The 57,671-nt window shown below is 51.8% G+C and carries 53 protein-coding genes and 1 pseudogene (2 of these 54 running past the window's edge); 14 read left to right on the forward strand and 40 right to left on the reverse strand.

Annotated elements, in window-relative coordinates:
• The 8 genes from KI809_RS08710 to KI809_RS08745 form a co-directional block, all read right to left on the reverse strand.
• Positions 1–1,227, reverse strand: partial view of a proline--tRNA ligase gene (locus KI809_RS08710; RefSeq protein WP_214171162.1) — the 5' portion only. Its footprint begins 483 nt before the window's first position; 1,227 of the gene's 1,710 nt are visible here — the first part of the coding sequence; the start codon lies at positions 1,225–1,227; its stop codon lies off the left edge, out of view.
• A 16-nt stretch (positions 1,228–1,243) separates the two neighbouring features.
• Positions 1,244–2,305 (reverse strand): flavodoxin-dependent (E)-4-hydroxy-3-methylbut-2-enyl-diphosphate synthase, encoded by a 1,062-nt coding sequence (gene ispG / locus KI809_RS08715; protein ID WP_214171163.1) that lies wholly within the window; start codon positions 2,303–2,305, stop codon positions 1,244–1,246.
• 51 nt (positions 2,306–2,356) lie between these two features.
• A complete protein-coding gene (locus KI809_RS08720; protein WP_214171164.1) occupies positions 2,357–3,784 on the reverse strand; it encodes a PAS domain-containing sensor histidine kinase in 1,428 nt (475 codons plus the stop codon).
• 39 nt (positions 3,785–3,823) lie between these two features.
• Positions 3,824–4,081: a sulfurtransferase TusA family protein gene (locus KI809_RS08725; protein WP_337833295.1), complete on the reverse strand. Its 258-nt coding sequence runs from the start codon at positions 4,079–4,081 to the stop codon at positions 3,824–3,826.
• Between the two features lie 28 nt (positions 4,082–4,109).
• A complete protein-coding gene (locus KI809_RS08730) occupies positions 4,110–5,156 on the reverse strand; it encodes a YeeE/YedE family protein (RefSeq protein ID WP_246559320.1) in 1,047 nt (348 codons plus the stop codon).
• A gap of 147 nt (positions 5,157–5,303) precedes the next feature.
• The gene (locus tag KI809_RS08735) at positions 5,304–7,292 is read right to left on the reverse strand and encodes a (Fe-S)-binding protein (RefSeq protein ID WP_214171167.1); all 1,989 of its coding nucleotides are present in this window, start codon (positions 7,290–7,292) and stop codon (positions 5,304–5,306) included.
• A 34-nt stretch (positions 7,293–7,326) separates the two neighbouring features.
• Entirely contained in the window at positions 7,327–8,661 is a 1,335-nt protein-coding gene (locus KI809_RS08740) for an electron transfer flavoprotein subunit alpha (protein ID WP_214171168.1), read from the reverse strand.
• Positions 8,662–8,706: 45 nt separating this feature from the next.
• Positions 8,707–9,519: an electron transfer flavoprotein subunit beta/FixA family protein gene (locus tag KI809_RS08745; RefSeq protein ID WP_214171169.1), complete on the reverse strand. Its 813-nt coding sequence runs from the start codon at positions 9,517–9,519 to the stop codon at positions 8,707–8,709.
• A gap of 330 nt (positions 9,520–9,849) precedes the next feature.
• On the opposite strand from KI809_RS08745, the gene KI809_RS08750 reads away from it, so the two are divergent.
• The 8 genes and pseudogenes from KI809_RS08750 (at position 9,850) to KI809_RS08780 (ending at position 16,074) form a co-directional block, all read left to right on the forward strand.
• Positions 9,850–10,140, forward strand: coding sequence for a hypothetical protein (locus KI809_RS08750; protein WP_214171170.1), 291 nt, complete (start codon positions 9,850–9,852; stop codon positions 10,138–10,140).
• A 229-nt stretch (positions 10,141–10,369) separates the two neighbouring features.
• A pseudogene (locus tag KI809_RS21020) lies at positions 10,370–10,747 on the forward strand (PAS domain S-box protein); the annotation flags it as partial.
• Between the two features lie 12 nt (positions 10,748–10,759).
• On the forward strand, positions 10,760–12,685 hold the full coding sequence (locus KI809_RS08755; protein WP_435052250.1) for a hybrid sensor histidine kinase/response regulator: 1,926 nt from the start codon (positions 10,760–10,762) through the stop codon (positions 12,683–12,685).
• A gap of 96 nt (positions 12,686–12,781) precedes the next feature.
• Positions 12,782–13,516 (forward strand): sigma-70 family RNA polymerase sigma factor, encoded by a 735-nt coding sequence (locus KI809_RS08760; RefSeq protein WP_281416871.1) that lies wholly within the window; start codon positions 12,782–12,784, stop codon positions 13,514–13,516.
• A gap of 18 nt (positions 13,517–13,534) precedes the next feature.
• Positions 13,535–13,690, forward strand: a complete 156-nt coding sequence (locus KI809_RS08765) for a hypothetical protein (RefSeq protein WP_214171173.1) — start codon at positions 13,535–13,537, stop codon at positions 13,688–13,690.
• 79 nt (positions 13,691–13,769) lie between these two features.
• Positions 13,770–14,036, forward strand: a complete 267-nt coding sequence (locus tag KI809_RS08770) for a hypothetical protein (RefSeq protein ID WP_214171174.1) — start codon at positions 13,770–13,772, stop codon at positions 14,034–14,036.
• Between the two features lie 136 nt (positions 14,037–14,172).
• Positions 14,173–15,450 (forward strand): hypothetical protein, encoded by a 1,278-nt coding sequence (locus KI809_RS08775; protein WP_214171175.1) that lies wholly within the window; start codon positions 14,173–14,175, stop codon positions 15,448–15,450.
• A gap of 90 nt (positions 15,451–15,540) precedes the next feature.
• Complete coding sequence (locus KI809_RS08780; RefSeq protein ID WP_214171176.1) at positions 15,541–16,074, forward strand: DUF4337 domain-containing protein; 534 nt, start codon at positions 15,541–15,543, stop codon at positions 16,072–16,074.
• A 44-nt stretch (positions 16,075–16,118) separates the two neighbouring features.
• Here the strand turns inward: KI809_RS08780 and KI809_RS08785 are convergent, their stop codons facing one another.
• The 3 genes from KI809_RS08785 to mutM form a co-directional block, all read right to left on the reverse strand.
• Positions 16,119–16,538, reverse strand: a complete 420-nt coding sequence (locus KI809_RS08785) for a bacteriohemerythrin (protein WP_214171177.1) — start codon at positions 16,536–16,538, stop codon at positions 16,119–16,121.
• A 90-nt stretch (positions 16,539–16,628) separates the two neighbouring features.
• On the reverse strand, positions 16,629–17,909 hold the full coding sequence (locus KI809_RS08790; RefSeq protein ID WP_214171178.1) for an HD domain-containing phosphohydrolase: 1,281 nt from the start codon (positions 17,907–17,909) through the stop codon (positions 16,629–16,631).
• A gap of 133 nt (positions 17,910–18,042) precedes the next feature.
• The gene (gene mutM, locus KI809_RS08795; RefSeq protein ID WP_214171179.1) at positions 18,043–18,846 is read right to left on the reverse strand and encodes a bifunctional DNA-formamidopyrimidine glycosylase/DNA-(apurinic or apyrimidinic site) lyase; all 804 of its coding nucleotides are present in this window, start codon (positions 18,844–18,846) and stop codon (positions 18,043–18,045) included.
• A gap of 303 nt (positions 18,847–19,149) precedes the next feature.
• On the opposite strand from mutM, the gene KI809_RS08800 reads away from it, so the two are divergent.
• Positions 19,150–19,596: a cache domain-containing protein gene (locus KI809_RS08800; protein WP_214171180.1), complete on the forward strand. Its 447-nt coding sequence runs from the start codon at positions 19,150–19,152 to the stop codon at positions 19,594–19,596.
• Between the two features lie 86 nt (positions 19,597–19,682).
• Here the strand turns inward: KI809_RS08800 and KI809_RS08805 are convergent, their stop codons facing one another.
• The 8 genes from KI809_RS08805 to gdhA form a co-directional block, all read right to left on the reverse strand.
• On the reverse strand, positions 19,683–19,853 hold the full coding sequence (locus tag KI809_RS08805; protein ID WP_214171181.1) for a hypothetical protein: 171 nt from the start codon (positions 19,851–19,853) through the stop codon (positions 19,683–19,685).
• Between the two features lie 32 nt (positions 19,854–19,885).
• Positions 19,886–20,602: a DUF72 domain-containing protein gene (locus tag KI809_RS08810; RefSeq protein ID WP_214171182.1), complete on the reverse strand. Its 717-nt coding sequence runs from the start codon at positions 20,600–20,602 to the stop codon at positions 19,886–19,888.
• Positions 20,603–20,614: 12 nt separating this feature from the next.
• The gene (ligD, locus tag KI809_RS20865) at positions 20,615–22,207 is read right to left on the reverse strand and encodes a non-homologous end-joining DNA ligase (RefSeq protein ID WP_214171183.1); all 1,593 of its coding nucleotides are present in this window, start codon (positions 22,205–22,207) and stop codon (positions 20,615–20,617) included.
• Positions 22,208–22,220: 13 nt separating this feature from the next.
• Positions 22,221–23,126, reverse strand: a complete 906-nt coding sequence (ligD, locus tag KI809_RS08820; protein WP_214171184.1) for a non-homologous end-joining DNA ligase — start codon at positions 23,124–23,126, stop codon at positions 22,221–22,223.
• Positions 23,123–23,905: a non-homologous end joining protein Ku gene (gene ku, locus KI809_RS08825; RefSeq protein ID WP_214171185.1), complete on the reverse strand. Its 783-nt coding sequence runs from the start codon at positions 23,903–23,905 to the stop codon at positions 23,123–23,125. The genes ligD (KI809_RS08820) and ku (KI809_RS08825) overlap by 4 nt, the downstream gene beginning before the upstream one ends.
• A gap of 12 nt (positions 23,906–23,917) precedes the next feature.
• On the reverse strand, positions 23,918–24,685 hold the full coding sequence (gene ku, locus KI809_RS08830) for a non-homologous end joining protein Ku (RefSeq protein WP_214171186.1): 768 nt from the start codon (positions 24,683–24,685) through the stop codon (positions 23,918–23,920).
• 183 nt (positions 24,686–24,868) lie between these two features.
• Positions 24,869–27,412: a bifunctional aconitate hydratase 2/2-methylisocitrate dehydratase gene (gene acnB, locus KI809_RS08835; protein ID WP_214171187.1), complete on the reverse strand. Its 2,544-nt coding sequence runs from the start codon at positions 27,410–27,412 to the stop codon at positions 24,869–24,871.
• A 225-nt stretch (positions 27,413–27,637) separates the two neighbouring features.
• The gene (gene gdhA / locus KI809_RS08840; protein ID WP_214171188.1) at positions 27,638–28,987 is read right to left on the reverse strand and encodes an NADP-specific glutamate dehydrogenase; all 1,350 of its coding nucleotides are present in this window, start codon (positions 28,985–28,987) and stop codon (positions 27,638–27,640) included.
• Positions 28,988–29,392: 405 nt separating this feature from the next.
• Between gdhA and rlmD the strand changes: the two genes are divergently transcribed.
• Positions 29,393–30,793 carry a 23S rRNA (uracil(1939)-C(5))-methyltransferase RlmD gene (gene rlmD, locus KI809_RS08845; protein WP_246559321.1) on the forward strand — a complete coding sequence of 467 codons (1,401 nt, stop codon included), beginning with the start codon at positions 29,393–29,395 and terminating at the stop codon, positions 30,791–30,793.
• Between the two features lie 62 nt (positions 30,794–30,855).
• On the opposite strand, the gene KI809_RS08850 is transcribed toward rlmD, so the two are convergent.
• The 3 genes from KI809_RS08850 to KI809_RS08860 form a co-directional block, all read right to left on the reverse strand.
• A complete protein-coding gene (locus KI809_RS08850) occupies positions 30,856–31,722 on the reverse strand; it encodes an NAD(P)-dependent oxidoreductase (protein ID WP_214171189.1) in 867 nt (288 codons plus the stop codon).
• Between the two features lie 91 nt (positions 31,723–31,813).
• On the reverse strand, positions 31,814–32,470 hold the full coding sequence (locus KI809_RS08855; RefSeq protein ID WP_214171190.1) for an endonuclease III domain-containing protein: 657 nt from the start codon (positions 32,468–32,470) through the stop codon (positions 31,814–31,816).
• Positions 32,467–32,697, reverse strand: coding sequence for a hypothetical protein (locus KI809_RS08860; RefSeq protein ID WP_214171191.1), 231 nt, complete (start codon positions 32,695–32,697; stop codon positions 32,467–32,469). The genes KI809_RS08855 and KI809_RS08860 overlap by 4 nt, the downstream gene beginning before the upstream one ends.
• 133 nt (positions 32,698–32,830) lie before the next feature.
• Between KI809_RS08860 and KI809_RS08865 the strand changes: the two genes are divergently transcribed.
• Positions 32,831–33,709 carry a PHP domain-containing protein gene (locus KI809_RS08865; RefSeq protein ID WP_214171192.1) on the forward strand — a complete coding sequence of 293 codons (879 nt, stop codon included), beginning with the start codon at positions 32,831–32,833 and terminating at the stop codon, positions 33,707–33,709.
• Between the two features lie 96 nt (positions 33,710–33,805).
• Positions 33,806–34,063 (forward strand): GSU3473 family protein, encoded by a 258-nt coding sequence (locus tag KI809_RS08870; RefSeq protein ID WP_214171193.1) that lies wholly within the window; start codon positions 33,806–33,808, stop codon positions 34,061–34,063.
• Here KI809_RS08870 and KI809_RS08875 read toward each other — a convergent pair.
• The 18 genes from KI809_RS08875 to extM all read right to left on the reverse strand — a co-directional run bounded on the left by KI809_RS08875 (position 34,056) and on the right by extM (position 55,024).
• Positions 34,056–36,359 carry a GspE/PulE family protein gene (locus KI809_RS08875; RefSeq protein ID WP_214171194.1) on the reverse strand — a complete coding sequence of 768 codons (2,304 nt, stop codon included), beginning with the start codon at positions 36,357–36,359 and terminating at the stop codon, positions 34,056–34,058. The two genes, KI809_RS08870 and KI809_RS08875, sit on opposite strands and share 8 nt — an antisense overlap.
• Before the next feature lie 153 nt (positions 36,360–36,512).
• Complete coding sequence (locus KI809_RS08880) at positions 36,513–37,061, reverse strand: 2-oxoacid:acceptor oxidoreductase family protein (protein ID WP_214171195.1); 549 nt, start codon at positions 37,059–37,061, stop codon at positions 36,513–36,515.
• Positions 37,062–37,094: 33 nt separating this feature from the next.
• Positions 37,095–37,916 (reverse strand): 2-oxoacid:ferredoxin oxidoreductase subunit beta, encoded by an 822-nt coding sequence (locus tag KI809_RS08885; RefSeq protein ID WP_214171196.1) that lies wholly within the window; start codon positions 37,914–37,916, stop codon positions 37,095–37,097.
• Between the two features lie 2 nt (positions 37,917–37,918).
• Positions 37,919–39,052, reverse strand: a complete 1,134-nt coding sequence (locus KI809_RS08890; protein ID WP_214171197.1) for a 2-oxoacid:acceptor oxidoreductase subunit alpha — start codon at positions 39,050–39,052, stop codon at positions 37,919–37,921.
• Positions 39,053–39,075: 23 nt separating this feature from the next.
• Entirely contained in the window at positions 39,076–39,270 is a 195-nt protein-coding gene (locus KI809_RS08895) for a 4Fe-4S binding protein (RefSeq protein WP_214171198.1), read from the reverse strand.
• A 214-nt stretch (positions 39,271–39,484) separates the two neighbouring features.
• Positions 39,485–40,441 (reverse strand): malate dehydrogenase, encoded by a 957-nt coding sequence (mdh, locus tag KI809_RS08900; RefSeq protein ID WP_214171199.1) that lies wholly within the window; start codon positions 40,439–40,441, stop codon positions 39,485–39,487.
• Positions 40,442–40,501: 60 nt separating this feature from the next.
• The gene (locus KI809_RS08905) at positions 40,502–42,730 is read right to left on the reverse strand and encodes an NADP-dependent isocitrate dehydrogenase (RefSeq protein WP_214171200.1); all 2,229 of its coding nucleotides are present in this window, start codon (positions 42,728–42,730) and stop codon (positions 40,502–40,504) included.
• A gap of 321 nt (positions 42,731–43,051) precedes the next feature.
• Positions 43,052–43,639, reverse strand: coding sequence for a LysM peptidoglycan-binding domain-containing protein (locus KI809_RS08910; RefSeq protein WP_246559322.1), 588 nt, complete (start codon positions 43,637–43,639; stop codon positions 43,052–43,054).
• A gap of 147 nt (positions 43,640–43,786) precedes the next feature.
• Positions 43,787–45,577 carry an aspartate--tRNA ligase gene (gene aspS / locus KI809_RS08915; protein ID WP_214171202.1) on the reverse strand — a complete coding sequence of 597 codons (1,791 nt, stop codon included), beginning with the start codon at positions 45,575–45,577 and terminating at the stop codon, positions 43,787–43,789.
• Positions 45,578–45,836: 259 nt separating this feature from the next.
• Complete coding sequence (locus KI809_RS08920; RefSeq protein WP_214171203.1) at positions 45,837–47,213, reverse strand: cytochrome C; 1,377 nt, start codon at positions 47,211–47,213, stop codon at positions 45,837–45,839.
• Between the two features lie 131 nt (positions 47,214–47,344).
• Positions 47,345–47,659: a hypothetical protein gene (locus KI809_RS08925; RefSeq protein WP_214171204.1), complete on the reverse strand. Its 315-nt coding sequence runs from the start codon at positions 47,657–47,659 to the stop codon at positions 47,345–47,347.
• Between the two features lie 157 nt (positions 47,660–47,816).
• Complete coding sequence (locus KI809_RS08930; RefSeq protein ID WP_214171205.1) at positions 47,817–49,535, reverse strand: DUF3373 domain-containing protein; 1,719 nt, start codon at positions 49,533–49,535, stop codon at positions 47,817–47,819.
• A gap of 201 nt (positions 49,536–49,736) precedes the next feature.
• Entirely contained in the window at positions 49,737–50,582 is an 846-nt protein-coding gene (extS, locus tag KI809_RS08935) for a selenite/tellurite reduction operon c-type cytochrome lipoprotein ExtS (protein ID WP_214171206.1), read from the reverse strand.
• A complete protein-coding gene (gene extQ / locus KI809_RS08940) occupies positions 50,558–50,992 on the reverse strand; it encodes a selenite/tellurite reduction operon b-type cytochrome membrane protein ExtQ (protein ID WP_214171207.1) in 435 nt (144 codons plus the stop codon). Before extQ ends, extS begins: the two co-directional genes overlap by 25 nt.
• The gene (locus tag KI809_RS08945) at positions 50,989–51,609 is read right to left on the reverse strand and encodes a cytochrome b N-terminal domain-containing protein (RefSeq protein ID WP_214171208.1); all 621 of its coding nucleotides are present in this window, start codon (positions 51,607–51,609) and stop codon (positions 50,989–50,991) included. The genes extQ and KI809_RS08945 overlap by 4 nt, the downstream gene beginning before the upstream one ends.
• Positions 51,610–51,616: 7 nt before the next feature.
• A complete protein-coding gene (locus KI809_RS08950) occupies positions 51,617–52,009 on the reverse strand; it encodes a QcrA and Rieske domain-containing protein (protein ID WP_214171209.1) in 393 nt (130 codons plus the stop codon).
• Positions 51,964–53,181: a selenite/tellurite reduction operon b-type cytochrome iron-sulfur cluster-binding subunit ExtO gene (gene extO / locus KI809_RS08955; protein ID WP_214171210.1), complete on the reverse strand. Its 1,218-nt coding sequence runs from the start codon at positions 53,179–53,181 to the stop codon at positions 51,964–51,966. The genes KI809_RS08950 and extO overlap by 46 nt, the downstream gene beginning before the upstream one ends.
• Positions 53,171–55,024 carry a selenite/tellurite reduction operon c-type cytochrome ExtM gene (extM, locus tag KI809_RS08960; protein ID WP_214171489.1) on the reverse strand — a complete coding sequence of 618 codons (1,854 nt, stop codon included), beginning with the start codon at positions 55,022–55,024 and terminating at the stop codon, positions 53,171–53,173. Before extM ends, extO begins: the two co-directional genes overlap by 11 nt.
• A gap of 171 nt (positions 55,025–55,195) precedes the next feature.
• Between extM and KI809_RS08965 the strand changes: the two genes are divergently transcribed.
• Both KI809_RS08965 and KI809_RS08970 read left to right on the forward strand, forming a co-directional pair.
• Complete coding sequence (locus KI809_RS08965; RefSeq protein WP_214171211.1) at positions 55,196–56,599, forward strand: rhodanese-like domain-containing protein; 1,404 nt, start codon at positions 55,196–55,198, stop codon at positions 56,597–56,599.
• Between the two features lie 108 nt (positions 56,600–56,707).
• Positions 56,708–57,671, forward strand: partial view of a sodium-dependent transporter gene (locus KI809_RS08970; RefSeq protein WP_214171212.1) — the 5' portion only. 398 nt of this gene lie beyond the right edge of the window; only the first 964 of its 1,362 coding nucleotides appear in the window; its start codon is at positions 56,708–56,710; its stop codon lies off the right edge, out of view.

Consider the following 57,671-nt stretch of genomic DNA (forward strand, 5'->3'; position numbering starts at 1 on the left):
GAAGACATGGCCAACCTCGATCCCTCGCCAGACCTCCATCTTGCCGCCGCTGCAGCGCGGGCAGGCATCCCCGGCCACGACCGTGCGGATATCGGCAAACGCCTTGACCGTGAAATCCCGGTGATTAGCGTTCCTGAAATGCTGGTCCTTGGCGTTACCGCCGACAACAAAGTTGCACATCCCCTGGATCGCCTGATCGGCAATCACCCGCACCGTGACCCCGCAAGGACCGGCAAAGCCGACCGGGCCACCGCACGCCTTGACATAGACTTCGTCGTCAGCCATTTCCAGCTCGGCAGCACCGAGGAAGTTTTTCAGCTTCAGTTCGTTCAGGTCGTGATCGCCACGCACCAGGGCCATGACCGGCTCGCCGTCGGCAACCACGATCAGCGCCTTGACGGTCTGCTCCGGCTTGATCCCGAGGAACGCCGCAACCTCTTCAATCGTCTTCCGGTCCGGCGTCTCAACCGCCTCTTTGGGGAGCAGCTCCCCTTTTGCCTCAGGGAATGGCCGCGACTCGGCCTTTTCCACATTAGCCGCGTAGTCGCAACCACTGCAGGACAGGATCGCATCCTCACCGGAATCAGCCAGCACCATGAACTCATGGGACGAGGAACCGCCGATGCTGCCGGTATCGGCCTCTACCGCGCGGAAATTCAACCCGCAGCGCTCGAAGATACGGCGGTAGGCCTGGTACATCTTGTCATAAGAAAGATCGGCCGCAGAACTGTCCACATCGAATGAATAGGCGTCTTTCATGATAAACTCGCGGCCGCGCATCAGGCCGAAGCGGGGGCGGATTTCATCACGAAACTTGGTCTGGATCTGGTAGAGGTTGATCGGCAACTGACGGTAGCTCCTGATCTCCCTCCTGACGATATCGGTAATCACCTCTTCATGGGTCGGTCCGAGGCAGAATTCGCCGTCTTTCCGGTCCTTGAAGCGCAGCAGCTCCTTGCCGTAGAATTCCCAGCGCCCCGACTCCTGCCACAGTTCGGCCGGGGTTACCATCGGCATCAGCAACTCGATGGCGCCGGCCCGGTTCATTTCCTCGCGAACGATCTGCTCGACCTTGCGGATGGAACGGAGCCCCAGCGGCAGGTAGTTATACACACCTGCAGCCACCTTGCGGATCATCCCGGCTCGCAGCATCAGCTGGTGCGAGATCACCTCGGCATCGGCCGGAGTTTCTTTAACCGTTGGTATAAAATATTGTGAATAACGCATTGAATTTAAGATCCTTTCACTTTTCACTAGCCACCGACTTCATCACTTCATCCACCAGGGCATCGGCCAGCTCCCCTTCGGGAACCTTCCGGACAATCTCGCCGTGACGGAACAGTAACCCCTCGCCTCTCCCACCGGCAATGCCGAAGTCTGCTTCGCGGGCCTCTCCGGGGCCGTTCACCACACACCCCATGACCGCTACCGTTACCGGAGCGTCAAAACCCTGCAATCGACGCTCCACCTCCTGGGCAACGGTGATCAGGTCGATCTGGCACCGACCGCAGGTCGGGCAGGAAACAAAGTTGATCCCCTTCTGCCTGATCCCCAAAGCTTTCAGGATCTCGAACCCTACTCGGACTTCATCAACAGGGTCGCCGGTGAGCGAAACCCGCATGGTGTCGCCGATACCGTCGGCCAACAGGATGCCGAGGCCGACCGACGACTTGATGGTGCCGGAAAAGATGGTGCCGGCCTCGGTAATGCCGATATGCAGCGGATAATCGACCGCTTTAGAGAGCAGGCGGTACGCCTCAACCGTCTTCACGACATCAGAGGCCTTGAGGGAAATCTTGATCTGGTCATAACCGATCTCTTCGAGGATCCGGACATGGCCGAGCGCGGAATCGACCATCGCCTGAGCGGTTGGATGGCCATACTTTACCAACAGCTCCTTTTCCAGGGAACCGGCATTAACACCGATCCGGATCGGTACCAGCCGCTCCCGAGCCGAACGGACAACCTCTTCGACCTTCCACCGCTCGCCGATGTTGCCGGGATTGAGACGAAGACCGTCAATCCCCCCTTCAAGCACCTTTAGAGCAAGCTTGTAGTCGAAATGGATATCGGCTATCACCGGAATCGGGCTGGCAGCCTTGATTCGGCCGAGCGCCTCGGCTGCATCCATGTCAGGGACAGCGCAACGCACAATCTCGCATCCAGCGTCAGAAAGCGCAGCTATCTGCTGCAGCGTTGCGGCTTCATTTCGGGTATCGGTACTGCACATCGACTGGACAGAGCAAGGTGCTCCACCGCCAATGGCAACACCACCAACGGAGATCTTTCGTGTAGGCCGTTTCATGGAGCTGGATACTAGGGGAACAAGGTCGAAAAGTCAAGGAAGACGGTTTGGTCAGACGCGGCGATTCACGCTCGAAGCTAACGCTTCTGTTGCCTCCGGCAGGGTGAAATAAAATGTCGCTCCCTTGCCGACGGCAGCCTCGGCCCAGATGAGACCGCCATGCCTGGCAATAATCCTTTTAACTGTTGCCAGCCCGACGCCGGTCCCTTCAAACTCATCGCCATGGAGCCGCTCGAATACCTGGAAAAGCTTTTTGCAATACACCATGTCAAAGCCAACGCCATTATCTCGAACAAAGAATGTCTGCTTTCCCTTATTATTGACCATGCCGACTTCAATCAATGCATCAGGATTGCCCGCGGAATATTTCCAGGCGTTACCGATCAAATTCTGCAGGACCATTTCCAGCAACGTGGCATCACCGGACGCCGTAAGACCTGGGGCTACAACGGTGCGCACACTGCGGTCCGGCTCAGTATCGCGAAACATGACAATGATCCGTTCGGCAGACCGGCTCAAATCAAAGTCCACCTGCCTGATTTCCTGTTTGGCAACCCTGGACAAGTGGAGCAGGTCATCAATCAATTCACTCATGCGATTGCTGGCATTGCAGATTCTTTTCAGGCAGTCCTTCCCCAAGTCATTCAATACGTCAGCGCATTCATCGGAGAGGATGGATGAAAAACCGTTTATATGGCGCAGCGGGGCCCGCAGATCGTGAGACACCGTATAACAGAAAGATTCGAGCTCATTATTTACCAATTCGAGCTGGGTGGTACGTTCCCTGATCCGGCTTTCCAGCTCAACATTCAGATGGCTGAGCTGCTCTTCCGCTGTCTTTAACTCAGTAATTTCATTGTAGACAACAACCACATCTGCGATATTGCCATCCTGATGCTTGATAGGTGTTGCGACAACATTGAAGATGCGGTCACCAAGCTTCCAGCTGTTGATGCGGCAAATGTCTCTACCACTCTGGATCATCTCACAGGCACACCCCTCTGCTGGTCGCGAGTTTTTGCAAACCACATCATTACAGTAAAGCCCGATTATTGAGCCAATTTCCTTATCCGGAAAAAACAGCTCTTGCAGCTTATTGTTGCACGACAGGATTCGCTTCCGACTATCAATAACCAGTATTCCTACTTCTGCGGCAGCAAATATTGCGGCAGTGTTCTCATTGACAATGTGCAGCTGTTTGTTGGTTTCCCGGTGGTTGTCCAGAACATGCTTGATTGAGCCGGAAATAATGCCGATTGGGTCAACATCAACGAGGGTTTCATCATCCAGCTCTTCAGGCCGGAGTGGCTTGGTACCCATAATTTCCAGCAGCTCGTTGGTCTTTTTGCGGATATAACTGTTCTTGTTAACCAATTTATTGCGCAGGTATTCGTTTTCTTCGCGTAAACGCTGCAGCTCAGCGCTAAAAGCTGCCGAGGCCGCATCCGATACGGATAGAGGAGAGAGAGTGCTTTTCATACTGTACCCAAAAGCTGGTCCATAAACGGTATCTTACCTTCACTCCTGATTTGAGATCAGGAGTGTATATCCGGTTTCGTTTTTAACTACTGAACAATGGAGCCCCATGTTAAGAGCCGATTCGGGGATGGTATTGATGGAATCACGGTTATCGGTCCGAAAAAGAAGCTGCATTTTGCCCAAATTGATCTCAGTGAAATGTTTATTTATCTCTCTGAGAGCAACCAATAAAGTGGCCGGGCAAATCTGGCCGCGGATATCGAATTCAACTGTTCTGGGCGGAGTTGCCATCATCATGTACCTCGACCGGTCTTGATTACTGTCCTCATCTCAGCACCAATCTCGTCAGGAATAGCGTTCCAAGCCACGCTCCGGGGATTATCCCGGCTACAAAAAGAATGCTCTGCATCGCCATAATCGGCAAGCCGCCGAACAGGTGCCATACGTTGCAGGCCGGCGCCATCCGCGATGCCAGCCCCATGATGATCCCACCGATAAATGCCGATATATATTGTCTTAACGGCAAATCGACAAAGATCTTAAACTCTTTTAACAACAAGGCGGAAGAAGCACTGCCGATCACAATACCGGCAACAACCGGAAACTGTAACAGCACAATGGCATCCAGCTTGGGGCCGGGACCACCAACAAACTGTATCCCGGAAAGAGCATGAAAATAATTAACCGGCAACAACTTGAAATAGCTGAGTGATTGAAAATGTTCCGGGAACAGCAGTGACTCGCAATATCCGGCAATCTTGGCATACGCCGTGGTAATCCCCAGCGGTACACCGACAGTAACATAGGAAATTGTACCAATAACCGCAAGCATGAGCGCCGCCTGCCATTGCTGCATCGCACCATCCGCATAGGTGGCACGTACCCATCCATTACTCCGGTAAACCCGATAAAAATACCATATTGAAATAATCGACACCATCAGCACCGGGAAAAACGGGTCAATGCCAAATAGCTGAGGAACAGTGATTTCCCCGGTGAAAAAACCTGTTCTCCTGACAATGGAGCCCCACCAGGGGTGAAGCTCGGCATACATAGCACTACCGGCGATAAGCCCGAAAAAGGCAACCATTGAAGGAACACTGCCAGCGCCCATTTTATAGAGCGTGCCAACGACGCAACCTCCAGCAAGCACCATACCGATACCGAAGAGTAGTCCGCCAATCAGGTTGGCAAGCGACGGAGAGCCAATCAATGGAAACGGGTAAAGAGGGAGCAGACCAGCCTGGCGGGCTGCTTCAAAGAGCAGCATGCTGGTTACTACCAGCAGCATGAGCATGCGCAGCTTGAAGAATGACTTTAACAGGAAGATATCCCTGAACATTCCGGAAACGCAAAAGTCGGCACGATGCATGATGAAACCCGACCCAGCTCCCAGCAGCAGACCAATCAACAAAATAATGGGGATAATATGATCAGACATCTTATGCATAATTATACAAAAAAATCCGCACCTTGCTTGGTGCGGATTCATTTTGCAGATTAGCTACCCCTCTCATCCTCATCCTCTAACAGTTTCAGCGATGATTTCGGCGAGGTCTTTGACCTTGGTCTGGCTTGACTGTTTATCTTTGAGGCCGTCCTCGAACATGGTCAGGCAGTAGGGACAGGCAACGCAGACGGTGTCGGGGTTCTTGGCCAACGCCTCTTCGACCCGGTTGATGTTGATTCGGCTGCCGGTGTGTTCTTCGAGCCACATCCTGCCGCCGCCACCGCCGCAGCAGAAACCCTGGTTGCGGTTGCGCTCGAATTCTAGTGGCTGCTTGCCGGTGGCTTGTGCCAGGGCGTTTCTCGGTTGGTCGTAGATGTTGTTGTGCCGTCCGAGGTAGCAGGAGTCGTGGAAGATGATCCTGCCGAGGGCTTCGCCTTGGTTGGTCGTCTTGAGCTTGCCTTCGCTCATGAGTTGGTCGAGCAGTTGGCCGTGGTGGATGACTTCGAGTTCGATGCCATACTGGCGGTAGTCGTTTTTTAAGGTGGAGAAGCAGTGCGGGCACTGGGTGATGATCTTCTTGACCCCACGCTCCTGAAAGAGCCGGACGTTCTCTTGGGCCATCTTGTCGAAGGCGTATTCGTTGCCGAGTCTTCGTAAAGAGTCGCCGCAGCACTGTTCATCCTTGCCGAGGATGCCCCAGGAGATGCCGGCAGCATCTAATAATGTGGCGATGGCGACGGTGACCTGTTTCTGTCTGGAGTCAAAGGAGCCGGCACAGCCGACGTAGAAGAGATATTCGGTTTTGCCTTGTTCGAAGGGGGTGACGTTCATGGTGCTGGCCCATTTGCCCCGCTCGGTGGGGGCGATTCCCCAGGGGTTGCTCCTGCCTTCCATGTTCTCGAAGAGATTCAACAGTTCTTCGGGGAAGCTGGCCTGCATTTCGACCAGGTAGCGTCTCATTTTGATGATCTTGGGCATCTGTTCGATGAAGACCGGACATTGCTCTAAACAGGCGCCGCAGGTAGTGCAGGACCAGATGGTCTCTTCGGTATTGCTCCCCTCCCCTTCGCCGTCGATGAGGGGCTTAGTGGGGGTCTTGCCGTTTCTGATCTCTTGGGCAACGGCCATGAGGTTGGCTTTTAAGCTGTGGACGACCTGGCGCGGGTTTAACGATTTGCCGGTGGCATTGGCCGGGCAGGCAGCCTGGCATCTGCCGCATTCGGTGCAGGAGAAGGAGTCGAACAGGTCTTTCCAGGTGAAGTCGTCTATTTTGCCGACGCCGTAGCTGTTGCCAGGGGCAAACTGTTCACGGGTCGGGATCGATACCGGTTCGAGGTTTCTCAGGAAGCAGTTGGGGATGGCGGTGATGATGTGCATGTGCTTGCTGACCGGCAGGAAGCAGATGAAGGCGATGAGCACTCCGGCATGGAGCCACCAGGACCAGGTGGCAAAGGGAAAGAGCTGGTCGGCCAGCGGTGAGTTCTTAAGCAGGGTGGCCACAAAGGATGAAACCGGCATGTAGCTGTGGCTCTGGCCCATGACGGCCAGGAGTGCGCCGTGGAGGCCGAAGTAGGCAAGCATCAACAGGGCGATGCAGGAGAGAATGAAGAAGCCTTCGAAGCTTCGGGCCTTGACGTATCTGCTGTCGAGGTAGTCTGGTTTGAAGATGAGCCTCCTGCCAAAGGAGAGGGTTATGGCAACCAGGGTGGCGGCCGAGACCAGGTCGAAGAGTAACATGAGGCTCTGGTGGAGCGGTTTGGGCAGAGCCTCTAAGCTGAAGCCGGGGATGAGCCCTTCGAGGATGAAGGCGCCGTTGGCAATGAGCAGGACCATGAAGGACCAGAAGATGACGAAGTGGTTGATGCCGAATGGTTTGGCTACTACCCGTTTCTGGCCAAAGGCGTAGAGGAGCATTTCGTGGATGCGGACTCCGGGTTGGTCGAAGCGGTTCTCGGGCTGGCCGAGCCTTACCAGGGAGAGCCGACGCCAGAGGCTGTAGCAGAAGAAGAGCAGGGCCGGAACAAGTAGTGCTGCAAATAATATCGGATTGGGGGTCATGGGTGATCCTCAAGTTATCAATTGAGTTATGCTGCTATACTACTTTTTTGCTCCGCTGTGCTTTGAGGGCGCGGATGCCGGCGGTGATGGCCGGTACTACCTGGAACAGGTCGCCGACGATGCCGTAGGTGGCGACTTCGAAGATGGGGGCGTTTTTGTCTCTATTGATGGCGATGATGATGTCGGAGTCCTGCATGCCGACCAGGTGCTGAATGGCGCCACTGATGCCGCAGGCGATGTAGATCTTGGGCCTGACGGTTTTGCCGGTCTGGCCGACCTGACGGTCCTGGGGCATCCAGCCGGCATCGACGGCGCTCCTTGAGGCCCCTACTACGCCGCCCAGTTCGTCGGCCAGTTCTTTCAAGATGCCGAAGTTGTCGCTTCCCATCATGCCGCGACCGCCGGAGACGATGAATTCGGCGCCGGCGATGTCGACATGGTCTTTTTTCTTGTCGCTGATGATCTCCAGTACTTTGACGAGGATCTCTTCTTCGCGGATGGGGCAGTCGCTACGGATGATGGCGCCGCTCCGGCCTGCCTGCTTTTCAGGCATGGGCATGACGTTGGGACGGACGGTGGCCATCTGGGGCCGGTATTTGTCGCACATGATGGTGGCCATGATGTTGCCGCCAAAGGCGGGACGGGTCTGCATGAGGTTGCGTTTGTCGTCTACGGCCAGGCCGGTGCAGTCGGCGGTGAGTCCGGTCTTGACGACGGTGGCTACGGCGCCGGCCAAGTCGCGGCCAAGGCCGGTGGCGCCCATGAGAATGATTTCGGGCTGGTGCTGGTCGATCAGGTGCCGGACGCCTCGCAGGTATGATTCGGTGCGGTAATGTTTGAGAACGGGGGCGTCCATTAAGTAGGCCTGGTCGGCGCCATGGCTAAAGGCTTCATGACAGAGGTGTTCGACCTGTTCGCCAAGGACTACGGCGCTTAAGGGGACGCCGATGGCGTCGGCTAGTTCCCGCCCTTTGCCGAGCAGTTCCCAGGAGACGCGGGCGGCTTCGCCTTCGGTCTGCTCGATAAAGACCCAGACGCCGCGATAGGCGGAGAGCATGGCGGCGAGGGCCTGTGCTTCTTCGTCGGGTTCTTCTTCGGCGGCTACCCCACCCTGTTGCCGGGCAAGTTCTTCAAGTATGGCCAGTTCTTCGGGGGTGAAGTGGATCTCTAAGGCTTCGGCTGGGCAGACTTTGATGCATTTGAGGCAGCCGATGCATTTGTCGCTTAAGATGACCGGTTCGCCGGCGTCGGTCATTTCGACGCAGTTGACCGGACAGGCGCTCTGGCAACGGGCGCCGCAGGCGATGCATTTGCCGGGGATGAGCTGCGCTTTGCCCCGCGGTTTCTTCGGTTTCTTTGGTTCAGCCATTGCGGCTCCTTGTTCTGTGCATGGTTAGTCGGTGCGGATGATTCGCTATACCGCCAATAAATCTTTGGCGATCAGTTTGTCGAGCAGGAGCTGGGCGGTGCCTTCGGGATCACCAAGGCCGTCTCCGATGATCTCTCCCTGGTCCCGCTCGGGGGAGAAGATCTTGGAGACCCAGGTGGGGGACCCTTTGAGGCCGATTTCATTGACGTCTAGCTGTAAGATCTCGTTGGTCCAGACTTCGACCTGGGCAGCGGCTGCGGCCAGCCGCATGGGTACGGTGGGATAGCGGGGCCGGTTCAGTTCGCGCACGACGGTGAGCATGGCCGGAAACGGGGCTTCGACGATTTCGTGCCGCCCTTCGAGTTTGCGGCTGACCCGCAACCGCCGCGAAGCAAGATCAAGGTCGAGGATCTTGTCAACCAGGGTGAGCTGAATGCAGCCGAGCCGGGTGGCAATGCCGGGACCGACCTGGGCGGTGTCGCCGTCGATGGTCTGTTTGCCGCATAATACCAGGGCGACTTCGTCTTCTTCATTGAGTTTACGGATGGCAGCGGTCAGTACATGGCTGGTGGCCAGGGTGTCGGCGCCGCCAAAGCAGCGATCGGAAAGCAGTACTACCCGGTCGGCACCCAGTGCCAATGCCTTGCGCAGGGTTGCTTCGGCGTTGGGCGGACCCATGGAGATCGCCGTTACTTTGAAGCCGTAACGATCCCGAAAGCGCAATGCCTCTTCCAAGGCATGGGTGTCGTACGGATTCATGATGAACGGAATCCCCTCACGTACCAGGGTGTTCGTCACCGGATCGATCTTTACCTGCGTCGTGTCCGGTACCTGCTTGATACATGCTATCAGCTGCATTTCGGTGCCCCTCAACTTGGAACCAACTGTTATTAGCAGATTCCCAATAATGTTTATCTGGCTTTTGAGCGCCGGCAATCCTATCAAAGCTTTCTAACATTGACAAGACGGTTTTTGCGTAAAATTTAATCAAACAATGTTTACTCTGACTAAAAATTAATCACAAACAACAATAATCTGATTTAGCTTAAATAACCAGCTAGTTAGCAAAATGATCGCTGCCTAAAAAATCCTCAAAAGCAGAAATATGCATAACGCCTTGCTTTAATGAGAGCAATTGGGTAGAGTTTAGAAAAGTCACTGAAGTTTTTGAAATACTGGAGAAATATCATGAAAACAGTCATAGAGTTGATAATCCTGATCCCGCTTTTTATAGTATTTTACCAATTTTATTGCTACTCGATTACCGCCACCGGTAAGGAAAAACAGAACAAATGCCTCGCTCTGGGCATTGTCAGCTCAACGGTAGGGATAACCAGTCTTGCCTACCACACCACCATTTCCGTATTTGGTGGCTTAATACTGATCATGTTCGGCTTACGGCTCATTGCCCACGGACTGGACCGGATCGACAAGAAGATCTTCATTGACCGTTATGATGACGACAACACTCCAGGGTAACAGCAGCAAGAACATTGTGACTTCTACAGATTCACTTCCCCTCAATTAACGCTGCAATGAACTTCTCCCGGACTCAATATACATCTGCGCCTGAAGACGCAGTTCAGCTAATTTCCTTGCAGCTATGGTTATCGGCAGATTTTTTGGTAACATCCAGTTAACCATATCTAATCTGCGCAGCCGGAAAAATACTCTGTCCTTTATATTAGATGCAATGCCAGGAGTCATCATGGGTGATCTGCAGCAAAAATATCTATTGATGTTCGAGAATATGGCGCAGGGAGCCTTTTATCAACTGGCAGATGGGACACTCACTGATGTCAACCCCGCCGCTCTTGCGATGTTCGGGCTTACCCGCGACCAGTTCATCGGGCGCACCTCCAAAGACCCAAACTGGCGAGTAATCAACGAGAATGGCACCGACCTTGTCCCGGATCAGCATCCGTCAATGGTTGCCTTGCGCACCGGAGAGCGGGTACGGGACTTTACGGCAGGTGTCTATAATCCGGTAACGAATAGTTATGTCTGGATGATCATCAATGCCATTCCTATGTTCCGGGAAGGGGAAAGCACTCCCTACCAGGTATTTGTTACGCTCCATGACATTTCCGAACGGAAACTGTCCTTCCAGCTAGCCGAACAAGCCTTAAGAAAATACGACATTCTGACCAACACCTCCATGGACGGTTACTGGGAGATTGATGCTGCAGGGCGAATCATTGCCGCCAACGAAACGATATGCCGCATTTACGGCTACAGCTGCGAGGAGTTACTAACCAAGTCTCTACAAGATTTCGATGCCATTGAGAATGACGAACAAATGCAGGAGCATATCGCCAGGATCATGACTGAAGGATACGACCGTTTTGAGACCAAGCACTTCTGCAAAGACGGTACAGCGATTGAGGTTGAAGTAAGCACGGCATATATCCCGGAGAATGCCGCATTCCTTGCCTTCACCAGGAACATCACCGAGAAAAAGCAGGCTGAAAAAGACCTCCTGGAGAGCGAACTGAAATTCCGAACCCTGTTCGAGACGATCCAGGACGCTATTTACCTGACGCGCGCAGAGGATGGCACCATTGTCGAGTGCAATGAAAAGCTATCCGGATACACCAGAGAAGAGTTAATAGGTAACACCACCGCAGAGCTGGGATTATGGGCAGACATCCAAGAACGTTTACGCGTCGTGGACCTGGTAAAAACCCATGGCTATGTCAATGATTTTGTGGCCACATTCCGCAGAAAAGATGGTTCCCTGTTACAAGGATCGATTTCAACAAATGCTTTTCCTCTGGGCGACCAAACATACCTGCTCTCTGTTGTGCGTGACATTACCGAGCGAACGCGGATTGAAGAAGAGCGGCTCCACCTTGAACAACAACTGCTCCATGCCCAGAAACTTGAGAGTCTTGGGGTGCTGGCCGGCGGCATTGCCCATGATTTCAACAATATTCTCACCAGCATTATCGGTAACGCCGAGCTGGCCCTGATGCGGCTAACGCCAGAATCACCAGTTCAGGAAAACCTGCAACGCATTGAAAAGGCCGCTGCCAGGGCCGCAGACCTTGCCCACCAGATGCTGGCTTACTCAGGCAAAGGAAAGTTTGTGGTGGAGCCGATCGACCTGAACCGATTGGTTGAAGAAATGGGGCATATGCTCGACGTCTCTATCTCCAAAAAGGTCATTCTACGCTACAATCTCAGCCGCCCCTTGCCGACAGTCGAGGTTGACGCCACGCAATTACGCCAGATCGTTATGAACCTGGTGATCAATGCCTCAGAAGCTATTGGTGACAAGAGTGGGGTGATTGCCATTACCACCGGCTGCCTTGAATGCAACGAAAAATACATGAAAGAAACCTGGCTGACTGATCCCCTGCCGGAAGGGCTCTACGTCTACCTGGAGGTCACAGATACCGGCTGCGGCATGGACCAGCAGACTCTTGACAAGATTTTCGACCCGTTCTTTACCACCAAGTTTACCGGTCGGGGCTTGGGAATGGCTGCGGTACTGGGGATTATTCGGGGACATAAAGGAGCAATCAAAGTCTACAGCGAGCCTGGCAAAGGGAGCAGTTTCAAAGTACTGTTGCCGCCCAGCGCACGAGCGGCAGAACTCTACAACGAGAGAGATGACGCCGAGATCTGGCGTGGCAGCGGAGTGGCATTGCTGGTTGACGACGAAGAGACGGTGCGGGCCATTGGTAGCGAGATGCTTAAAGAATTGGGATTCGAGGTGATTACGGCCAATGACGGGCGAGAAGCGCTCGATGTCTTCAAATCTCGTAAGGACATACGTCTTATTGTTCTCGATCTGACCATGCCCCGCATGGACGGAGAGCAGTGTTTCCGCGAACTTCGACTGCTTGACCCCAATATCAACGTAATCATGTCAAGTGGTTTCAGTGAGCACGAAATTTATCGGCGCTTTGCCGGCAAAGGGATAACAGGTTTTATCCAGAAACCATACAAGCTGTCCGATCTCAGCAAAGTACTGAAGGCGAAAACTACCGATGCGAATGAAACTCTTTTAAAGCAATAGAGTCTTTTTCACTGAGTCCGATATCAATTGTCAAAATCGCTGTTATACTTTAAAAACTTATTTTCCTCCTGATAACAAAGGTATGCAGCAATGAACATGGAACATTCCGATAATATTGCGGACAGCAACGTGGTGCGCGATGAATTGATCGTCAGCCACCTGAGTCATGCCAAGAGAATCGTTCGCAAGATCGCCTCGCAACTTCCACCGCACCTGGACCGTGATGACCTGATGAGCGCGGCCGTTATTGGACTGATAATGGCTGCGAACCGTTTTGACCCCACCCGGGGAGTACGTTTCCTGACATTTGCTGAACAGCGAATCAGGGGGACAATTCTTGACGAACTCAGGGCACAGGATTGGCTTTCCCGATCATTGCGCGAAAAATTCAAGCTTCTTGAAAGAAAGTTTTCAGAGCTGGAGCAGCAACTCGGCAGAAACCCTTCCAGCGAGGAAGTTGCCGAGGCCATGGATTTAAACCTTGAGGATTATTTCAGCCTGCTGGACGATGTTCACTATCTTTCGGTTGTGCGCCTGGATGATTCGTGGGAAGATAATGACGGCACCTCATTCGGACTGCTCGATCTCCTTGAAAACGAATCAGTAGACTGCCCTCACGACCAGATAGTGCGGCAACAGACTGCGGATCAACTCCTTGGAGCCATAGACGAGCTGCCGGAAAAGGAACGGGAAATAGTTTCCCGGTATTATTACGAAGACAAGAGCCTCAAAGAGATCGGCAAAGCGATGCACCTCAAGGAATCGCGCATCTGTCAGCTGCATGGCCAAGCCATTCTTCGCCTTCGGGTCAAGATGAAGCTATACCGGTGACCCTTTAGAAACCCTTCTATGAAAAGACTCCCCGCATTATTGACGTTGCTGTTTGCATCAGTGGTAATCGTGTTCGGCACTTGGTCGCTGTACAACGGCAACTTGGAAGCAGCTTTCTCCTCGTTTCCCTTTCTGTTGATCATCTACGTATATGTAAAGATGTCGGCAAAATAACTCCCAAACATCTGGACATGCTCCGTCTATTTCAGTAGGATGTGCCTCTGATATTAGTTTATGCAGTTGAGGAGGCTCCATGTTTTTCCAGAATAATGACTTGGGCGCATCAGAATTCAGTACCTGGACCGAGAAGCGAAAGCGAGAAGAGATTGCAAAACTCGTTGAAGGTTACCGAAACGGTCTGCCTGTCGGCATCCTGTGCAAAATGACCGAAACTATTGCCGGCAATCGTAAAAAGGCTCGCAGGCACCTGCATCAGCTGTTGTCCCTGGATGAGCGCAAAGCCGCAGCGGAAAAAGAGACTGGCGGCATCCAACAGATAGTCAAAGAGTACCTCATTTAACCGCCACTATTCATAGAATCAGGTGAAAGCCCATCAGGACAGGTCCTGGTGGGCTTTTTTCTACGACATTTCAAGACCGATTGCCCTTTCCGCGGCAAATGGTAAATTTGTAGCAACACATACAAGCGGAGCATACATGCCGATAACAGTTTTTGATGCAATCAAGGGGAACATCCGCTCCTTTCTAGGGGGCGCTGAAGTTGATCTTGTCGCCGGAACACAAGAAGCCTTTTCAGACGACCGTCTCACAATACTCAAAACCGTTACCATTGAGGAACAGCCGTACACTTTTACGGCATCCCGCTTGTATCTTGACTTCACAAGCTCTGAAGAGAGGTTCTGCAAAGAGCTGTTAACGGCCTTTACTGCACTCTATGAAGGGTTCAGACAAGTAGGTTACGCAGCGCACTTCAGAACTGCGCTACTTGCCTCAATCATGGATATCACTGTTGCCAGGTCTCTACGTGGTGACAGCAAAAAGGGGTTCTGGCCCATTCAACAGCTGGTACAACTTCTGAAAAACCTCTCGTATCAGCGTTATGAAGATAAACCGGCGACTTCCGGTTTTATTGTTCACCGGACAACACTGCCGGAACTCAATAAACTGCTGCGCTACCGGAAGCACACCATGATAACCCTGAAGCCATCCCATGCCATATCAGCCGATTTTTTTGAAAACCCCCTCACCTACCGCTTCATTGACGGTAACAACCTTTTTTTTGTTGCCAACATCCTGATGCAGGTAACCGGTGTTATCAGGACCAGCAGCTCCGAAGAGACCAATGAAGTGGAACGGCTGACTCACCGTGAAATATTTTCCATAGTCAGAAGCGCCGGTGCTGGGGCGTTCGCTGTAAAAGTAAACGAATCGTCCGAAATCGAAATCATGACTACCCCGGACAAGCTTCTGGTACGACGCAAAGGGGTCTGGGCAATCTTTGATCCGGATATTATCCGGTCATTCCTTAAAGGCAGCATCGACGAAACATCTGCCGACGACCTCCTCTGGACTGTCTATGCACTCTCCAAACTCAGGCATGGAACAGTTATCCTGATATACAACGGAACCGCACGCAAGCTTGACGACTTGAAAAAAGGGTATGTCGGAGGTGACGATGCCATCGGCAGGTTCTTGATCAGCCGGGTCAAAGGGCGACATATCGGTGAGCTGAAGCAAGCCGGCACCCTGCTCCGGATTCTTTCATCAGACGGCATGACAATCTTCAACCGTACCGGAAAACTGATGGAGACAGGATTCATCATCGACACCTCCCATGCCCGTGAGGTCGTCACTGGTGGCGGACGCACAACTGCAGCAAGTGCGGCATCATTCTTCGGCAAGGTCATTAAGGTATCCCAGGATGGGCCTGTAGAGCTCTACCATGATGGCAGGCTGATTTATCGCTTCGGATGATAAAGAGCGAGTCACGCCCACCCCTTGAAATAATTGCCAAGTCCAATTATCTTTAGCGCAGCAATTCGTTAGTTCAGGAGGAAGATTTCAATGGCAGATCAGAAAGAACGCTGGATGAGCGCCCTGGCACTGTCAACTGCGGTCATGGCAGTACTGGCGGCTGTCACAACACTCTACGTCGGCAAATACTCATCTCGCGCCGTGCTGATGCAGGGGCAGGAGAGCAACCAGTGGGCTTATTATCAGGCCAAAAGCATCAAAGGGCACACCTATGAGATCCAGAAGGAACGCCTGGAGTTGGAACTCCTGGCCGGAGCGGGAAAACTCAACAAAGAAACGGTTGATCAGTATCGAAAGATCATTGGAGACTATACTGGGCAGATAAAACGCTACGAGGGAGAGAAGAAAGAGATCAAGGCCAAGGCAGAGAGCCTGGCGCAGAGTAAAGAACGAGCGCAGTCAATGGCTGGGAACTTCGGGTACAGCCTGATCTTCCTGCAGATCGCCATCATGCTTTCGTCAGTCGCATCACTCACGAAAAGGCATTATCTCTGGCATATCGGCTTGGCTGCCTGTTCCGGATGGTTGTTCTTCTTCCTTGACGCCTGGCTGCTTTTTTATTAGCGGCACGGGAAAATCACAAGTTAGCCACCAACCGTGTGAACCGGCTACTGGTGCTCTGATTTGTTCATTTCCCGCAGATATGCCACCAACTCCATATCCACCCGGTGGAAGTGATCATGCAGCCAAGCGCACATCATCTGGATAGCCTGGACAATCAGATTGGTGTTAGGCCCTTCTTTGGCAAAACGCGCTTCCAGCCGATTCACTTCACGATAGAAGTGATCATGCTGGGCCTTGTGCAGTTGGTAACCGGGATAACCGCTGGTTAGCTGGAGTCGTTCTTCATCCCTGAAGTGCTTGCGCACGTACCTTTTCAAAAACCAGATAAGTCGAGCAATCTCCTCATGCCCTCTCAATGCCTTGCTTGCCCTTAACAGGTCATCGACCTTGCGCAATAAATCCTTGTGCTGGCTGTCGATCTCATCGCAGCCGGTTGCCATCTCTTCATTCCAACTTGTGATCATCAGTTACCGCCTGGTTCAGAATAATTAACAACCGTTACACAGCCTATTCTCATTGACTTGGCATTGCATACCAAACCGACAAGCTCAGCATCAGGAAACCGACTCCAACTGTTGCAGGATCTGACCGTATTCACGACTTGTTGCCGTCTGAGCAGCCAGACGAATGGCATTGATTTCGGCAAAATTACTGAACAGGGTAGCAACAACGCTTGAATCCAGAGCAGCGCTTTTCGCCATGCCGTCTAGCACTGCCATGGCCCCATCCAGAGACATCCCCTCACGATAGGGCCGATTCTCGGTAATAGCGGTAAATACATCAGCAACCGCCATAATCCGAGACCCGAGAGGCAGGTCAGCACTACCCAGATGGAAAGGATACCCGTTTCCGTTCAGGCATTCATGGTGAAATGAGCACCATGCATTAATGATCCCCATATCGCTGATGCGCTCAAGAGTGCGATAAGTATAGTACGGATGAGAGCGGATGATATCCCGCTCCTGCTGGGTCAGAGCCCCCGGTTTTTCCAGGATTTCCGCCGGAACAGCCAGCTTACCCAGATCATGCAGGTAGCCAGCTAGCTGCATTTTTACACACTCATCTTCAGAAAAACCGACTAAGCGGGCCAGCGCCGCAGCACTGGCCGCGACACCACTGGAATGAGTAGCAGTGAACCGGCTTCTAAAGTCAATAATTCTCGAAAATACCTTGCCCAGGCTCAAAATGCCGTTAAGGTCCAATTCAATCGTTTCCAGGTTCACCCGACGGCGTAATAGCGAGGTCACTGCAGGAGAGTCCAGATCAAGCCAGAAATACTCCTTGTCAGCCAGTTGCATATAGGCCTCCACAACATCAGGCATAAACATCACCCCTGATTGTGCCTCTATTGCCCGGCATATCTGTTTCGTCTGGGAGAGAATGTGGCTCTGTTTATTTACCAGTACGGCCACCCTGTCAGCCAAGTGCAAGATATGACTGCCGATCGGTACCGGTCCCCCATTAAAAGCACTGCCGGCACCATTATCCCAATTGATATGATGAAAGCGGATTAGTTCGGCAGCTCCGGCAAGGGGCCGAAAGCCACGCAGCAACAGCCACCCCATTTCGGCGTGCCGGTAAGGATTGCTAACCTCAAATTTCAGGGTTTCGATCCGCTCACGGCACGACAACGCACCGATATCGTGCAGTTTGCCGGCTAACAGCAGCTCATAACGCTCCCTCCGTGGCAGATCCAGCTGCGTGCCTATAAGATAAGCGATATAGCCCACCGTCGTATGGTGATTCACCAGATCTGAATTCACCATATCGATAACATCCGACAAGCAGGTGATCAGATCAAAGAGAGGGATATGAAAATCTTTTTTTACCAGCATATGTCTTGCCTTCCAGACACCTGGCCCTTTTCAACTTCAATGAGATCAGAACCCAAACCATATCTTAATTATCAGCAGCTAATATAAATATATCACTCCTTCTCCCACTTACCACACACTGGGTCATTCTGAATCATCGCTGACATCGGGAGCAAAAGACTGTACTGCGATTGCCCAGTCGTGAGCTTTCCAGAGTTGCCCCGCAGACAGGGCACAACTCCCCGCTCCGACCATAGACGTTGAACACCAGCGGGTGATAGCTAACCAGCCCTTCAGTAACAGTGAAAGTACTCCCAGAGTCAATGGATTCCGTCAATACGTCGCGTATTGCTGCCACAAGTCGCTCACACTCCATCAGAGTCAGGGAGCACGCTAGGCGTGACGGCAGAATGCCCGCCCGGAACAGTGCTTCATTGGCGTAGATATTACCGACACCTGCGACTACTGCCGAATTCATGATCATCTGCTTAACGGCAACCGTTCGCGATCTGCTTACAGTGAACAGATAGGTCCCGTCAAAGAGGGTAGTTAAAGGTTCCGGACCTATGGTTGCCAGGAGCGGATGGCCTGCAGGATCCTCGGTGGTCCAGATAACTGTGCCGAATTTGCGCGGGTCATGGAAGCGCAGTACAGAGTTGTCAGAGAAAACAATATCGAGATGGTCATGTTTACCCGCCTTTGTTTCCACCGCAAGCAACTGCAGGAAACCGGTCATCCCCAAATGAATGATCAGGCAACCGCCATCACAGAAAAACAAGAGATACTTCCCCCGCCGTACGACAGAGGTTAAAACCCGGCCAGGCAACACCTCTTTTAAATCTGACGGTATAGGCAATCGAAGCTTAGCGGCCCGTATCACAACCTGCATGATTTGCTTGCCGACAAGCTCACGCCCCAGTCTCAGCCGGGTCACTTCAACTTCAGGTAGTTCGGGCATCATAAACCTCTTAAATAAATATCGCCAAGACTTCGTCTCTATTCAGCAAAATCTCCACACATCGATTATCGGCTTATCTCATTTCTGGCATTTGAGTACTAGACGAACCAGCTAACTCTTCAGCTTAACACTTTACACAACACGGTTATACACATAATACAAATACCAAGTATTTATTTTAAATAACCTTAATTGCAATAAGCCTTCTCAAATAAGCATTAAATTTATTATTGTTGTATTTTTGTATAATATTGTTATATTCTCAACACACTAAGATGAACATTACTCGAAAAGGAGTCTATGATGAAACGAATTTCTCTGTTTTTTGCGCTTGCTGCCATGCTGATCGTATCGGCACAACCTGTTTTTGCCGGGAATTTTGGAACAGCTGATGAGGCCAAAGCCATGCTTGAGAAGGCTGTTGACGCGCTCAAGGCCAACAAAGCCGATGCGCTGGCAAAATTCACCAAAGGCGAAGGGGGGTTCAAGGACCGTGACCTCTATCCGTTCTGCGGCGGACCGGATGGAATCTTCACAGCGCATCCGACACTTGTTGGCAAAAGTCTCAAGGACCTTAAAGATAAGGTTGGCAAACCTCTCGGTCAGGAGATCTATGCTGCAGCCAAAGATGGAGCAATCGCTGATGTTTCTTACATGTGGCCGCGTCCCGGCACCACTGAACCGGTACAGAAACTGTCGTATGTCACCAAGGTCGGAGATCAGGTCTGTGCTGTAGGTTATTACAAATAATCTAAATTCTTTGTCGTAAATGTCATTGCACGGGGCACAGGCAATACACGCCTTGCCCCTTTTCTTTTGTCCCCCAGTAATCACCACTAAAGATCGTTACGATACTTTATCAGCAGATAAAAACAGACAACACCACCGGTAGCCATTACCAGGTCGCGCAGCCAAGGGATTGGCAGATCGAGCATGGAATAAGCGATCGGATCTAGTATGGCAGTGGTCAGTAGACCAACTGCACCCCATGATAAAAGTTTTTTCACCCGAGAACCTCACTGCCGGAATTGCATCAGGCTTAGCGATTAATGATCCTGGCGCCGGCAAGTTCCAGGAAACGCTTCGCCAGTTCAGGCCCCTTGGCCTCTTGCTCATGCTTGAAGAACACAAAGGCCCTCTCCCACTGCTGTGCGAGGATCATTTCCAGCCATCGCGACAGGTCATCCTCCGTGTAATCAGTGCGGCGCAGACGCAGATATCCCCAGGGCCCGGTGCTGATGATCTCATGGGCAGGCTTCTCATCGGTATCCTCTACACAGAGACTGCACCCTTTTGCCTGAAGGAGCTCCAGGATCTCATCTTTGAACCAGCTCTTGCTGCGAAAATCAAAGGTGCACAGCGCATTGCCGGGGATCAGAGCGAGGAAATCCTCCAACGCCTGGCGGTTCACCCGAAAACTTCCGGGGAACTGGAACAGGGCCGGCCCCAGCTTGTTCTCCAGGACCGACAAGGTCCGGAAAAAGTACTTGGTCTCCTCCCCGACGTTTTTCAGCAGCTTAAAATGGGTGATAACCTGGGGCGCTTTTAGCGCAAAGATAAAATCGTCCGGGACCTGTTCGAACCAGGAGGTGAGTCCGGCCACTGTGGGCATGTGGTAGAAGGTATAGTTGATCTCCACTGCCTTGAACTGCTCGCCATAGTAGTGCAACATGTCATGGGGAGCAATCTTTTCCGGATAGAAAATCCCTTTCCATTCTTTGTAGCCATAGCCGCTCGTTCCGACATGAATTTTCATAATGCCACTCCTTCAACCGCTGTCACGTACCACCTCAGCGGCAACCTTGTCCTCTCTCATCCGCTTGAATACCGGATGGCGCATAACCCCTTCCTCGGTCCAGCCAGTCAGGGCAACCTCGCAAACCAGCTCCGGCTTTACCCAGGTGGGCGGTGCATTGGTCTTGGGCGGCACCGTGAAAGGACACGCTGATTGGACCAAAGGCGCTAGTTTTTGCCGGATTTCTTTAAGATCTTTCGCCGAGAAACCACCTCCTGCATGGCCGATATGGATCAGTTCACCCTTTTCGAAAACACCCAGGACCAGAGTGCCAAAATGTGGTCTCATGCCGCGCGGTGCCGTGAATCCGGCAATAACGCCCTCCTGGGTGAGCTGCGCCTTCACCTTCAGCCATTGCCGGCTTCTTTTTCCGATCAGGTACAGGCTTTGACACTGTTTGGCGATTATACCTTCCAGCCCCTGATCTTTGACGAGTTTGAAAAACAGAACCCCATCCTCCAGCACATGGTCACTGAATCTGATATGTGGCAGGGCCGGCAGGACTTTTTTCAGCAGTTCCTTTCTCTTGAGCAGGGGTAAACCGGTCAGGTCGTGCCCCTGGAAATAAAGAAGATCAAAAACATAGTAGAGCAGATAACCGCTGCCGGACTTCCTGTAATCCTGCAGTAGCTGGAAGTCAGGACGCCCCTGATTGTCCACAACCACGATTTCTCCGTCAAGTACTGCGTCAAACCTGAGTTTGCGTAACGCATCCGCGATGGGAGGAAACTTGCTGTGCAATGAGATCTGATTTCGGGAATAAAGTGCCACTTCCCCGTCCCGGACTTCGGCCACGGCCCGGTAACCGTCCCATTTCACCTCAAAGAGCCAGTCCGGGTGGTCAAACGGTTCTGCTACCGGGGTGGCAAGCATCGGGTGTATCGCCTGCGGCATCAGACCAGTAGGCGCCCCATGCAACTCGGCGCTTTCCAGCGCTTCCCGTAAGCGGATCCGACCGGGGACCTTATCCCCGGCTGTCGCTGTTGCCGCTGACAACACCTCTTCCAGGGTCCGGTCGGACACAACGGAGCGGTTTTCAATGAGAATGTCCCCTCCAGTCGCATAGCTATCACGCTTCTTCAGCAGCAACCACGACTTTTCGTCCTTCCGGCTTTTCACCAGGGCGAATTCACCACGCAGCTTTTCTCCGTGCAGGACAAACTTGAGATCCCCTTTGCGCAACCCCTCCAGCAGCAGTTTCTCACTGTCCTCGCCATCCTTGGCCAAAGGATGACGATAAATCCCCCGGTCCCAGATGATGACGCTCCCGGCGCCATAATTACCCTCAGGTATGACCCCTTCAAAGTCTCGGTACGCCAGCGGGTGGTCTTCAACCATTACAGCAAGCCGCTTGACGCTCGGATCGAGCGAAGGCCCCTTGGGACAGGCCCAACTCTTGAGCACCCCTGCCAACTCAAGGCGAATGTCGTAATGGAGGGCACGGGCCGCGTGCTTGTGGATCACGAAGGTGAGCTGGTCCTGGTCAGGGCGAAGGCCTGGTTCCGGTTCGGGTGTTTGCCCAAATTTCCGTTTCGCTACGTATTCCGCAAGTCCCTGATCAGTCACGTCACAAGCTCCGTCAAAGGTATGGCAATTTCTGTTTTACTGCCAGCAGTTCGTGAAAAAGATCACCCGTATTTTCAGTCCGACGCAGCGCCTCCTCAGGGCCAATCTGAAACATTTCCGGCTCCCCAGCGGCCTTCAAGATCTCCAGCTCATGCCAGGCAAGGGGAAACGAAACGACCGGCTTCTGCCGGGCTCGCAGGGAATAAACGCAGACCATGGTAAGCGATGAGTCGTTCTGCGACCAGTTGATGAAGACCTTGCCTTTACGCAATTCTTTCGCCATTTTTGCAGTTACCAACTCCGGGTAGTTTTTCTCAAGCATTACCGCCAGGGTCTTGGTGAACTGCTTAGTTTCCATAAAAGTGGTCTCCGCACGGTTCAAAGGGACAAAGACATGGAGCCCCTTCAACCCCGAGGTTTTCACCCAGCTTGCCAGACCAAGCCGGGAAAGGATCTCCCGGAGCAGCAATGCCACCTGGGCGCAGTCGCAGATATCCGCCGGCTCGCCAGGGTCAAGGTCAAAGACCAAGGCATCTGGCGTCTCCGGCGAACCGGCCCTGGCCAACGGCACATGGAGCTCAAGGGAGGCAAGGTTCGCCACCCAGAGCAGCGTTTCCAGGTCGTTGACTAGGCAAACGGTCATCGGTTCGCCGCCGTCCCGAGAGATCCCGGCGGTTTGCACCCAACTGGGACGATGTGACGGGCAGCGTTTCTCGAAGAAAAATTCTCCGCCTACCCCTTGCGGATAACGCTTGAGGGTTAATGCCCGGTCGTGCAGATGAGGGAGGATGAACCCGGCAATCCGGCGGTAATATTCAAGAACCTGAGCCTTGGTGAACCCGTAAGCTGGGTAAAGCTCCTTTTCCAGGTTTGACAGGGCGAGTCTGTTCCCATCGATTTCAACAAATTCCGAGCTCAACGCTGCTCCTTCATTTTACGCATGATCTCCTCCAGCGCGGCGACCAAGTCAACCGGACCGCTACCCTCTTCCTCCCCTGCCTGCGGAGCTTCCACTGGGGTCTGCTCCCGCATCTTCTTCCCGATGAGATCCAAGATCCTTTCCCGGCGCTGATTGGCATATTTCCCAGGCGCAAACTCGGTCAGCATCTGTTTAATGCTTTTTTTCATGCTGCCTTTTACGTCAATGTCTACCTGGTCTGTCTGCGGCAAGATTTCCTCACTAGGAAGAACTTCATCACCATAATGAAGCGTGGTCAGGGCTAGCGCACCATCAATACTCCTTACCGCCACCAGGTACTCGCGTTCGGCTAGCACAAACTTGGCGAGCCCGGCCTTGTTAGTGCGGCGCATCACCTCGGCTAGCAGCCGATATGATTTCTCCCCCCCCTTCAAAGGAACGAGATAATAGGGATGATCGAAATAGATCGAATCAACTTCCTGCAGATCAATGAACTCGACGATCTCGATCGTGCGGCTCCGTTCCGGCGTCACCGATTCTAGCTCCTCGTCAGTAATCGCCAGGTAGCGGTCGGGTCCGATTTCATACCCCCTGATGGTCTCCTCCGGCGGGACCATTGTTTCCTGCTCTGGGCAAAACATCCTCCTGGCAAGGGGAGAGTAATCCTCGCTGTGCAGCAGGCGAAACGAGATCCGACCCGGCTCCACAGCCTTCACCAGCTGCACCGGAATCGCCACCAGGCTGAAACTGATTGTACCGCTCCATATTCCCTGAGCCATCTGTCATCCCCCTCAGGCCACTTTCTTCAGGCTCGCCTCAAGCGCCTCAAGCAGCTTGTCCGATTCCGTGGGCTTCAAAACCTTGGGGCGCAGCAGCACAACTTTTTCGCCGCGGGCCTTTTGCTCAATGAGCCTTTGCAGCTTCTGCTGATGTTCATTCACGAATTTCTCCGGCTGAAAGGGAGCAGTCATCTGGTTGATCAGGTCGCTGCCGATCTGCAGTTCCCTTTCGGACATAGCAATCTCCTGCAGTTCAAGTGCATTAACCGCAACCACCTCATCGGCATAGCGTAGCGTATTCAGGCGCAGGATCTTGCCCCTGGCCTGCAGCACCCCAAGATAAGAGCGCTTTCGCATGGTCCAGGTGCAAATCCCTTCCGTGGCCATCTCCTGCAGCGCCGCGACCAGCGCGTTGTATTTCTCCGGGGCACTGTCAGGCTCCAAATAGTAGACATGTTCGAGATAGATCGGATCAATCCGACCGCTGCCGACGAATTCGTGGAGTTCGATCTGACGGCTTCCTTCGGGAGCAGTCTGTTCCAACTCAGCAGGATCGAAGATGAGGTATTTACCTTTTTCCACCTCAAACCCCTTGGTCTGGGCTGTAACCGGTACCGGTTTCTTCTCATAGGCACAGATCATTTGCTGGTGCAATCTTACCCCATCACGTTTGTGCAGCAGGTGAAACTGAATCCGCTCCTCCTTGACCGCGGCGTGAAGTTTCACCGGCACCTCAGTTTCATCGAGAGAGATGACCCCTTTCCAGATCGTTGTCGCCATCAAGTATCCTCCATAAAGCACCTGCTGTAATTACTGCTCATATAAAAATTATTGCACAAATTTTATGGCTGGCATGCTTCAACAATAAAAAAAAACCCCTGACCGGGCAAGCCCGAACAGGGGTTATATCAGCAAGGGAATTTATCTTTGATAAAAGACCTTGCTTCAGCAAATGCTTCTTAACTACTTATATTCCGGCATCTCATCAAACTGCAGATACTTGTAGATTGCCTCTTTCTTCGGCTCGACCTTCTCCTTGTAAACTGCCATGAACTCGGCAACGGTAGGGAGCTTGCCCATGGTGGCGGTAACTGCGCCCAGCTCGGCGGAACCGAGGAACACCTTGGCGCCATCGCCGATACGGTCGTCGAAGTTACGGGTCGAGGTGGAGAACATATTGACCCCATCGGGTACGCGAGCCTGGTTGCCCATGCAGAGTGAGCAGCCAGCGATCTCGATCCTGGCACCAAAGGCGCTGTAGACCGAGAAGTAGGCCTCGTCCTTGAGCTTCTGCTGATCCATGCGGGTCGGCGGGCAGATCCAGGTACGAACGCCCGGATTGAACTTCAGGCCACGCCAGATCTCGGCAGCAGCGCGGAAGTGACCGATGTTGGTCATGCAGGAACCGAGGAAGATGTCCTGGATCGGGGTGCCGGCAACTTCGGAGAGGAGCTTGACATCGTCCGGATCGTTCGGACAGGCGAGGATCGGCTCGGTGATCTCTGCGAGATCGATCTCGATCACGTCGGCATAAGCACCGGTGGCCTGGGCGTTCTTGTCGGCCTCAAGCAGTTCCGGCTTGGCGAGCCAGGCATTGACCGCGTCGATCCGGTTCTGCAGGGTCTTGGCGTCCTGGTAGCCGTCCTTGATCATCTGCTTCATCAGCGCCACGTTGGAACGGAGGTAGGTGGCCACGCTCTCTTTGGAGAGCTGGATGCAGCCAGCTGCTGCAGAACGCTCGGCAGCGGCATCAGTCAGTTCGAATGCCTGCTCCACGGTCAGGTCAGGAAGCCCTTCCATTTCGAGGATGCGGCCATTGAAGATATTGATCTTGTTCTTCTTGGGTACAGTCAGTTTGCCCTGCTTGATAGCCCAGAATGGAATGGCGTTGACCACGTCGCGCAGGGTGATGCCCGGATTGAGCTTACCCTTGAAGCGAACCAGGACCGATTCCGGCATGTCGAGCGGCATGAAGCCCATGGCGCCGGCAAAGGCAACCAGGCCGGAACCTGCCGGGAAGGAGATGCCGATCGGGAAGCGGGTGTGGGAGTCGCCGCCGGTACCTACAGTGTCAGGGAGCAGCAGGCGGTTCAACCATGAGTGGATAACGCCGTCGCCCGGCTTCAGAGGTACGCCGCCACGGTCGGTGATGAACTTGGGGAGATTCTTGTGCATCTTCACGTCAGCCGGCTTCGGATAGGCGGCTGTGTGGCAGAACGACTGCATGAACATCGGCGACAGGAACTTGAGGCAGGCCAGTTCCTTGAGCTCGTCGGCAGTCATCGGGCCGGTGGTGTCCTGGGAACCGACGGTGGTCATCTTCGGCTCGCAGGCAGTACCCGGAAGGACACCGGTTACGCCGCAGGCCTTGCCGACCATCTTCTGGGCCAGGGAGTAACCCTGATCAGCCTTGGCAACCGGATTGACCGGCAGAGTAAAGACATCTGTCGCACCAAGACCAAGCGCCTTGCGAGCCCTGTCAGTTACAGCGCGGCCTATGATCAGCGGGATGCGGCCACCGGCGCGGTACTCGTCGGCCAGGGTATTGGGGGAAATTTTGAAGGTGGAGATGACCTCACCCTTGTCGTTGGAGATCTCGCCCTTGCTGGCGTTGATGGTGATGATGTCGCCATCATTCATCTTGGTAACATCTGCCTTGAGCGGCAGTGCGCCGGAGTCCTGGGCGGTATTGAAGAAGATCGGGGCAATTACGCCGCCGATGATAACGCCAGCGGTCTTCTTGTTAGGTACACAGGGGATATCCTGGCCCATGTGCCAAAGAACCGAGTTGCAAGCAGACTTACGGGAAGAGCCGGTTCCGACAACGTCACCAACAAAAGCCACCTGGTGACCGGCAGCACGCCAGTCGGCAATATCCTTGAGACGGTTGGGGAAGCGGGTCTTGCCCATTGCCAGGGCGTGCAGTGGGATATCAGGACGGCTCCAGGCATCACCAGCAGGTGAGAAGTCATCGGTGTTGATCTCTCCTTCTACCTTGAAAACCTTGACTTTGATGGTTTCGGGCACGCCGGGGCGCTTGGTGAACCACTCGGCATTGGCCCAGGACTGAAGAACCTTCATGGCAGAGGCATTGGACTTAGAGAGCTCCACAACCTTATCGAAACCGTCATAAACCAGAGTCATGCCGGACAGGGCGCAAGCAGCCTCTTCGGCCAGCTCGGCGTCCTTGAGGGCATCAACCAGCGGACCAACGTTGTAGCCACCGATCATGGTACCGAGAATACGAACGGCATCGACCTTGGAAACCAGCGGGGACTTCTTGGTGCCTTTGAGGATCTCGGCAAGGAACGCTGCTTTCACTTCAGCAGCCGGATCAACACCGGGAGAAACGCGTTCTTTCAGAAGGTTAAGAAGAAATTCCTCTTTGCCTGCCGGGGGTGCTTCCAGCAGCTTGCAGAGATCTGCGGTCTGCTCAGGGTTGAGCGGCAGTGCCGGGATTCCCTGGGCCTTGCGCTCGGCTTCGTGGGCGAGATATGCTTCGATCATGCGGTCATCCTCCTCTGGATTGATAGATCCTGAACTTCTTGTTTTTTAGGTGGTTTCCCAACGAATTGCAGATGGTTAAGCGGATACTGTATACAATTTTCGGCTGCTTTTGTCAATTCCTATCTCTACGTGCGTTTATAAACGCTGAACCAGTGAAGCCATAAAAAAACGGGGCACCGATATCGGCACCCCGCTAGAACAAAGCAACTTTTGAATAATAATGGATTAGATAAGGCCGTGGGCCACCATGGCGTCGGCAACCTTGATAAAGCCACAGATGTTGGCGCCGAGAACGTAATTGCCAGGTGCGCCATACTCTTCTGCTGTGGTGTAGCAGTTATTGTGAATGCCGACCATGATACTCTCAAGCTTCTTCTCGGTGAAATCGAAGGTCCACGAGTCGCGGCTGGCGTTCTGCTGCATCTCCAGAGCAGATGTGGCAACACCGCCGGCATTGGCGGCTTTGCCTGGACCGTAGGCAATCTTGGCATCAAGGAATACCTTGACCCCTTCCGGAGTAGTCGGCATGTTTGCCCCTTCGCCAACGGCAATACAGCCGTTTTTGACCAGCAGCTTGGCATCCTTGCCGTTGATCTCGTTCTGAGTAGCAGACGGCATGGCGACTTGGCAGGGGATCTCCCAGATATTGCCGTTGGCAATATACTTGGCATCCTTGTGGTACTGGGTGTAGTCCTGGATACGACGGCGCTCCACCTCTTTGAGCTGCTTGATCAGGTTGAGATCAAGCCCCTTCTCATGGTAAATTACGCCGTTGGAATCGGAGCATGCCACGCACTTTCCGCCCAACTGGTGGATTTTTTCAATGGTGTAGATGGCGACGTTGCCGGAACCGGAAACGAGGCAGGTTTTCCCGTCAAAGGTGTCCTTGCGAACTTTGAGCGCCTCATTGATGAAAAATGTGGCACCGTAGCCGGTTGCCTCAGGGCGAACCAGTGAACCACCCCAGTTGAGCCCCTTACCGGTGAGTACGCCTGCCTCATAACGATTGGTGATGCGCTTGTACTGGCCGAACATGTAACCGATCTCACGGCCGCCGACCCCGATATCCCCTGCCGGAACGTCGGTGTGCTCACCAAGGTGACGATAAAGCTCAGTCATGAAGCTCTGGCAGAAACGCATAACTTCATCATCAGACTTCCCTTTAGGATCAAAGTCGGACCCACCCTTACCGCCGCCGATCGGCATGCCGGTCAGTGAGTTTTTGAAGATCTGCTCGAAGCCGAGAAATTTGATAATACCGAGATATACTGACGGATGGAAACGGAGACCGCCTTTGTAGGGGCCAAGTGCGCTGTTGAACTCAACGCGGAAACCACGGTTGATGTGAACGCGTCCTTTATCGTCCTGCCAGGGTACCCGGAAAATAATCTGCCGCTCCGGCTCACAAATACGCTCAATTATCTTGCGCTCCATGTACTCGGGGTGCTTGACCATAACCGGTCCGAGGGATTCAAGAACTTCGCGAACAGCCTGGTGGAACTCAACCTCACCGGCGTTCCGCTTGAGAACATCCTGATACATCCCTTCCAACTTCTCGTCGAGCTGCATAGTCATACACAATCCTCCATGATTAAAATATGTGCACATGCCTGTAATCTGTTTTTAGACAAACCGGGCACGCGTCGCGAAACTGCCCACCAAATGCACAATATGCGCCACACAGGGCAACAATGCTATTATTTTAACCATGTGCCGCATTTACAGTCAGTTACATGCCCACTATTTCATCATTAAAAAATGTAGCGTCTGCAGAGTGAATAAAAATTGTACACAAATACTCTTCAGAACGACTCAATTACCAACTCACAAACATCCTAAACACACAATAAAGTGTCGATATGGAACATATGGCAATGACTGATAGCTAAAAGCACATTTTCGTTGTGCAACTTACCTCTTTGACCAGTTGCAAAGTCAACAGGGATTGACATAATCGGGTAATTGCTGTTTAGTGAACGAATGAAAAAAACAACTACAAAAGATCGAAATGATGATCGTGAAAAGCTTAAAACCGGGTCGATGCTGGACCTGGCTGTTTCATCCATGGATGAAGAAGGCTACGGGATTGCCACCTGGGGTGCCAGAAAAATCAAGATTTCCGGGGCATTTCCTGGTGAGGCAGTACGAGTGCGCCTTACTCATGTTGGCAAGCAATCCCTGGCAGGACGCTGCATCGAGCTCCTCAAACCATCCCCACTGCTCCGCACTCCCCAACCATCCAAGCTATGCAATGATTGCGGAAACTGCCAGCTTACCCTGCTCGAATATACATCTCAGCTGCAAATCAAACACGACATGGTCTCGAGATGCCTTTCTGCTTACAACACCCTTAATGAGGTCACTGTTAATAAAGTTATTCCTTCCCCGAATCAGCTGGCCTACAGAACAACGGCAAAGCTGATCGTCAGCGGCACCTTTCGCTCGCCGAAGATCGGGCTATATCGTAGACACAGCCATGAAGTAGTTGACATCGAGGGATGTCCGCTGCATCACCCGCTGATCAACAACATCATTGCAGCAGTCAAGGACGGCATAACCCGCGGCAGAATTCAGGTATACTCCCCGTCAACAGGTAGCGGTCTTCTTCGCTATCTCGTCATAAGAGTGTCCGATGACGGAGAACAGGCGATGGTTATTTTTGTCACTGCCTTCCGTAGCTACAATGAGATTCACCATCTTTCAAAACATCTTCAGTCTGCAGTGCCCAAGGTAACTGTAGTAGTCCAGAATGAAAACTCATCAAGCGGCAACATCATTCTTGGCGATAAATTCCATTTCCTCACAAAGCAGAACGCTCTCATTTCCCAGATAGGCAAGGTGCGACTTAGCGTATCACCGCGTTCTTTTCTGCAGGTAAACAGCGGGTCGGCCCAAATTATTTATGATCAGGTTGCAGCGTGGGGTGAATTGACAGGCAAGGAGAAAGTGGTCGATCTCTACTGCGGCATTGGGGGAATAGCGCTGTTTCTTGCAGCCGGTGCAGGAGAAGTTGTCGGCATCGAGGTTGTTGAGCAAGCGGTTCAGGATGCTGAAAAAAATGCCAGGATGAACGGGATAGACAATTGCAGTTTTGCTTCAGGGGATGCCGGAGAACTGTTATCGGAAATAAAGGAAGAATGGGAGCATGCCGACCTGATTGTCCTCAACCCACCGCGCAAGGGGTGCGACAGAAAGGTGTTGAGTGAGGCGGCAAAACTGAAGCCAGGCCGCATGATCTATGTATCCTGCTCCCCATGGTCTCTTGCCCGCGATCTCGACATCCTTGCTACGCTTGGCTACCAGACTCGGGAAATCCAGCCTGTTGACATGTTTCCCCAGACCAGCCATATAGAAAACGTGGCGCTTCTTATCAAGACTTAAGGGGCAAAAAAAAAGGGATCCGGTCGGATCCCTTTTCGGCATTAAAACATGACGGCATATTGCTACTTTCGCAGAACCTTTATCACTGAGGAGAAATCCTCTTCGCCGCGACCATCCTTGACCCCCTGCTCGTAAAGAGAGTGAGCCGACTCAGCGCCCGGAAGGGTAAGGCCGAGCTTGCCAGCAGCCTCCATAACCAGTTCCAGCTGCTCGTTTACATACTTGAGAGCGAGATTCCTGGTAAAATCGCCCCTGGCAATACTCCTGCCCTTTGAATGGAACAGCGGAGAGGCAACCCCGCCGGAATCAAGAACCTCCAGGATTTTGTCAGCAGTAAAGCCCAGTTTCTCGCCAAACACAAGACCTTCTGCCAAAGCCTGAATCAGTTCAGCCTGAACGAGGTTTACAATAAACTTCATCTTCGTGGCATCACCGACATTGCCGACATGGATAATATTCAGCCCGAAGAATGAGAAAAGTTCACGGCATCTTCCAACCAGAGCCGAATCGCCGCCGGTAAGGATTGTCAGAAGACCATTGGCCGCATGCTCCTTGGTTCCCCAAACCGGCGCATCAAGGAACATAACGCGATGCTTTGCAGCTTCTTCTGCCATCTCTAGGGTGCTTTCCAGAGAATGAGTTCCCATGTCTACCAGGATAGTCCCGGCGTCAATGCCGGCAAAGACCCCTTCAGGTCCGTAAATATCTGGGCGAAGCCGTTCTTTCTCCGGCCTGATCAAAATAACGAGATCTTTGCCTTTTGCCGCATCCTTGGGGCTAGTTGCTGCAGCAGCACCAAGTTTGGCAAGTTCTGCGACTACTAACGGGTCGGAATCATATACAGAAAGAGCGTAATGTCCTTTTGTCAGGTTTGCCGCCATGTGGCGACCCACCGTGCCCAGCCCCAAAAAACCGATATTCTTAAGCATGCCCAACCTCCTGAACATTCATAAATAATCAAACCATGTTTTTAAATAATACAGTCTCACACGCCTCAACACAAGCGGCAAAAATAAAAAACTACCTGAAACTGGAGACTCCAAGTTTTTTACAAGAAACGGCAATACGACATCTTGAACAGTATGGGGACAGAGGGCGGCAGAGATTTTGCCCAAAAGTGACTAAAAGGTCGTTGATTCCCAGCCAATATTCAGAAGGAAGACACTGGCGGAGCACTTTTTCGGTCTCATCAGGGGTGCGGGTAGCAATGTATCCCCATCGGTTGCAGATCCGGTGGACATGCGTATCAACACAGATGCCCGGCTTACCATAGCCAAGGGTTACAACCAGATTGGCGGTCTTGCGGCCAACTCCTTTAAACATAAGCAACTGATCGATTTCTTCTGGGACCTTGCCATCGTAATCAGCCACCAACTGCCGACAGATATCGATAATCTGGCCAGCCTTGTTCCTGTAAAATCCCACCGGATAGATGGCGGCCTCAATCTCATCCTTTGAGAGCAGCATCATGGTGTCCGGTGTCGTGGCCAAAGCAAAAAGCCTCTCTGAAGCAGGACTGGTTGTGGTGTCTTGCGTTCGGAGTGACAGGATACAAGAGATGAGAACCTTGAAAGGGTCTCCTTCACGTTGAGAAACAATGGTTACAGCTGGTGACTGCCACTGCCTGACTTCCTGCCGCAGAATCGCAATTACCGAGTGGATATCAAAACCGTTCAAGCAAGCCCTCTGTTCCGGAAAATTCGCATCAGCAACACCCCAAGAACTGAAAAACATGCGCCGACACACAATAACAGATAGCCGATGGTCCGTCCTTCCCCCCAACCGAACAGGTCCTGCCCTTTCATCAAAAAGATGAGACCGAGGCCACTGAAGGCCATGATTCCTCCGGATATATAAACAGCAAAGGCTGCTATTGCCAGGCCGATTCCTTGTTGTTTAGCCATATCTCCCTCTCCTTTCTTCGTTGACCTGGGATTCTAGCCCATCTCTAACCATGCCGCAACCAGATTAACGTGACATCCCCAAACTCCTGAGGCATAATTTCAAAAGTTGCTCTATCACACTTAAGGATTATTTATGACCGCTCCTGTCGATCTTCATATCCATTCGCGACACTCTGACGGCACCTTCTCGCCAACAGAACTGGTAAAAATGGCATCCGCGCAAGGCTTTAAGGCCATAGCCCTAGCTGATCACGATTCAATATCAGGTATTGACGAGGCAATTGCTGCGGGAGAAGAATTCGGCGTGGAGCTGATCCCTGCGGTGGAGCTCTCCATAGAGATCAAGAACTATCACGACGTACATCTTCTGGCATTCTTCCTTGATCATAAAGACAAATCATTCAACGAACGCCTGAACAGTTTCCGCGAACGGCGCGACCGCCGTGGTGAAGAGATCATCGCTAGAATTAACGACAAGCTTGCTAATAACGGCAAAGGAAGTATCAGCTTCAGCGAAGTTGTCGCTGGGAGCGACGGGGCGTTAGGGCGTCCGCATATTGCGAGAGTTCTCATCTCCAGAGGCTATGTGACCGACATGAATCAAGCCTTTGATGAGTATCTCATACCATGTGATGTCCCAAAAGAATATTTCCCGGCAGAAGAGGCAATCAAGGAAATTCACCGAATCGGAGGACTGGCGGTTCTGGCTCACCCGACCACTATTTCCAAGGACAGATCAAAACTGAGAGAAGTGATCGGAATGATGGTAGCTTTCGGTCTGGACGGCCTCGAAGCCTATAACACACTTGCCACCATAGACGATTCGGAATTCCTGTTTGCAATCGCCCGTCGGCATAAACTCATTGTTACCGGCGGGTCAGACTTTCACGGTAACGAGGGCGAGGGCCTGCTAGGCATCCGTGACAATAGATTCCCTCTTGACTATCGTTTAGTCGAATCACTCAAAGACAGGGTTGCCGAAAAGAAATCAAACCAACCGCAGGCAGTTTAATAAAAATTATCTACAATTACTGTTTTATAACTAAAGTTTCCCTCCGAACTGTCGAAAATATCTACATGTTATTGACTGCAATGACCGGAGGGTCGAATGCTTGTTTTGGTGCGCTACAATGACGACAATTATGACATCGTCGAAGACTACTGCCTGGAATACCTTATTGTTACAGGTAAAGTTATAGAATTTTCCCGTTCCGACGAATGGATTACCGTCGGTAATGGGCCTACCAGGGAAAAACCTGATGTTGAGGGATGGACTCCTTCGGAAACCTTTTATTCAGGACCCGAACGTCGCAAGAACCGCAGAAAGAACCTTTTGCATACTCCGCAAACCAATGTAACTACTTAATACAAACCCGCCGCACCTCCTTGAGATCAGTTATTCCTTGGAGAACTTTCAATATTCCGTCCTGCTTCAGGGTAGTCATCCCGTCCTTTATTGCCTGAGCCCTGATATGTTCGACTTCTGCCTTGCGTTTTACGAGACTCTTCATGGCATCTGTCCCCTCCAGCAATTCATGCAGACCGACCCGCCCTTTATAGCCTGAATCATTGCATTTCTCGCATCCAACTGGCCGAAAAAGAGTTATTGCAGCCGCATCAATACCGGCAAGATTAAAATCGTCCCTGCCATACTCCTCAACCAAATCATCGATTTCAGGCATCTCCGGCTTGTATTGCTCCTTGCAGTCACTACAGAGTCGCCGTGCCAGCCGCTGAGCAAGAATACAAAGCACGGCATCGGAAAAGCTGAACGGATCCAGCCCCATATCAAGGAGTCTTGTCACTGTTTCGGGGGCAGAATTGGTGTGTAACGTGGAAAACACCAAGTGGCCGGTCAACGAAGATTCGACACCGATTGAGGCAGTCTCTTCGTCACGCATTTCGCCAACCATGATCACATCCGGGTCAGCACGCAAGAATGCCCGGAGCGCCAGCGCAAAAGTAAAACCAATCTTCGGATTCACCTGCACCTGTCGCAGGCCTTTCTGAGTAATCTCAACAGGGTCTTCAGCAGTCCAGATCTTTGTTTCCGCATCATTTATCCGGGCAATGGCCGAATGCAGTGTAGTGGTCTTCCCTGAGCCGGTCGGCCCAACCACTAGAATCAAACCGTATGGCTGCTTAACGCACTGTTCAAACACTGAGGCATTTCGTTCGGTGAGCCCGAGTTTATCAAACGGAATCGGCTCACCGGACGCCAGGATGCGCATGACAACGTCTTCCAACTGGCCGGAAGTCGGTAAGGTAGCAATACGCAACTCTACATCTATGGGACCGAATTTCTTAAAATCGATTTTACCATCCTGGGGTTTGCGGCGCTCTGCAATATCAAGTCCTGACATGATCTTGATGCGCGAGGTAACCGCGTGCTTGTACTTATATGGAATCCGCTGGTAGATCTTGCATCTGCCGTCCACCCTAACCCTGACCAGCACATCGCTCTTCCCTGGGTACGGTTCGATGTGGATGTCTGAGGCCTTCATCCGGTAAGCATCACAGATAATCTTGTTAACAAGCTGCACAATTACGCTGTCCTGCTCTGAAACCCTCTGCACCTCCTGTTCGACGTCAGGTTCCTCGCCGTCTTCCAACCGGCTCAGAAGATCGTTGATGCTCGTCGAGTCGCCTGAAACAGTACTGCTCTCCAAGTGATAATAGTGATCTATAAATCGTTCGATGTCTTCGCGAAAAGAAGCGACAAACGAAATCCGGCGATATTCAGGATAGATGAATTTGATCAGATCCTGTTTGCCAAGGTCAGTCGGGTCTTCCATTACCACAGACAAGACGCCATTCTCAATCTTAGCTGGCACCCAATGCTCTTTCTTCAGCCTTTCCGGCTTAATCTTGCTTAAGATAGCGTCCATAGGCGGCAGTTGCGGGTCAAACAAAAGAAAGTCTGTACCAAAATGAAGACTAAGGCTCTTAGCCATCTCCTCACGCGTTATTTTGGCGTCACGCATTAAAATTTGATCCATACCCAAGGTAGCAAGTTCACTGCTTTTGTTAGCCTTTTCGATGTCCCGTTCATCAATGATGTTTTTATCCAAAAGATAGTTATAGCGGGATTTTTGCCTGATAATTTTCGTGGAAGCGCTAATGCGGTAAATATTGTGAATAGCGATTGAAAGAGATGCCGCGAGCTCTGAAACATAGCTTATGTCTGTATCATTGAACCCGGTCTGATCTCTTTTATTAATCAACTGAATAACGCCGATCAGCACGTTATTAAAATTCATCGGAACACAAAGAATCTGATTGCTCTTAAAGCCGCTCTTCTGATCCCAAGACTTATCAAACCGGAGAGATGTATTGATCATCCGTAATTCATGATCATCATAGACATTCTTTACATTAACAACGCTCCCCGAGAATGCACAATAGCCTGCAATGCTGGATGGGCCTATGGGAATAACTATCTGTTGCAGCTCATCTCCGGACTTGACCCGAGAAACAAGTGTATTTTTCTTTATATCAGCAACATAAATGGTGATTCGCTCTGCTTTGAACAGCTCTGCAATACTGTCCTTAAGCTGAATGAGAATTGCATTCAATGACGTAGCAGAGTGAATTTCATTGATCTGCTCCATGAATTTCTTCCGGTATTCGAGCTGACCCTTCAGATATTCTGCTTCGTTCATTATTACGATCTCCTGCAACAGTAAAATACCAGACTACCCGTTAGCCGCATACATTCAGGTTACAATCTGGCGAGGGAAAGTCAATTGCGGCTCTATACAAAAAAAGCCCGACACTCATGTGTCGGGCTTGAGAAAAACATAATATAAACGTGCTTAGTTCTTAGCGGCCATTGCCTTTTCATAACCAAGGTTAAACGCTTTCTTGTTGAGCTCAAGGAAAGCCTCAGGCACGCGGGAAAGAACTGCCTTCTCAGCAGCTTCTTTTGATACAACGCCGGTCAGAGCAACCATTGCTCCGAGAGCGACGATGTTTGTAACAATTTCACGGCCTACTTCATTCTTGGCAGTATTGGTGATGTTGAATTTAGTAACCTTGAAATTCCCAGCAGGCTCTCTGGTGATCAGGTCAGAGTCAATGAGGAGAACCCCTCCCTCTTTAAGATCGTGCGAATACTTGTCACATGCTTCCTGAGTAAGAGCAAGGAGAGCATCGACTTTTGTTGCCTTCGGGTAGTCGATTATTTCATCAGAGATGATAACCTCTGACTTGGATGCTCCACCACGGGCCTCAGGACCGTAACTCTGCGACTGAACAGCCTGCTTGCCATCATAAATGGAAGCAGCCTCAGCCATGATGACGCCGGCCAGGATCAGCCCCTGCCCGCCGGCACCGGAAAAACGAATCTCATATCTTCCAGCCATTTTCTTCTCTCCTTTGAATTGGCGAAGTTCGTTCTAGCGGGCAGTGCCCTTGGCGCGCTCGATTACCTTTGCATACTGCTCGCAGTACTCAGGCTTGTCTTGCTTATGGAGCACACCAGTAAGAATTTTCCCTTTGAGCTGCTCCGGATCCATCTTCTCGGCAGCCTTTACAGGAACAGCAACATCCTTGAGACGGTTCATCATCTCGATAACCGACTTGTACTTGTTACGACGGCCATAGGTAGTCGGGCAGTCGTCAAGGATCTCAACTACGGAAAAGCCTTTGTGCTGGATAGCTTCAACGATGAGCTTGTCAATCTGATTGGCGTGGAATGCAGTGCCACGGGCAACAAAAGAAGCACCTGCACCGATTGCCAGTTTGGCGATATCAAAACCTGGATCAGGATTGCCATAAGGGGTTGTTGAAGCCTTGTCACCAGTCGGGGTGCAAGGTGAGAACTGGCCACCAGTCATGCCGTAGATCATGTTGTTCATGATGATGTAGGTCATGTCGATGTTGCGACGGCAAGCGTGAATGAAATGATTGCCACCGATAGCGGTTCCATCGCCGTCACCGCCACAGAGAATCACGTTCATTTCAGGTTTGGCCATCTTAACACCTGTTGCAAAGGCAGCTGCACGACCATGTGCAGTGTGCAGCGTGCAGCAGTCCATGTAGCCGGGGAGACGCGAGGCGCAACCGATACCGGATACGATGGCTGTCTCTTCTTTTTTCAACTGAAGTGTATCAAGAGCCCGGATAAGGCCCTTCATGACGATGCCGTGACCACAGCCTGGGCACCAGATATGCGGAAGCTTACCGGGGCGAATCCATTTATCGTAATCAAAAGACATGGTTACTTAACCTCCTTAATCTTGTCAAGGATCTGGCCCGGATTGATCGGCTCGCCGTCAACACGGAAAATTCCAAGAACCGGAGCATTGCCTTCGATGCACCCCTTGATAACACCTGCACACATGCCAAGGTTCATTTCCGGGGAGATAAAGCCCTTAACCTTCTTGGAAATTTCGAGAAGACGCTGCTCGGGGAACGGCCAGAAGGTAATGAGACGGAACAGACCTGCTTTGATGCCTGCTTTGCGGGCTTCATCTACAGCAAAACGTGCAGAACGGGATGTTGATCCGAATGCGACAACCACGACTTCAGCGTCATCGATCAGGTACTCTTCCCACTTCATTATGTCAGCTGCATTGGCCTCAACCTTGCGCACCTGGCGCTCTTCCTCGGCCTGGACATATTCGGCCTTGGTGGTCGGGAATCCGTCAGCCATCTTGTTCAGACCGGTCACATGAAACTTGTAACCCGAACCGAATGCTGCCAGCGGCGGCACATCGCCGAACGAGGTATCATACGGTTTGTACTTGTCAGGAGTAACTGTCGGCTTGGCGCGATCGATAACTTCGAGTTCGCCCGGCTCAGGGAACACGATGCGCTCACGCATGTGAGCAACGATTTCGTCCGGCATGATCATGACCGGTGTGCGATATTTCTCGGCAAGATTGAATGCCCGGACTGTCTCTTCAAACAGTTCCTGCACAGATGCAGGGACCAGACAGATTGCCGGATGGTCGCCGTGAGTTCCCCACTTGGCACACATGATGTCCGACTGGGAAGGGCCAGTCGGCATACCGGTTGAAGGACCGCCACGCATGACGTTGACGATAACGCAGGGGACTTCGGTGATACAAGCATAGCCGATATTTTCCTGCTTGAGCGAAAGACCCGGACCCGATGTTGATGTCAAAGCCTTTGCACCGGTGAGTGCACCGCCGATAAGGGCAGCCATGGCACCGATCTCATCTTCCATCTGAATGAACTTGCCCCCGATCTTGGGAAGTTCAGCCGACATTACTTCGGCAACTTCTGTGGATGGGGTGATCGGGTAACCAGCGAAAAACGTGCAGCCGGCGTACAGCGCGCCATGGGCTGCTGCTTCGTTACCCTGCATGAAAGCAACTTTCTTAGCCACGTTACATACCTCCTGTAAATTGTTTATGCAGTTACCTTGATCGCGAAATCTGGGCAGCGGAGTTCACATTGCATGCATTTGATGCAGGCTTCCAGGTCTTTGACTGCCACGACAAACCCTTTCATCTCCAGGACCTGCTTCGGGCAGAATTCCACGCAGATGTGGCAACCCTTACAGTACTTCTCGATGATCTCGATTGTGGGAAGCTTCTTTTCCATCTACATACGCTCCTTTTGTGTATTAGCCTATTGGGCTGAAAAACCGTGAGACTATAGCACACCGTTTACGGTAAAATCAAGTGTGGTTTGACTCTTTGTTTCAGGACCTGAATTCAGTGGGAAATCGGGGGGCACAGGTGAGGAAACAGCAAAAAAGAAGGGCCGAAGCCCTTCTTTTTGCTTGCGAAGTACCTTCAGTGCGGCTGAAGCCGGACTATAACTTCATGCTGTCGACGAGGCCCTTGACCGCTGCGACAGACTTGTCCATCATTTCCTGCTCTTCTGCATCGAGTTTGAACTCGAGAATCTGCTCGACACCTTTCTCGCCGAGAACTGCAGGAACGCCAACATAGTAGCCGTTCACGCCGAACTCGCCCTGGAGGAAGCAACAGGTTGGGAGAACACGCTTGGAATCCTTGAGGATTGACTCAGCCATTGCAATGGCTGAAGAAGCGGGTGAATAGAAAGCTGAACCGGTCTTGAGCAGGGCAACGACTTCTCCGCCTGCGCCACGGGTACGCTTTACCATTGCATCCATAACTTCCTTGGCCTTGGCCTTGTCCTTGTACTTGTTCTCAAGAAGTTCCATGACCGGAATGCCGTTAACGCTGGCATAACGAACCAGTGGTACCATGTCGTCGCCATGGCCACCGAGGGTCATTGCATTGACGTCCTTGACGGAAACACCGAGTTCCCAAGCGATGAAGGTGATGAAACGGGCTGAATCGAGTACGCCAGCCTGGCCGATAACTCGGCTGTAAGGGAATCCTGTGATCTTCTGGCAGAGGGTAACCATTGCGTCGAGCGGATTGGAGATGACGATTACGATTGAGTTCGGGGCATAGGCTTTGATCCCTTCGGCAACCGACGTCATGATCTTGGAGTTGACTTCGATCAGGTCGTCACGGCTCATGCCCGGCTTACGCGGGAGACCTGCGGTAACGATGACTACATCCGAATCCTTGATATCTTCGTAGCTGTTTGTACCCTTGAGGCAAGCATCGAAACGGTCAACTGAACCGACTTCCGCGATGTCGAGCATTTTGCCCTGAGGAAGCCCTTCTACGATATCGAACATTACAACATCACCCAGTTCGCGAAGTGCGCAAAGCTGAGCAAGTACGCCACCGATCTGACCGCCACCGATTAATGAAATCTTCTTACGTCCCATTTCTGTTTCCTCCTAGATAGATTTGGCTTCTCGCTTGCTTATTATGACCAGCACCGTATATCAGATAGCATCAATGATTGCGTTGAGAGTTGCACTCGGACGCATGGCCTTTTCTGTCTTGGCAGGATCCGGCTGGTAGTAACCGCCGATATCCTGCGGCTTGCCCTGGGCGCCAATCAGCTCGGCATTGATTTTTTCCTCATTCTCCTGAAGTTGCTTGGCAACTTTTGCAAAGCGTGCTGCCAGTTCAGGGTCCTTGGTCTGCGCTGCCAAAGCCTCTGCCCAGTACATGGCGAGGTAGAAATGGCTCCCGCGGTTATCGATCTGCCCGACCTTACGGGCCGGGTTTTTGTTGTTATCAAGGAACTTTGTATTGGCCTGATCAAGCGTATCTGCAAGCAACTGGGCTTTTTCGTTCTTGAAGGTAGCTGCTAGGTGCTCGAGAGATACTGCAAGAGCAAGGAACTCGCCGAGTGAATCCCAGCGCAGGTATCCTTCCTGAACAAACTGCTGAACATGCTTTGGTGCAGATCCGCCTGCGCCTGTTTCGAACAGACCGCCACCAGCCAGAAGCGGCACGATCGACAGCATTTTGGCGCTGGTTCCGAGTTCGAGGATCGGGAACAGGTCGGTGAGATAATCCCTCAGAGCATTGCCGGTAACAGTAATAGTATCGAGTCCTGCCTTTGCTCTCGGCAGCGTGAATTTCATCGCTTCAACCGGAGACATGATATGGATTTCGAGGCCATTGATATCGTGATCCTTAAGGTACTTGTTAACCTTCAGAATCATCTGGGCATCATGAGCACGGTTTTTGTCCAGCCAGAAAACAGCCGGTGCACCGGTTGCCCGTGCCCTTCTTACGGCCAGCTTGACCCAGTCCTGGATCGGCAGGTCTTTTGCCTGGCAACCGCGCCAGATATCGCCCTCTTCAACAGCGTGCTGGATCAGCACGTTGCCTGCTTCATCAACAACACGCATGGTGCCGTTAGCAGGAACCTTGAAGGTCTTGTCGTGTGAGCCATACTCCTCTGCCTTTTGAGCCATGAGACCGACGTTGGACACTGAACCCATGGTGGTAGGATCGAACTGGCCGTTCTTCTTGCAGAAGTCGATGCACTCCTGATACCACTCAGAATATGAAGTGTCAGGGATTACGCATTTGACATCGTGCAGCTTGCCGTCAGGGCCCCACATCCCGCCGGAATCACGAATAACAACCGGCATGGAGGCATCGATAATGATGTCGTTACTTGCATGGAGGTTGGTGATCCCTTTGTCGGAATCAACCATGGCCAGAGGCGGTTGCTTCTTGTAAACTTCCTGGATATCAGCTTCGATCTCAGCCTTCTTTGCTTCCGGCAGTTTTGCGATCTTCAGGTAGAGATCACCCATGCCGAGGTCGGGGTTTACGCCCAGCTCCTTAAAGGTAGCGGCATGCTTCTCAAAAACGTCCTTATAGAATACCGAAACAAAATGACCGAACATGATCGGATCGGAGATCTTCATCATGGTAGCCTTGAGGTGAACTGAGAACAGCACGCCCTTAGCCTTTGCATCGGCAATCTGCTCTGCAATGAAGGTGCGCAGGGCTTTGGCGCTCATGAAGGCGCCGTCAAGCACTTCGCCAGCCTGCAGGGCCAGCTTATCTTTCAGCACTTTAACATTGCCGGCCTGATCAACAAACTCGATCTTGACGTTGCCGGCCTTCTCCATGGTTACTGACTTTTCACTGTGATAGAAATCGCCAGCAGTCATATGAGACACGTGGGTCTTTGAGTCGGCAGCCCATGCCCCCATTTTATGGGGATGTTTCTTAGCATATTCTTTTACTGCACGTGCCGATCTTCTGTCGGAGTTACCCTCCCTCAGAACCGGGTTTACGGCGCTTCCCAGACACTTGGCATAGCGTGCGTGCAGTTCTTTCTCGGCATCGGTCTTCGGCTCCTCGGGATAATCAGGGAGCTTGTACCCCTGCTCCTGCAACTCCTTGATGGCTGCTTTAAGCTGGGGAATCGAAGCACTAACATTGGGCAGTTTTATGATATTGGCTTCCGGCTTCTGGGTGAGTTCACCCAGTTCGGCCAGATAATCCGGCATCCTCTGTTCCGGTGTCAGATAGTCGGGAAAGTTGGCGATGATCCTTCCGGCAACTGAAATGTCTCTGGTTTCAACGACAACGCCAGCGGCCTTGGTAAATGCATTTACGATAGGGAGTAAAGAGTATGTTGCCAGTGCAGGAGCTTCATCAATCTTTGACCAAATAATCTTTGCTGTTTGTGTTGTCATGTTATCTCCTTAATTTAATTTGGCAATTGCCAGAGGCTCTAAATAAGGGTGCCACAGCCTAGCAAAGGCGCCCATAGGATAAAAGAATAACTTACGGGAACCTTCTCGACTGCAGATATTTTTTACCCATATATCGATGTAATGAACTGTTCAGGAGTACTAAATTTCAGAGTTTTTAGAACATTGTGCTGCAATATGACATGCAGCCAGAAAAGTTTGTATACAGTATACAAAGCCTTTTAGGCTGTCAAGAAAAAATATAATTGTTTAATATTGTTGAAATTGTGTTGGGTATCTATGGTGGGACTAAAATTTGGAGGTTTAACGGAGCCGTTTTTCCGATGCATACCGCCTGGCTTCCTGAATATCCTCCCGTGTTGCATTGCGAGGGATTCTCAAGGTTTGGCCAGGCCAAAGGTATCTGGGATCACGGATTTGATCACGATTTGCCCGGTAAATCAACGGCCATAGCTGGGTATCATTAAAAATTTCAGGTAAAGCTGCGATCTGCGGCAGCGATTCTCCGCGCTTTACCGTGTGACTAATAACCAATACCCGTTCTTTTTGAGCCTTAAGTCGCTCAGCTTGCTGGCGTCGCGCATCCTCTTCGGCATCCTGTTTTGCCTTCTGGGCAATGCGCGCCATAAGCTCTTCAGCTTCACGCCTGCGAGCCTCTTTTTCACGTTCTAAAGCTTCAAGTCGCTCCTTCTCTCGCTGCTGCAACTCAACTTTTCGCAATCGCTCAACTTCAGCAAGACGCTTTTTCTCTACGGCCAGATTCTCCTTAAGAAGCTCACCTTTCAGCATAACAAGTTTAAAGAGCTGGTCTGCCGCCTCAACCTCCTCATCAAGCAACAGCAGCTCGCCTTTACCAAAGGTATCGCTTAGGCTATTGTATTCAGAGGGCAATAAAGCCGGGGCACCTTCAGAGCGAGCTGCCTGAATTAGCTGACCGGCTTTTGCATGCCATTGAGGTTGCGGGGTAGAACACCCCGAAAGTGTAAGAACCAGTATTCCGAAAAATAATATATATCTGCTCGCGGTCATCCAGCCCCCTTAAGGCTGTTGCTTCACCGCAAGTTTTATACCCAGCTCCCTGAGTTGCTTTGTATCAACAGATGACGGAGCCTCAGACATGAGACATGCGCCCTTCTGGGTTTTAGGGAACGCAATAACGTCACGGATCGAATCACTGCCAGTAAGCAGCATAATAAGCCGGTCCATGCCAAAGGCAATGCCACCGTGCGGCGGCGTACCGAATTCAAGGGCATCCAGAAGAAACCCGAATTTCATCCGCGCATCCTCTTCAGAAAGCCCAAGCATTTTGAACATCAGAGACTGAATCTTCTCCTGGTGAATCCTGATGGAACCACCACCGATCTCATTGCCGTTCAGCACCAGGTCATAGGCCTTGGCCCGACAACGCCCCGCATCGGATTCAACATATTGCAGATCTTCATCCATAGGAGCAGTGAACGGGTGATGCACCGCAGCCCAGCGTTTCTCCTCATCATCCCACTCAAGAAGCGGGAAATCGGTAATCCAAACAAACCTGAATACATTCTTATCCAAAAGGCCCAAAAGGTTCGCAAGGTGATTACGGAGCTTACCAAGAGAATCATTGACAACCTTTGGCTTGTCAGCAACAAAGAGCAGAAGATCCCCATCGTTGGCATCAAAAGCCTTGTTCATAGCCTGGATCTCTTCGGCAGTGAAGAATTTGGCAATAGGCGAATGCCATTCACCATTCTCAATCTTCACGTAAGCAAGCCCCTTGGCGCCGTAGATCTTCGCAAACTCGGTAAGGTCGTCAATTTCCTTACGGGAGAAACCGGCACACCCTTTGGCATTCAAACCTTTTATGATACCGCCAGATGCTGCAACATCGGCAAAAACCTTGAAACCCGCTCCCTTGACAAGATCGGTCAGTTCAACGAGCTCAAGACCAAAGCGAAGGTCAGGGTTATCCACCCCAAAGCGCCGTATCGCTTCAGCATAAGTCATCCTCTCTACTGGCAGCTGGACATCGACACCCTTTGCCTCTTTGAAGATGCGGGCGATCAATCCCTCCATGACCCGTATGATATCGTCCCGGTCAATAAAAGACATCTCACAGTCTATCTGGGTGAATTCTGGCTGGCGATCAGCCCGGAGGTCTTCGTCGCGGAAACAGCGGACAACCTGAAAATAACGGTCATAACCGGAGACCATCAATATCTGCTTGAATATCTGCGGTGACTGCGGAAGGGCATAAAATGACCCGGGATTGATCCGGGAAGGGACCAGAAAATCTCGAGCACCTTCAGGAGTCGACTTTGTCAGGAATGGTGTCTCGATCTCAATAAAGCCATTATCGGTAAGGTATTGCCGGGTTACTTGTGCCACCTTGGAACGAAGGATGAGATTCTGCTGGAGCTGGGTCCGGCGAAGGTCGAGATAGCGATATTTGAGCCTGAGATTTTCAGCCACATCAACATATTCATCAAGGGTAAACGGCAATGCCTTGGAACGGTTAAGCACCCGGCATTCAGAGACCTGGATCTCTACCTCGCCGGTCTTCATGCCTGGATTAACGGTCCCCTCAGGCCGCGGAATCACCTTGCCCTTCACGGCAAGGACGAACTCACTCCGCACTGACTCTGCTTTAGCATGCGCATCCGCATTAACTTCAGGATCGAAAACTACCTGGGCAATACCCTCACGATCTCTAAGGTCTATGAAAATAAGGCCGCCATGGTCTCGGCGTCTCATTGCCCATCCCATGAGCACCACTTCCTTGCCAAGGTCTGCACTTGTCAGTGCCCCGCAATATCCAGTTCTTTTCCAGTCCCCCATAAAATCTATCATCAGCAGATCCCCCTCTGTAAGGTACTAATCTCGAAAAAATCAATGCAGTATACTCAAAACAGCACTCCGCATCAATCGGAATTAATCCGATCAGCAGCTGTGAGCACAAAATATGTAGATAAACTTAGGAATTGAAAGGCGAGATCGTGAGATATCAGATCTAAGGCAGCCTGATTTTGTCATATTCAGGCGAATCAGATCAATACATATAATTGTGCCTGTCCGGGCATTCCGGACAGGCACAAAAAACATAATACGGCTACCAGTCCTCTTTCTGCTTTTCAATCAACTTCTTTAGGTACAATTCCGGATTTGTGAGTTTTGCAACCTCTTTTTCCGTATAGCCAAGCTCCTTGAAATTTAACAAACCATTGGGAGCATGACAGTTAGTACAAGAAAGTGCCTTGGTTTTAGTCACAAGGTGGTTGCTACCGAAATATATGGTCTGCCAACCGGGAACCGGCTCATAGTCCTTGAGACCCAAGGTTTTTGCGGCAGATGCAACGCCCGCGAGCGTATCACCGGTAGCCATGGGTGGAGCGAAATCCATTGACAAAAGGTTACCTGTTTTCTTGTCAAAGAATGCTTTACCCTGAAAAACCTTGAAGGCGTATATTTTGCTCTCTCTGTCCCCCCTACTCCCTTTGGGACCGATAAAATCCGGCACATTGCGTACAGTTTTGTTATACCAGGCGTAGATCGGGGCGTTTTCATTCGCTTCACGCTTCAAGGTTGAAGGTTCGTAAAATTTGTCAGGTCCCTTCTCCCATACTGTGAAATCTTTCGCCACAGCTCCGCCGGTTCTGGGGATATGACATGTCTGGCAAGCGATTCTCGCAGTGTGTCGATTCAGGTCAGCGTCTTTATGCGGTTTTAAACCGTGGCAAGCCGCATCTTCACAGGAAACCCTGACGCCGTCATTGGCCCAGTTATTTGGATCATACCCTGTAGGAATCCGGTGATCCTTGGCCTTGTGACAATCCACGCAAACCATTCCCTTGGCAGCATGAACATCAGTATCTTTTTTGAAAGCGAACCCGCGCTTGACGTAAACTCCCCCGCCTGCAGCCTCGTGGCAGACCATGCAATTCTTCACTGTAGGTTTGCCAATACCAAGAGCGGCCTTTTTGCTCCTGTCCTGTCCAAGAACCACATCGCCTTTCTCGTTCTTGAACGGTTTACGCTCCCTGAAATCATAGCTAGATGAATGACAAACCAGGCAGTCGATTGCCTGTTGCGCCTCAGTGCCGAAACTGCCTACATCATAAAGATGATTTCCCGGATGACAGGTGTTGCACCCAGAGAACTTGGTCTTGCCGGTTTCAGGGCTTTTAGGTATTTCCTTAAGATTATTAACAATGTCGTTGCCATTGCACATAGTGTAGATACGGTTTTTCATACCGTATTCCTTGTTCGGGTCAATATTTTCTACGTTATCTACCTTGGAAGCATGCTTCCAATGGACAGTGTCCAGAAACGACTTTGCGGTCCCTTCGTGGCATACCTCGCAGGTTTTTGGACCCTCATAGCCGTTTTTGTCGATATATTCTCGGCCTTCCTTGTGGTCTCCAGCCAGCGCTGTCCCTGAAAGGCACACTCCAAGAATCCCAATAATAGCCAGAAATTTAGCGTACATAGAATTTCTCCTAATTGCTTAGATTAACAGACTCATATATTAATATAAATGGAATATATAAATGTTTATATATTTGTGGTCAAAAAAACAGCCCGTGGTAGCAGGCTGTTGCAGTTTAACTATTCAATTGCTCAGCAACCAGCAGTTTTCCGGAAGAACTTGCTCACGTTTTTGCCATCGATCACGTCATACTTAAGCTTGATCTCATCACCTTCATTGATCTTGTGATCTTTGAATTTGTCCAGCGTCTCGGCATCATTAACCGTAACGGTCACTTCCTTATCATCATTTTTGATAACAACGGTGGCAGATGCACCGTCTTTCGCCATTTCAATCTTAGCAACCGAGCCGGTCATTTTTTCTTCAGCCATGGCATTGTTGCTAAACGAAAGTAAACCGAAAACCATTACAGCTACCATCAGAATAGAGGATATGATCTTTTTCATTGCTATGCTCCTTTGTTCAATGATGCGTGGATGTTAAAAGCTTATCAAGCTCTCTCGATGTGGCAAGTTTATTATTGGTATCTCTCAAACGTAATGAGAGGGGCTTTCGCCCCTCAAATTTCATTCACTATAATATAACTTTCAATATATATCAATACTAAAATTTAACCTCAAAGGAGCCGTAAATATTCTGAGCATTCTTCAGAGGCGCCATGAGCATCATATCGGTGGACTGCACGTCGTCGATCTTGACCGGAGCGCCGACCCAGTTGTTGCTGCCGGTGTACTCGAAATCATAGTACTGATAACCGATTTTGAAGAATGCCTTGGCAAAGTACGATGAGATCGGTTTCAGATTGAGTTCTTGGATAATGTAAGGTTCGAAGACACTGCCGCGAGTGCCGACTTTGGCGGTCCACATGTCGTCAGCTGCCGGAGAGAACGGCTGCCAGTTCTTGGTGCCATAGTTGTATTCAAAGCCAAGTTTGGTGTTGCTTGGCAGGTCGTAGCGTGCCCCAGCATAGACAGCATAGCCGGTTTTGGAAGAAGGAGCTTCTGGGTTCATGAACGAACCGGTCATCAAGCCCTGGAACCCCGCATTCGACGAGACATTCTGGTTCGGATGCGACACGCTCATGCCGAATTCACTGAACAGGTTGAGATTACCCGGTCCCACTTTCTTAAGGGTGCTGAGAAGCCCAATGCCGTACCAGTCCATATCTCCAAGATTAATAGCTGGCCCAGTATTACCAAAATAAGTGTTATTCATAGTTGGAAAGTCAAAGATATTGAAACCGCGGTTCCATTGCAGATGTATCCGAAGAGGATCGGTATCGACCGGGATGATCGCAATGCCAAGCATATCGGTGTCTTGGAGACTGTTGCCTGTGTTGTACCGGTTGTCCAGGCCGCTCTCGAATCCGCGGCCGTAGCACACCTTGGCATATGCGCCGGGAAGCGCTGCGATGTCCGGCGCCCAGCCGATAGTCATACCGTCAAAAGCGTAATCCACGAGCAGTGCAGGCGTGCCGCCATTGCCGGGACGCTCGTTGTTAAGCTTGAGATGGGATGGGATGCCATTGGTAGAGGGACGGCGACCAACAGAGAACCAGGCGCCTGAGTCGAGAATGTTGGCCCAAGTGACATAGGCCCTGTCAACACCGAGATAATCGCTGGACGGTATATGCCCCAAAGTCCCATCAAACACCCCGACTCGGTCAGCAAAATATGGCGTCTGGCCATTGCCAGTGACTGCGGCATCGTCATTAGAGCCGAAAGTTTTATAGGCGAGCAGCCGCACGTTGACAGTGATATCTTTCACTGCCTTGGCGTGGAGGTCGAGGCCAAAACGGTTGGTGTAGAGAGTGTCGTTACTCGGCTTGGCAGAGGGGATCGCGAAGTTCATCGGCGTTGCCAAACCGCTTCCTGCCTGGGCTGCAGCGAGGTTGTTCAGCATCCCCCGGAAAGCAGGCGCTTGCGCTGCTGCCGCGCTGTAAGTGGTGACCTTGCTCATCTGGTTAGCTGCCATGGAAAGCACTTGTCCTGCTGGATAGTTACCGGCAGGGAGACCAAAGGGAGCCCCGGCAACCGAAATCAAGGCATTGGCCCCCATCCACTTGAACATTCCCTGGGCATCGGTATACGCTTTAGTCGAGCCTCTAAGCGAATCAACCCTAAAGCGGTAGTCGCCGCCAATGGTCAGCCACTTCTCGATGGACTTGTCCTCATGCTTCTTTGTCTGCGCCTTGAGAGCATCCACCTCTTTCTGAAGCATATCAATCTTTAGAGACAGATCGTCTGCGGCCATTGCTCCTACAGGCATTACCAGTCCTGCAGCCAGAGTTGCGGCTATAAGGTTTTTACCAAGCCTGTTCATCTCTCCTCCTTTTACCGTAAGATTTAGTGTGTTTAGCTACTTAACACACCGGTTATAATCGTGTTATCAATAATTAAACTTATTTTAATGGTAGATTTACCACCTGTCAAGCGAATATTCCCACTAAGCATATATATGGAAAATGCAATATTTAAACCATTTCGCTTAACACATAGTATATATTCAACTTTATAATTGTTTCTATGAGCGCATGCTGGAGATCTTACGGCTTTTTACGGAATTGGGCGGCAAATAACGGGGATTTGACGCATCGAGAATCAACAGTAGGTGATTAAAATCACGTTTATCAATAATTACCGGCTGCATTCGCGATAACGGCCTGCTCGCCCTCGGGTTTTTCAACCACTTCGCCAGCCGTTGCTGATCCCATAGTTCCATCTTTGCATATGTTTTCGGGTAGTATCTCCCCATAAGACCGGAAAGATTGGGACCTGAGTTTCCTTTGCCGAGAGCGCCGGATTCGGTAAGCAGCCTATGGCAGCCTCCACAATGTTTTTCAAAAACATTATCATTATGTTGAGTAGAATGATTGAACCTTATGATTAATGGTGCTTCCCGCCGCTCGTGCCTGCTGACTGCTGCCGTCTTTACAACGGCGTTGGCTAGTAATGAAGCTGTTTCCGGATCAAAACTAAAATCTGGCATGTATGTAACCGGCCTCAGGATCGATTCCAGCACCCTGGAAGGATGCCTTGCTCCGAGGCGATCAAGATCCGGTGCCAGACTATTCCCTTTACCGTCGATCTTGTGGCATCTGCGGCAGGCAAACGTTTCCAGCAATTTCCCCCCACTATCCGCTGAAGGATCACCTTTGATTCTGTACCTGACGAGTCTGCCGGGGACCAGGTTCAAATGGGCAATCTCCTTCCGCACTGTCCTGGCATCACCTGCGTGGCAACCGGTACAGCTGTCAATAGTTTCGTAATGAGGCCGATGGCATTTGAGACAGGACACGGAGACTGCTGCCGCTGGATAAGCAAATGTGACACCGAGGAAATATATCAGAAAGGCCAGGCGTACTGCCATTGCGTCCCCCTGAAAAATGCCGCGATGATCGTCAGGCCGATAATTACGGCAACCGACACAACGGTAAGCACATTGACGAACCATTGCCCCTCCGGCAGCCACGATGCCCGCCATGCAGGCCTGTAAACCGGCAACCAAGGAAGGATGACAAAGAAGCAGCCTAGGATGATTACCGGATAGATCAGAAAGGTCCCATGGCTTACCAGTTCCTGGATCCAGAGAAGAAACCATGCGGATTTAGCGGGGTTTGGGGGTACGCCCGGATCGGCAGGGCCAAGGAGAGGGGCTTGGATCAGAATCGCCCCGCAAAACAGCAGAAGACAAAGGAAGCATGCCGCAACGACAATCAACTGGAAAAAGTGAGGGGAGCTTTTAAGGTAGTCGGTTTTTAAGGAACGCGGCTGGTTCATAGGTAGGGTAGCACCCCCCTGTTTTTGCGGACCCGATAAAAATGAAGACCGGAAAGCCCCATAATCAGCATCGGCAAAATGGTTATGTGAAGAATATAAAACCTCAGGAGCGATGACACCCCGCCCACTTGGTCCGGCACCAGAACACCGTAAAGGAAATTCCCTAAGGGGAGCGATCTGAAAAGCTCCATGCCGGTCTGAGTAGCCCAGTAAGCTAGTTGATCAAGAGGGAGCAGATAGCCGGTATACCCGGAGAATACTGAGAGCAGCATGAGAGCGCACCCTATGAGCCAGTTGAAGTGGCGCGGGCGCTGGTAGGCGCCGGTCAACAGGACTCTTACAGTATGAAGAAAGATGAAAACCAGAAAAAGATGCGAAGAAAACCGGTGCAGGTTGCGGATGTAGCTGCCACCCCAGACATCGCGCTCCAGCGCAAGGATCGAGGCATAGGCGCGCTCCGGAACCGGTTGATAGTGAAAAAGCAGCAATGCCCCTGACAGGAGGAGCGAAAGCAGCGCTGTAAAGGCAAGCCCGCCCAGGCAAAAAGTATAGGATAACCTCAGGTTCTTTTTCAGAACCACCCGCGGGAAGAGATGTTTTATGAAATCCTTGAACATTGGCCTCTCAACTGCTCACAAACAACCGATCGCCACGAACCTCGGCGTTTAACCGCTCCAGCGGCCTTGTAGCCGGCCCCCGCACAACCTTTCCCTCATGGTCGAAGCGGCTTCCATGGCACGGGCAAAAAATCCCCTCAGCAGTTACCGATACCGTGCAACCAAGATGAGTACAGACAAGACTGAACGCATAAATTCCATCCCTCCCCCTGGCTATAGCGACACGCTCTTCCCGGAAAACCAAAGCGCCTTCGGTAGGTATCGAATTTAGAGGGGTGCTGACCAGTTCTCTTTTTGCTACAGGCCTTGGCTGCAGAAAGCGCCACAAACCGGCCAGGGCCGCCCCCCAGGCAATCAAGGCGAAGATGAACCTCCGGCGCGATTGGAAAAGAGCTGCCATCTTTCGATATACCCTTTCTGGAAAGTCGGCCCTCTATCCATAAGCCGCTTCACCCGTTCCTCCGGCAAAAATGAGCCATTTGCCACTCGCTGCCCTCTCCTGTCCCAGAACGACTCCAGCCCCATGCCGTCCTCAGCCAGACGGTAGATCCGTGCATTCCGGCTTTCCAGGAGAAAACGCGATGCGGCATCGTGGCAGGAGTCGCATAACAGTGTACCGCGCCTTATGGTATGAGGAAAGAATGCCTTCCATTCCGCTGCAAGCAGGCGGTTCTCGTTGCCAACAACCTGCTCTCGGCGGATATGGGTGTAATAGGCTATGAATTGAGGCCTGATCGGGCTGACCATGCCGCGGCTGTTTAGTCCGAGGGGCGGTTCATCCTGTTTCCTCAGATAAGCGCTCTTAAGATATTCACTGGGAGTATCGCCCCCCTTGAGCCAGAAATCATCTCGGGACAGGCTTTCCGTGAAGCGAAGATAAAACGTCCCGTACTCCTGTGGCGCCCAGGCAGAATGACAGGCATAGCATTCCAGCTTTTCCAGGTGCGCCTTTATCCGGTGTTCCACCGGGCCGGCACTGACCTTGTGGCAATCCAGGCATCCTTTTGCCGATCTCTTCCCGATCGCCAGGCTCTGCATCGAATGACAGTCACCACAGCTAAGACCTTTTTCAAAGTGGATATCAGGACGCATGGTCAGATAGTAGTCACCGCCAGCACTCCTTCCCCGTTGATAGCGAAGGCTGTCCTCCCGCGGCGCCCGCCCGGCATAATCCCAGCCGACATAATACCCTTTGTGGCAAGAGAGACAGCGCTCGGTGACTGGTTTACGTAAATCATGTCCTCCCCCCTCGTGGCAGTCCAGACAGCTCTTCAGGTGACAACCGGTGCAGTTTTTCTCAAAGAAACGCCGGTCCACCTTTGCATAACTCCTGGTAACAAAAGCCTGCTCAGGTGCCCTTGTTGCCATATCACGATTGAAGAGTTCGCCAAATTTCTTATGGCAGCGTACGCAAGGAGAATCAGCCCCGGCTGCTGCAGGGTCAGCAACAGTTGCAGATTCGCTCACATGGCAGTCAAGGCATGCTAAGCTACGATGGACACCGGTAACGGCTACCTGGTGACAGACGCGGCAGTTTTCAGCAGCAACAGAGACACCGATGCTAACGGCCATTAAGAATGCGGCAATGCAGAGCGTCGTCGAGCGCACCGTAATTCAGCCCCCTTTCGTAAATCCGGTCCTTGTCCCGTCCCTTGTCGTGGCAGGTTATGCAGAGATTTGCCCTGAAGATCCGGCGAATCTCGGCCTCGTTCAGCGGTCGGGAGTTTTCCCGGGTGATTGCGGAAAAGGCCCTGACCCTGCCATCTGCCAGTTTGAGGAACCCGTCAAGCGATTTATCCGGACACTTCTCACACAGCAAAGTCCCTTCGATACTCCCAACAGTCATCACCCCCTGGCCGAACCCAAGAAACCTGGGGTTGGCATGGCATTCCCGGCAACCTACCGCCTTTTTCCCAGTATTATGGGAATAAAAGGGAGCGAAACGCAGCTGGCGTTTACCTCTAAAGCGGGTTATCTGGTCGTCTCGTACAGTAGCACCGGTACCATCGATTTCGGTGACGAATGTCTGGCAGCCGGGGGTCACTGGTGATATCCTGCCCCGCTGGTTAACCGCAAGGGGAAACGGGTATAGCATCCGGAAATCCTCAGTTTCACTGAAAGCGCCCGGAGTCTCTTTCCCCTTGATAAAGTCCATGGCTGTTTCGCGCAAGTCGTAAGTAGTGTGACAGCCGTAGCACTGAACCACAGTCCTTGAGTGGCAGGCAAAGCACTCCAGCCGCTCATGTCCTTTTACCGTATGCTCCGCAGTGCCGGTAATCACCTTGGCCGTAAAGAGCTTGCCGCTACGCTTGCCGATGACTCTGACTTTAGCGTCGCTGACAAAGACATTGGAAAAACTTCGACCGTTACTGGTGAGCACCATATTCATGCCTGGCCGCATCTGCCTTGGGTAGCTCCTCGATTCGCGAACCGCCTCGTCACCGTCAAACGCGATGGCCCGGTAAACCGGTGGCTTTGCTCCGCCGTGACAATCTTCGCAACTAATCTCCACCTGGCGGTACATGTTGCGATAGCTGTAACCGTCACCCATGACATCGCGTGAGGTGTGGCAATCGATGCACTCCATACCAGCCGCAGCATGGACATCAGGCTCAATATGCACCGCATTCCTGTTGCCGGAGAGCTGTACCGGCCCGGATTGGCCATTACGGGTCGGCACATGCCCATTGTTGCCGTCATACAATCCCAGGTATGACAACGCAATTCTGCCGCTCCGATTATGGCACTGGGAACAGACTGCAGCAGACGGCAGCGGTTCGAGCCTGTGGCTGGCAGAGGCTGGTGTCTTCCCTTTGATCACGGCGTCTTTGCCCATATATGTCGCCGACTCATTGAACGGGAAATGACATGTCGCACAACCTCCGGCATGGTTCGACCGTTCGGCATCGGCAATCTCGATTCCGAGATGACAGCGGGAACAAAATTTTCGATAAAGCTCTCCGGAAAGATTGTCCAGCTCGGCCACCGGCAACAGCTTCTGCCTATTACCTCGTTCGTCGAAGGTATCACCGCCATGCGCACCATACTCCCCGGAGGTCTCCCCTTCCCAGGTCAGTTGGATGTTTCTGATCATCCCCCTGTTGGAGTACATCAGCCCACTCTTAACCCTTCCCAACTGGTATTGGTGGCAGGTTCCGCACCCCTGGTCCCAGCTATCTGCGGCTGAGGGGTTATGCCCCTGCGCCCGTTTCTTATAGGCGTTATCTCGAAAAGTGTAGTGACAGGATATGCAACCAGAGTGGCTTGCTGATGCCGGTTCTAGCGCATGGTGGCAGACCAGGCATGACTCAGACTCCGATGAAGCAGGGGAACACGCGGTAACAGCAACGATTAGCAAAACAGCGGGTAAACATCTGAGCAAAGAAGCAACTATTTCGGGAGATAAGCAGAGCACACCGTCATGGTCGCTTTGCACACAACCGTTGTCAAGCGATTTATTTGAGTTATAACATTAATTGTTCTTGTTTTGTTACGGGATTTTGGTATATATTCAAAATATTGCATAAGCTAGATATCCCATCACGATTAATATGCAAAAAATATGAGCAAGTAAAAGGAGGCTAACATGCTGTCATGTATCACCAACTGGCGAACACTCGCACTATCGCTGGCTGTAGGGGGAGTGGTCACTGCTGCTCCGCTTCTTGCTGCCGACACCCCGGCAGGAACAGTCGAAGGTAGAAACACCAAGGTCTGCAGCACCTGCCACAAGGTCGAGGCAAGCACCTTTAGGGGATATTTCGAGACTGTGGCTATGAAGTCATCTTCGCTACAGGTAAAGGTTGACGATAAATCAGAAGTCCTCAAGTTTGACAAAGCAACGATCAAGGTGTCAAACCCTGATGTCAAGGATGGCGATGTCGAGAAACAGCTCAGGGGAATCAAGAAGAACCACGAGGTTAAAGTGGTGGTTGAGTTGAAGAACGGGGTCCAGTATGCCAAGGCGATAGTTGCTAAGCCGCCGATCAAGGTTGACGAAGCCAAGCTGATCAAGGTCGATGAAGTTGAGAAGCTTGTTGCCATGGGACCGGAAAAGGGCAACTTTACCCTGATTGACTCCCGCCCGCTGCCCCGCTACCAGGATGGTTTTATCCCCGGTGCCATAAATCTGCCATACCCGGCATTCGACAAGAATCTCGACAAACTCCCGGCAGACAAAAACCGGCTGATCATCTTTTACTGCGCAGGGATCACCTGTACCATGAGTCCTAAGTCACTGGAAAAAGCCGAACAGCTCGGCTACAAGAATGTAAAGGTCTATCGCGAAGGAATGCCGGGCTGGCTCCAGCGCAAACCCGGGGTGATGACGGTCAAGTTCATCAAGGAAGCATGGCTGGACAAGGAGATGCCGTTTGTCCTGCTTGATGCCCGTGCCCAGAAAGATGCAGAGCAAGCATTCATCAAGGGAGCAGTGTCCTTCCCGGTAGCCGACGAAAAGACTCTCAAGTTGCTGCCGAAAAAAGATGTAAAGGCGCCGATATTTGTTTATGACGCTGACGGCAAGGGGAATGCCCAAGCTGTTGCCCAGGGGATTGTCAAGGCTGGTTTTGCACCGGTACTGGTGGTAGACGGCGGCATTGCGGCATGGCAGAAGGCCGGCCTGCCTTTGGAAAAAGGGGCATTGGCCGCCAAGGCAGCTTACACTCCCAAGCCTAAAGCTGGTGAAATCTCCATCGACAATTTCAAGAAACTGATTGCAGCAATCCCTGCCGATACCATCATCATTGATGTGCGGCTCCCCGACGAGGTAAAGGAAGGGGCTATTGCCGGTGCAGTCAACATACCGGCAGCAGAAGTAGACCAGAACCTGGCCAGACTCCCCAAGGAAAAGCGAATTGTCGCCTACTGTAACTCAGGCACCCAGGCTGAAATGGCGTATCATACCCTTAAAGGGAAAGGCTACCCTAATGTCTTTTTCCTGAACGCCAAAGTTGAGGTTGATGAGGGTAAAGTTGAGATAACCAGGTAGAATAACGATAGCATCAGCGACAATACCCCCGCGAACTTGTGTTCCGGGGGTATTTTTTTGTCGTCACAGCTGGATATTTGCCTGTAATTCTGATATGAATTGCCAATTATGACACATTCTCATCCGACAAAGGTCAAACGGGGGCTCTGGTCGAGCCGGCTCGGCTTCATCATGGCCTCGGCAGGGTCTGCCATCGGCCTCGGCAACATCTGGAAGTTCCCGTACATCACCGGCATGCACGGCGGCGGGGCCTTTGTACTCTTTTTTATCTTCTGCATCGTCACTGTGGGAATACCGCTGATGATTGCGGAAATGATCATAGGGAGGCATACCCGCAAAGATCCGGTCGGCGCCTTCAAAGGGTTGCACGGCGGTGCCTGGGTACTCACCGGCTGGCTTGGGGTCATAGCCGGGTTCATGATCCTTTCCTATTACTGTGTGGTTGCAGGCTGGGCCGTTGACTATCTCTGGCTGTCTTTTAGAGGAACATTCACCCAACAGCATTCCGGTCAAGTGCCTGAGATTTTCTCGAATCTCCTTAGCAATGATCTGAGCCAACTGTTCTGGCAGGCAGTATTTATGCTGATGACGGTCATAATCGTCATCGGCGGGGTCAAGAGCGGCCTGGAGCGGGCCAACAAGATCATGATGCCGATCCTGTTCCTCATTCTCCTGGTTCTTGCCGGTCTTGGGTTGAACTCGCCCGGAGGGGCCCAAGCGGTAAGGTTCCTCTTTTCTCCGGACTGGTCGAAACTGGATCCGCCTGCCATGCTGGAGGCCCTCGGGCACGCTTTCTTCAGCCTGAGTCTGGGGATGGGAGCTATGCTGACCTACGGCAGCTACGCCGATGAGGAAACCAGTATTCCCAAAGTCGCCATTACCGTTTCCCTGATGGACACCCTGGTCGCACTGCTCTCTGGGCTGGCGATTTTTCCCATTGTATTTACCTATGGCATGGAGCCTGCCGCAGGCCCCGGCTTGGTGTTCAAAACCCTGCCGGTTCTTTTCAGCCGGATGCCGGGTGGCACCATTATCGCCACTCTCTTTTTCTTACTGCTGGTCTTTGCGGCAT

Source organism: Geoanaerobacter pelophilus (assembly GCF_018476885.1).
Taxonomy (GTDB): Bacteria; Desulfobacterota; Desulfuromonadia; order Geobacterales; family DSM-12255; genus Geoanaerobacter; species Geoanaerobacter pelophilus.

Bases quoted from the DNA above. Each gene is read 5' to 3' on its own strand.
- KI809_RS08880 (WP_214171195.1), bottom strand. From the start codon at position 37,061: ATGGCTGGAAGATATGAGATTCGTTTTTCCGGTGCCGGCGGGCAGGGG.
- KI809_RS08895 (WP_214171198.1), bottom strand. From the start codon at position 39,270: ATGGAAAAGAAGCTTCCCACAATCGAGATCATCGAGAAGTACTGTAAG.
- ku (WP_214171185.1), bottom strand. From the start codon at position 23,905: ATGGCTCAGGGAATATGGAGCGGTACAATCAGTTTCAGCCTGGTGGCG.
- KI809_RS08770 (WP_214171174.1), top strand. From the start codon at position 13,770: ATGTTTTTCCAGAATAATGACTTGGGCGCATCAGAATTCAGTACCTGG.
- KI809_RS08885 (WP_214171196.1), bottom strand. From the start codon at position 37,916: ATGTCTTTTGATTACGATAAATGGATTCGCCCCGGTAAGCTTCCGCAT.
- KI809_RS08800 (WP_214171180.1), top strand. From the start codon at position 19,150: ATGAAACGAATTTCTCTGTTTTTTGCGCTTGCTGCCATGCTGATCGTA.
- extO (WP_214171210.1), bottom strand. From the start codon at position 53,181: ATGGCCGTTAGCATCGGTGTCTCTGTTGCTGCTGAAAACTGCCGCGTC.
- KI809_RS08870 (WP_214171193.1), top strand. From the start codon at position 33,806: ATGCTTGTTTTGGTGCGCTACAATGACGACAATTATGACATCGTCGAA.
- KI809_RS08790 (WP_214171178.1), bottom strand. From the start codon at position 17,909: ATGCTGGTAAAAAAAGATTTTCATATCCCTCTCTTTGATCTGATCACC.
- aspS (WP_214171202.1), bottom strand. From the start codon at position 45,577: ATGATAGATTTTATGGGGGACTGGAAAAGAACTGGATATTGCGGGGCA.
- ispG (WP_214171163.1), bottom strand. From the start codon at position 2,305: ATGAAACGGCCTACACGAAAGATCTCCGTTGGTGGTGTTGCCATTGGC.
- KI809_RS08965 (WP_214171211.1), top strand. From the start codon at position 55,196: ATGCTGTCATGTATCACCAACTGGCGAACACTCGCACTATCGCTGGCT.
- extQ (WP_214171207.1), bottom strand. From the start codon at position 50,992: ATGAACCAGCCGCGTTCCTTAAAAACCGACTACCTTAAAAGCTCCCCT.
- KI809_RS08930 (WP_214171205.1), bottom strand. From the start codon at position 49,535: ATGAACAGGCTTGGTAAAAACCTTATAGCCGCAACTCTGGCTGCAGGA.
- mutM (WP_214171179.1), bottom strand. From the start codon at position 18,846: ATGCCCGAACTACCTGAAGTTGAAGTGACCCGGCTGAGACTGGGGCGT.
- KI809_RS08740 (WP_214171168.1), bottom strand. From the start codon at position 8,661: ATGGCTGAACCAAAGAAACCGAAGAAACCGCGGGGCAAAGCGCAGCTC.
- extS (WP_214171206.1), bottom strand. From the start codon at position 50,582: ATGGCAGTACGCCTGGCCTTTCTGATATATTTCCTCGGTGTCACATTT.
- KI809_RS08850 (WP_214171189.1), bottom strand. From the start codon at position 31,722: ATGCTTAAGAATATCGGTTTTTTGGGGCTGGGCACGGTGGGTCGCCAC.
- KI809_RS08765 (WP_214171173.1), top strand. From the start codon at position 13,535: ATGAAAAGACTCCCCGCATTATTGACGTTGCTGTTTGCATCAGTGGTA.
- KI809_RS08945 (WP_214171208.1), bottom strand. From the start codon at position 51,609: ATGTTCAAGGATTTCATAAAACATCTCTTCCCGCGGGTGGTTCTGAAA.
- ku (WP_214171186.1), bottom strand. From the start codon at position 24,685: ATGGCGACAACGATCTGGAAAGGGGTCATCTCTCTCGATGAAACTGAG.
- KI809_RS08745 (WP_214171169.1), bottom strand. From the start codon at position 9,519: ATGCAGCTGATAGCATGTATCAAGCAGGTACCGGACACGACGCAGGTA.
- KI809_RS08725 (WP_337833295.1), bottom strand. From the start codon at position 4,081: ATGATGATGGCAACTCCGCCCAGAACAGTTGAATTCGATATCCGCGGC.
- acnB (WP_214171187.1), bottom strand. From the start codon at position 27,412: ATGATCGAAGCATATCTCGCCCACGAAGCCGAGCGCAAGGCCCAGGGA.
- KI809_RS08775 (WP_214171175.1), top strand. From the start codon at position 14,173: ATGCCGATAACAGTTTTTGATGCAATCAAGGGGAACATCCGCTCCTTT.
- KI809_RS08925 (WP_214171204.1), bottom strand. From the start codon at position 47,659: ATGAAAAAGATCATATCCTCTATTCTGATGGTAGCTGTAATGGTTTTC.
- KI809_RS08760 (WP_281416871.1), top strand. From the start codon at position 12,782: ATGGAACATTCCGATAATATTGCGGACAGCAACGTGGTGCGCGATGAA.
- KI809_RS08905 (WP_214171200.1), bottom strand. From the start codon at position 42,730: ATGACAACACAAACAGCAAAGATTATTTGGTCAAAGATTGATGAAGCT.
- rlmD (WP_246559321.1), top strand. From the start codon at position 29,393: ATGAAAAAAACAACTACAAAAGATCGAAATGATGATCGTGAAAAGCTT.
- KI809_RS08735 (WP_214171167.1), bottom strand. From the start codon at position 7,292: ATGACCCCCAATCCGATATTATTTGCAGCACTACTTGTTCCGGCCCTG.
- KI809_RS08860 (WP_214171191.1), bottom strand. From the start codon at position 32,697: ATGGCTAAACAACAAGGAATCGGCCTGGCAATAGCAGCCTTTGCTGTT.
- KI809_RS08785 (WP_214171177.1), bottom strand. From the start codon at position 16,538: ATGATCACAAGTTGGAATGAAGAGATGGCAACCGGCTGCGATGAGATC.
- KI809_RS08810 (WP_214171182.1), bottom strand. From the start codon at position 20,602: ATGAAAATTCATGTCGGAACGAGCGGCTATGGCTACAAAGAATGGAAA.
- KI809_RS08730 (WP_246559320.1), bottom strand. From the start codon at position 5,156: ATGCATCGTGCCGACTTTTGCGTTTCCGGAATGTTCAGGGATATCTTC.
- mdh (WP_214171199.1), bottom strand. From the start codon at position 40,441: ATGGGACGTAAGAAGATTTCATTAATCGGTGGCGGTCAGATCGGTGGC.
- KI809_RS08720 (WP_214171164.1), bottom strand. From the start codon at position 3,784: ATGAAAAGCACTCTCTCTCCTCTATCCGTATCGGATGCGGCCTCGGCA.
- KI809_RS08920 (WP_214171203.1), bottom strand. From the start codon at position 47,213: ATGTACGCTAAATTTCTGGCTATTATTGGGATTCTTGGAGTGTGCCTT.
- KI809_RS08780 (WP_214171176.1), top strand. From the start codon at position 15,541: ATGGCAGATCAGAAAGAACGCTGGATGAGCGCCCTGGCACTGTCAACT.
- KI809_RS08750 (WP_214171170.1), top strand. From the start codon at position 9,850: ATGAAAACAGTCATAGAGTTGATAATCCTGATCCCGCTTTTTATAGTA.
- KI809_RS08950 (WP_214171209.1), bottom strand. From the start codon at position 52,009: ATGGCAGCTCTTTTCCAATCGCGCCGGAGGTTCATCTTCGCCTTGATT.
- gdhA (WP_214171188.1), bottom strand. From the start codon at position 28,987: ATGACTATGCAGCTCGACGAGAAGTTGGAAGGGATGTATCAGGATGTT.
- KI809_RS08875 (WP_214171194.1), bottom strand. From the start codon at position 36,359: ATGAACGAAGCAGAATATCTGAAGGGTCAGCTCGAATACCGGAAGAAA.
- KI809_RS08865 (WP_214171192.1), top strand. From the start codon at position 32,831: ATGACCGCTCCTGTCGATCTTCATATCCATTCGCGACACTCTGACGGC.